Source organism: Paraburkholderia sp. FW306-2-2C-D06C (assembly GCF_058781505.1).
The window spans coordinates 1-41,717 of record NZ_JBYSWU010000068.1 but is presented as its reverse complement, the minus strand read 5'-3'; the positions used below and the strand labels follow the sequence as shown (position 1 = coordinate 41,717).

Genomic DNA, 41,717 nt, shown 5'->3' with positions numbered 1-41,717 from the left:
GCGGCCAGAAAGGGCAAAACGGGCACAGCGGGGAGGGTGGGAAGAGCGGCGCGCGCGGGCATACGCTGGTGCTGAATCTTGCCGATCCTGCGGCGGTCGAACGCAGTCTTGCCGAGCTGGACCACGCGCTGGAGGAGGCGGCGAGCGATGGCGGCCGTGCGCGCAAGCCGAGCCGCGTCGCCTTGTTCGCGGCCAATGCGCCGGTCGCGCTGTGCCTCGCGCTGCATCTGAAAGCGCGTTACGGCGCGGACTGGCAAGCCCGCGTCGCGCTGTTGTCGATCGACGACCCGGAGTGGGCTGAATTGACCGGCGTCACGACGATCCGCCAGCCGACCTACGAGATCGGCTACCGCGCGGTCGAGTTTCTGCATGAGCGCATCGAGGGTGTCCAGACCGCGGCGCGCGACTGCCTGCTGCCAGGCGAATTGATCGTCCGCGCGTCAACTTCGCGCTGATCTGCGATCATGCGGGCTGCGGCGCGCAGCGGGTGCGCGCCGGTCATCGCAAGGAAACTCATGGTTGTTGCACCGCTTACTCTCTCGAGCCTCGCCCTCGCGACGCTGTTGGTCGCCGCCTTGCCGTTCATTCTGTATCGCCGTCTACGCCGGCCGCTCGCGCTGAACCCGCGCGACGCGATTGTCGGCATCGCCGTGTTCGCGCTATTCGCGATGGTGATCGAGCGCGCGCTGAACGACTACGTGCTGCTTCGGAACGAGGCGACGGCCACCTTCCTGTCGAATCCGCTGGCATTCGTGGTGTACGGCGCGCTGGTCGCGGGTATCTGCGAAGAAGTGGGGCGTTTCATCGGCATGCGCCTGATGCTCAAACGCGCGGCGGCGAAGCCGGCATCCGGCGCGGCGTCCGCTGCCGAGGTTGCGGGCGACGGCACCGCGCTCACTTACGGCCTTGGCCACGGCGGCGCCGAAGCGTGGCTCGTCGGCGTGCTGATACAGGTGCAGTGGCTCCTGTTCGCGGTCTTCGAGAATCGCGGCGAGCTCGACGGTTACCTAAGCAATCTGCCGGCCGATTCGCTGATGCGCATTCACCTGATTCTTGCCAGCCTGAGTCCGCAGACGGCCGGCATTTTCGCGCTAGAACGGGTGGCCGCGCTGGTGTTCCAGATCGGTCTGTCGGTGTTGATGTGGCGCGGCGTGCGGGCGGGCTGGCGAGGTATCCTGCCGCTGGCAATCGTTCTGCACGCGCTGGTCGACGTGCCCGCCGCGCTGTTCCAGGCGAACCTCGTGCCGCTCGCGGCGGTGGACGGAGCGTACGCGCTGGGGGCGCTCGTTGTCGCCGGCTGGCTCGTCAAAGTGTTCCGGCGGCCGGCCTTGGCCGCTTGATTGCGCTGACGCGTAGATCGCTGCGCGTATCATCGACGAATTTCTAATCTTCGGCCCCTCATGGAAGCTTACCAATACGATTGCGCGAATCCCGAGTTCGAGGAACTGGCGCGCGTCATCAGCGATCTGTTCCCCGAGCAGACCCAGTTCGTGCAGCGCCTGGCCGACGAAGGCACCCCGGCGCTGGCGATTCACTGGGTCGCCATGCGTTTCGGGGCGGCCGCGCGCCGGATCGTGATGAACGTGGTGATCGCGCCGCCCGCGTGGGCGCGCTATCGCGCGTTGCCGGCGCGGCTGCGCGGCCGGAGTTTCGCGGTGCTGCGGGCGTATGTCGAAGCGAGCATCGGCTCGCTCGAAGAGCAGTACGCGAACGGCGAGACGGTGCCGCGCGATGTCACCGTAGAGTTGGGGGATGAGTTTGCTTGACGGGCTGGGAGCATTGATTGACGCTCGCGGGCGTCAGTCCGCGCGCCGATAGACTTTCGCGAAGCGCGCGGCCTGCACCACGCCGTAGTCGCCGGGGGCGTATTGCATGATCCAGTCGCCGGCTGCGCCGTGCAGTACGTCGCCGCCGTCTGCCGAGCGGGCGAGCGAGAACGCTTCATTCATCTGCTTCGCCAACACGACCGCCGGACGGTTCCGGTAAGCGCCCGGCTCGCCGTGCGCGAGCGCGCCATCCGCCGGTAGGTATTTGGCGTCGAAGCGTTCGCGCGACACCACCCAGCGGTCGCCTGTCGAGCCCGTGATCAGCGCATCGCCGCGAGCATAACGGTTCGGGCCTTCGAGGCTCATCAATTCGCCTTCGGCGGCGGCGAATTCCACGCCGACGATTTCATTTTTGACGACGCGTTGGGTGGCTGCGTCGGTACGCAGGTCGAGGTTTTTGAGTTCGGTCATGAAGCGAGTGGGTGATGGTGTTGGAAAGACAGCGCCAGGGCCATGCGCCCATGCGCTGATGGTCCCGAGCACTCGCATCATGCCAGATGGATTCGGAGATTGATGTTTTTCGACTCGCGCTGCGCGCGCCAACCCCAACCCTTAAGGCTTCGCACCGGCATCATCAGCCGGCGCCTGCTTGCCGGCACCCTTGCCATGATGCCGATGCCCACCACCCATCGCGCCGCCGGGCTGACGGAAGGTCACGTCAGCAAGCTTCTTCTGTTCCGGCGAAAAGCTGCTATACAGCGGATCAAACGCGTCGACCAGTTTCTTCATGCCATCCGCATGAGCCTGCGCGATAGTCGTGTACTGCTTCATATCGTCCGGCGCGGACAGGTTCGCGGCAGCCTTGCGCTGCTCGAACAGCTGGCCCATCGTCTGGCCGTTGTTGCGCATGACATCGGCGAACGCGTTCCATTGCGGTTCCTGCGCCGCAGTGATCTTCAACTGCGTGTGCAGATAGGCGATGCGGTCTTCGACATTGCGCTCGTGGCTAGCTTTGGCAGCGGGTGCCGAAGCGGCGGCGCTCACCGGTGCCGAAGCCGGCGCGGAAGTTTGTGCGAATGCACCGCTCATGGCGAGAGCGGAGGCCAGCGTAACCAGTGCTTTTTTCATCGAAACTCCTGATGTCTGTTCGTATCGGGACAACGCGCGCATGGCGAGCGGCACGCCGCGCGTCAGCCCTTGGGCGATGCAAGGCGGCCGGCTGACTGCTTCGCCGTCGCCGCTATTAGTATCACGATATCCCTACAATGCGGCTCTTGTGCGACAAACGCTTACAACCGAAACGAACAGGAAATAGCCGGTGGATAAATTCGTCAGCATGGAAATCTTCGTCGCGGTGGTCGAGGCCGGCAGCCTGACGGCAGCGGCCGAGCGCTTCGACATTTCGTCGGCGATGGTGGGCAAACACATCCGTTCGCTCGAAACCCGGCTCGCGACACGGCTGCTCACGCGCACCACGCGTCGTCAAAGTCTGACGGAGATCGGCCGCCAGTATTACGAGCAGTGCAAGCGGATTCTGGCGGACGTGAAGGAGGCGGAGTCGCTCGCCGAGGCGATGGCGGCCGCGCCGCGCGGCGTGCTCAAAGTGACGGTACCGCTGACCTACGGCGTCGAAGTGTTCGCCCCGGCGATGACAGACTATCTGACCGCGTGGCCGGACGTGACCCTCGAACTGGATCTGTCGAATCGCGTGATCGATCTGGCGGAGGAGGGTTTCGACGCGTCGGTGCGAATCGGCCATCTGCCGGATTCGAGTTTTGTCGCGCGGCCGTTGAAGCCGTACCGGATGCGCGCGTGCGCGTCGCCGGCGTATCTGCAGCGCGCCGGCACGCCGCGCACACCGGCCGACCTCGCACAGCACGAGTGCCTGGGCTTTCTGCACTGGGGCCGCGAGGGCGTGTGGCGGCTCGGCGGCGAAACCGCCGACGAACACCAGTTGCGCGCCGGCCGGTTTCGGGCGAACAACGGCCAGGCGCTGAAGGTCGCCGCGTTGCGCGGCTTCGGTCTGGTGTTGCAACCCGAAGCGCTGCTCGCCAAGGAGATTGCCAGCGGCGAGCTGGTGTCCGTGCTCGAGGACTATCTGCCTGACGGCGCGCCCGTCCATCTGATCTACCCGCGCGATCGCCGGGCGACGCCCAAGCTCACCACCTTCATCGATTTCGTGATCGAGCGGTTCGGCGTGTGAGCGCGCTGCTTGCTACTGCTTGCCGCCGCTTGCTGTTCTCCGCTCCTTTGCCCGCCGCTCGATGCGGAAGACGCGCGATAATCCGCTCCATTACCGACCCACTTCTTCTGCCCTCGATGAGACCTCCGCGCCTCGACCAACTCGACGACCTCGACCGCAACCTCGTTGCGCTGCTGCAAGCCAACGCCCGCGAGAGCGTCGCCAATCTCGCGCGCCAGCTGGACGTGGCGCGCACCACCGTGATCGCGCGCATCGCGCGGCTCGAACGCAGCAATGTGATCGCAGGCTATAGCGTGCGGCTCGGCCAGGATGTGCTCGACTCGAGCATCTATGCGTACGTCGGCATCATCATCGCGCCGAAGTTTGGGCCGGCGGTGCAGAAGCGCCTAGGCAAGATGCCCGAGGTGCAGCTGCTCTGCGCGGTGAGCGGCGAGTTCGACTATGTCGCGTGGCTGCGCGCCGATTCGCCCGACCGGCTCAACGATCTGCTCGACCAGATCGGCGGCCTTGAAGGGGTGGAGCGGACCACGACCTCGATCATTCTGGCGCGCAAGATCGATCGGGGGATGGTGTGACCAAAGTGGCCCGGTTTTTACATCGTTTTAATGCGTTTTCGACATATCGACTGACCGCTTCGTCATAACGTCGAAATTCATGGTCATACCGCAGCATTCTGCGGGTATGAACTGTTTTTGCTTCTCCCTAAACTATGTCTCAAGGGTTCAGCCCGCCGGGGGGGGGGGGGGGGGGGCGTCTCGGCGAACGCCTATCTCGGCGCCGCGCACTTCCCAAGCTCGAGACAGCACACAGAAAACAAGGAGAAGCGCATGAAAGTAGCCATCGTTGGCGCAGGTTTGATCGGTCACACCATTGCTCACATGTTGCGTGAGACCGGCGACTACGACGTCGTGGCGTTCGACCGCGATCAGCACGCGCTCGACAAGCTCGCCGCCCAGGGCATCCCGACCCGCCGCGTGGATTCCGCCGATGCCGCCGCGCTGCGCGCCGCCGTGCAAGGTTTCGATGCGCTCGTCAATGCGCTGCCGTATTACCTTGCGGTGAATGTCGCGTCGGCGGCCAAGGGCGCGGGCGTCCACTATTTCGATCTGACCGAAGACGTGCGCGCCACTCACGCGATCCGCGCGATTGCCGACGACGCCGATCACGCCTTCATGCCGCAGTGCGGTCTGGCGCCGGGCTTTATCGGCATCGCCGCGCATGAACTGGCGAACCGCTTCACGGAAATCCGCGACGTCAAGATGCGCGTCGGCGCGCTGCCGGAGTTCCCGACCAATGCGCTGAAGTACAACCTGACGTGGAGCGTCGACGGTCTGATCAACGAGTACTGCCAGCCTTGCGAGGCGATCCGCGACAGCCGCACGCAGTGGGTGCAGCCGCTCGAAGGCCTCGAACATTTCTCGCTCGACGGCACCGAATACGAAGCCTTCAACACGTCAGGCGGCCTCGGCACGCTGTGCGAAACGCTGTCCGGCCGGGTCGAATCGCTCGACTACAAGTCGGTGCGCTATCCGGGCCACCGCAACCTGATGCAGTTCCTGCTCGAAGATCTGCGCCTTTCCAGCGACCGCGATACGCTCAAGACCATCCTGCGCCGTTCGGTGCCTTCGACCGCCCAGGACGTCGTGCTGGTGTTCATCACGGTGAGCGGCATGCGCGACGGTCAACTGGTGCAGGAGGTGTTCACCCGCAAGATCTTCGCGAAGACCGTGTGCGGCATGGCGATGAGCGCGATCCAGATCACCACGGCCGGCGCGATGTGCGCGGTGCTCGATCTGTTCCGCGAGAAGAAGCTGCCGCAAAGCGGTTTTGTGCGCCAGGAGCAGGTGTCGCTGCGCGACTTCCTTGCGAACCGCTTCGGCCAGTTGTACGAAGGGCAGTCGCTGGACGCGATGGCGACGGTATAAGCTGTTGCGGTCGCCTTAAGACTCACCAAGGCTTATCAAGGCTCATAACCGAGGGCCGTGCAGCAGCGCGCTGGAGTCTGTCGCGAGCAACGAAGGAAGCCCCGCAGAGGGTCACCCGAACGCCCCGTGAATCGGGGCGTTTTCTGTCTGAGCCGGCGGTGCTACGCCGGCGCCGGCGGCAGCATCGTCCCCCATACCTCCGGTTCGCCTACGATCCGCGCGAGCAACGCTTCGTAGTCCGCGTGAGTTGGTGCGGTATTGTCGAACATCAACAGGTCTTCGCAGATTTCGCCGCTTGGCACGAAGCGGCGCTGCCGATACTCGTTCCAATGCGCGAGCTTGTACGCATCGTTCGGATTGCCGCGATCGACGATCCGCTGATGCGCCATCTCCTCCGACGTATAGACCCACACCACCCGCAGCTGCACATCCGCGCCGACATCCAGCCAGGCGCGATCGAACAGGCGCCGCTCGCGAACTTCGCGCGAGAGCGGCCCGACCACCAGCGCACTCACACCGAGTTCGAGATTGTCGCGAGCGGTATCGAGCAGGCCGCGATACTCCGGATCGCGCAGATGCTGCAAGAAAAGCGGGCTGTCGCGGTCGTTCGGATTGCCGGTCAGCATGCCCATGGCGGCTGCGCTGTAGCTGCCGTACAGCGTATCTTTATCGAGCAGGCAGAAGGGCGAGGCGCACGCGTCCATCAGCGGGCCGATCAGCTTCTTTGCCAACGTGGTCTTGCCGGTGCCCGCGTGACCGCAGATGAAAACCAGACGGGTCACGAAGGCGTGTCCTCGCGGGTATCCGGCGGACTGCCTTGCGCGTCGGCGCGTAATGGATCACGTGCGAATTTGCCGTTGGTTTCGAGCCACATCACATTGATGATGCCGAAGCCCAAGGCCACGCCGATGCCGAGAATCCAGCTGAAATACCACATTGCAGTCTCCTTGATCGTCTGTCCGGTGTGGCGCACGGCAAAGCGTGGCGCGGAGCCGGTATGGAGAAGCGAGCATGCCGGCAAACAAAGGTAGCGCGCGATGGAACCGAGGGTAAATCCGCAGCCGGCAGCGCCTACGCCGCAGCCCTTTGCAGCGATCATGAAGAAGAACGCCGCGCCGCGCAAGAGGCGGTGTGGACTTTGGCCGATTGGCCAGGATGGCGGAACGGACACGCGTTGCTATCATGCATGGCAGTGTGTGACGGGGACGTGAGCAGGATCGCAAATCTATGGGTGCGTGGCGTTGATGAAGCGCTGTTTGAGGCACTCGTTCGGGAAGCCGAAGCGAATGGGCGTGCATCGCATCGGCGTGTCCACGCAGTTCGATCCGGTCGTCGAGTTGCAGTTTACGGTGACCGCGGATACGCGCTACACGAACCGCGCGTTGGTCTCGTTTGGCGAAGATCATCGCATTGCCTTGCGCCGTGTTGCGCGGTAGCGCACCGCACTGAACGCCATCGCACCGCATCGCACGCCATCGCACCGCACGGCACCGCACCGCACGGCACCGCACCGCACCGCACCAGGCTTAACAATTGAATACATGACCTTGGCCCGGAGCACTTAACATGACGGCTATCGCGCATTCGCCCCCGCAGACCTGGCGCCGAGCTTACTCACGCCGCGGCGGCGGCCGGTTTGTTTCCGTTTTCAAGGTAATCCAACATGCTGATCAATTGCGCCGCCTATCAGGACGGCCGAAAGCTGGCTGACATCGAGATCGACAACATCAGCGACTACGTGGCGCGGCCCGAGTGTTTTGTCTGGGTCGCGTTGAAGGATCCGGGGCCGGGCGAACTGGCCGTGATGAAACACGAATTCGGCCTGCACGAGCTCGCGATCGAGGACGCTCAAAACGGCCATCAGCGGCCGAAAATCGAGGAATACGGCGAGTCGCTATTCGCCGTGCTGCATACCGTCGAGATGGACGACGACGACGAACTGCTGATCGGCGAAGTCGACGTGTTCGTCGGGCCTAACTATGTGCTGTCGGTGCGGCGCGGCGCCCGCGTCGGCTTTCAGAATGTGCGCGCCCGCTGCGAACGCGAGCCGAAATTGCTCAAGGAAGGCTCGGCGTTCGTGCTGTACGCGCTGGCCGATGATGTCGTCGATCGCTATTTCCCGATCATCGAGGCGATGAACGCCGAGATCGAGGAACTCGAAGACCGCATCTTCGAGCGCAACAATTCGGCGGCCTCGCGCGCGATCATTCAGGATCTGTACTCGCTCAAGCGGCGCCTCGTGATCCTTCAGCATCACATCACGCCGTTGCAGGAAGCGATCAGCAAGCTGACGGGCGGCCGCATTCCGCGCGTTTGCGACGGCATGCAGGCTTACTTTCGCGACGTCTACGACCATCTCGAGCGGATCGTCAGAACCATCGAGGGCAGGCGCGAAATGGTCGTCACCGCGGTGCAGGTCAATCTGGGGATGATCTCGCTCGCCGAGAGCGAGGTGACCAAGCGCCTCGGCTCGTTCGCCGCGCTGTTCGCGGTGCCGACCATGATCGCGGGCATCTACGGGATGAACTTCCAGAGCATCCCGGAGTTGCACTACCAGTACGGTTATCCGGTTTGTCTGGCAGTCATGCTGACGGTCGATCTGGTGCTGTTCCGGCGCTTCCGCAAAGCAGGCTGGCTATAAAGCCGGTCGCGGCTGAACCGCGCCGAGCCGCACGTAGCTATCCCGAGAGCCATCCCGAGCCACTCCAGATAACCCTGAGCCGAGCGCCGTCGTTTCGAGCGCCCAGCGTTGTTCCCGCTTGCATCGCGCGCAATAAAAGTCCAGCATAAGCGGCCCGCCGGCTGCAAGCCTTGCAGCCGGCGGCAATCATCCGCCACGCACGGACCAAGCGAGGGACCCTTGCCAGAACGCTGCCTGCCGGTGCGCTTACCCAGCGTGCCGGCTCGAATCGATCGAGTGCATGCACAGACGCACATTCTGCGCGCCGGTGCACTGCAACACCGCGAATCGTTGACATTTCGAACAGACTGCGCTGAGAATAGGCCTCGCAAACGTTTGCGCGTAATTAAAAATACGGCTCGCTCGCGAGCTCACAAACCTTGGAGATAGGCATGAACCATCGCATTCGCCGCCGCTTGCTGGCGGCCGCTGTCCTCGTCACCGCCACCGTCGCCTTGCCGTTTTCCACCGCGTACGCGCAAACCGCTCCCGCCCACAAGCCGAAGGTTGCGCTGGTGATGAAGTCGCTCGCGAACGAGTTTTTCCTGACCATGGAAAACGGCGCGAAGGACTACCAGAAACACAATCCCGCGCAGTTCGATCTGATCACCAACGGCATCAAGGACGAAACCGATACCGCGAACCAGATCCGTATCGTCGAACAGATGATTGTCTCGAAGGTCGATGCGATCGTGCTGGCCCCGGCTGATTCGAAGGCGCTGGTGCCGGTCGTCAGGAAGGCCGTGGATGCGGGCATCATCGTCGTGAACATCGACAACCGGCTCGACCCGGACGTGCTCAAGTCGAAAGGTCTGAACGTGCCGTTCGTCGGCCCGGATAACCGCAAGGGCGCGCAGAAGGTCGGCGACGACCTGGCCAGGAAGCTGAAGGCGGGCGACGAGGTCGGGATTCTCGAAGGCGTGTCGACCACCACCAACGCGCAGCAGCGCACTGCGGGCTTCAAGGACGCGATGCAGGCGGTCGGCGCGAAGGTCGTCTCGGTGCAATCGGGCGAGTGGGAAATCGACAAGGGCAATGCGGTGGCATCGGCCATGCTCAACGAGTATCCGAACCTCAAGGCGCTGCTCGCCGGCAACGACAACATGGCGATCGGCGCGGTCTCGGCCGTGCGCGCGGCGGGCAAGCAGGGCAAGGTGATGGTGGTCGGCTACGACAACATCGGCGCGATCAAGCCGATGCTGAAGGACGGCCGCGTGCTCGCCACCGCGGATCAGTACGCCGCCAAGCAGGCCGTGTTCGGCATCGACACCGCGCTGAAGGCGCTCAACGAGCACAAGAAGCAGTCGCAGTTGTCCGGCGTGGTGGAAACGCCGGTTGATCTGGTGACGAAGTAAGCGTCGGCCAGCAAGCCCAGCCACGCGGATTCGCGCTCACGCCGCTGTGCTGTACCGTCAAGGTGCGGTGAACCTGGGCGAATCCGCGTCAATTCAAGAAACGCTCAAGAAACCTGCAGCGCCGCCGTTAAATCCAGAGGTAAGCGTCATGACGGCGGCTGCGCGGCGGGAGGGTGCGTGGCCGAAAGCGCCTGCGCATTCCGCGCATTGGGCCGGCATGACACGGGGCTATCGGTGGGCTGCTTTAGTCGAGCGAATTGCATGAAGCCTCTTCGAGTACCCTGGAACCAGGATTGCGATGGATTCAACCGACCACGACGCCTTGCCCGCCGTACTGTCCGTCAACGGCATCGGTAAGACCTATGCCGAACCGGTGCTCGCCGATGTTTCGTTGTCGCTGCGCGGCGGCGAGGTATTGGCGCTGACCGGCGAGAACGGCGCCGGCAAGAGCACGCTGTCCAAGATTATCGGCGGCCTTGTCGATCCGACTACCGGCACGATGCGCCTTGGCGGCGCGCCGTATGCGCCGGCAAGCCGCACCGAAGCCGAAGCGCTCGGCGTGCGGATGGTCATGCAGGAGCTGAATCTGCTGCCGACGCTGTCGGTCGCGGAAAACCTGTTTCTGAACCGCTTGCCGCAGGCCGGCGCGTTCCGCTTCGGCTGGATCGATCGCCGCAAGCTGCGCGAAGACGCCCGTCATGCGATGGCGCAAGTCGGGCTCGACGCGATCGATCCGGATACGCTGGTGGGCGAACTCGGCATCGGGCATCAGCAGATGGTCGAGATCGCACGCAATCTGATCGACGATTGCCGTGTGCTGATCCTGGACGAGCCGACCGCGATGCTGACCGCGCGCGAGGTCGATCTGCTGTTCGAGCAGATCGAACGGCTGAAATCTCGCGGCGTCGCGCTGGTCTATATCTCGCATCGCCTCGAAGAACTGGCCCGCGTGGCCGAGCAGATCGCGGTGCTGCGCGACGGCAGGCTGGTGCATGTCGACGCGATGGCCAACCTGACCAGCGACCAGATCGTCACATGGATGGTAGGCCGCGAACTGGGCGAGCGGATCGATCTGGGCGTGCGCAAGATCGGCGCGCCCTTGCTGAAGGTGGACGGGCTGACGCGGGGCAAGGTGGTGCGCGACGTGTCGTTCGAGGTGCGCGCGGGCGAGATTTTCGGCGTCAGCGGACTGATCGGCGCGGGCCGTACCGAACTGATGCGGCTGATTTACGGCGCCGACCAGAAGGACGGCGGCACGGTGTCGCTGGCGCAACCACCGGGCGGGCCGCCCACGCCGGTGCACATTGCCTCGCCGGTCGACGCCGTGCGCGCCGGCATCGCGCTCATCACCGAAGACCGCAAGGGCGAGGGCCTGTTGCTGCCGCAACCGATCGCGGCCAACGTGTCGCTCGGCAATATCGGCGGGGTGGCGCGGCACGGCATCGTCGATGCGAAGCGCGAGAGCGCGCTGGCGCAAAAGCAGATCGACGCGATGCGGATTCGCAGCTCGGGGCCTGGGCAGATTGTCGGCGAGCTGTCGGGCGGCAACCAGCAGAAGGTCGTGATCGGCCGCTGGCTGGCGCGCGACTGCCGCGTGCTGTTATTCGACGAACCTACGCGCGGCATCGACGTCGGCGCGAAGTTCGATATCTATGGCTTGATGGGTGCGCTGGCCCGCGAAGGGCGCGCGCTCGTCGTGGTGTCGAGCGACCTGCGTGAACTGATGCTGATCTGCGACCGGATCGGCGTGATGTCCGCGGGAAGCATGACGGGTGTGTTCGAGCGCGACGACTGGTCGCAGGATGCGTTGCTGGCCGCGGCTTTCGCCGGCTACCGCAGCCGCGAAGCGTTGCTGCATGTCTCCGACACCAATGAAGCAGGGAGTCTGTCATGACCCATCAATCGATGCAGGACGCGTCGGGCGGCAAGCACGGCGCCGCCGATGTGGCGAACATCACGCCGCCGGCCGACCCGTCCGCGCCGCTCGCCAGCGGCAAACCGGCCGGCACGCGGCTCGGCTTTTCGAACTACCTGGGCCTCGCCGGCGCATTGCTGGCGATGATCGTGCTGTTCTCGCTGCTGAGCTCGCACTTTTTGACGTACGACACATTCAGCACGATCGCCAACCAGATCCCTGATCTGGTGGTGATGTCGGTCGGCATGACATTCGTGCTGATCATCGCCGGGATCGATCTGTCTGTGGGTTCGGTGCTGGCGCTGGGGGCGTCGGTGGTCAGCGTGGCGGCCCTGAAGTGGGGCTGGGGCCCGTTGCCGTCCGCGCTGCTCGGCGTCGCCGCGGCGGCGCTGACCGGCACCCTGACCGGTTCGGTGACAGTGGGCTGGCGGATTCCGTCGTTCATCGTGTCGCTCGGCGTGCTGGAAGCCGCGCGGGGGCTCGCGTATCAGATGACGAATTCGCGCACCGCCTATATCGGCGACGCGTTCGATTTTCTGTCGAACCCGATCGCGCTCGGCATCTCGCCGGCGTTCCTGATCGCGGTGGCGGTCATGGTCATTGCGCAACTGGTGCTTACGCGCACGGTATTCGGCCGCTATCTGGTCGGCATCGGCACCAACGAGGAAGCCGTGCGGCTCGCGGGCGTCAATCCGCGACCGTACAAGATCATTGTGTTCGCGCTGATGGGCGCGCTCGCGGGATTGGCCGCGCTATTCCAGATTTCGCGTCTGGAAGCGGCCGACCCGAACGCGGGCGTCGGCATGGAATTGCAGGTGATCGCGGCGGTGGTGATTGGCGGCACCAGTCTGATGGGCGGGCGCGGGTCGGTTATCAGCACCTTTTTCGGGGTGTTGATCATTTCAGTGCTGGCCGCCGGCCTCGCGCAGATCGGCGCGAACGAGCCGACCAAGCGGATGATCACCGGCGCGGTCATCGTCGTGGCGGTGGTGCTGGATACGTACCGCAGCCGGCGCAAGCGCGCCTGAGCGGCATACGGCAAAGTACAGCAAAGCGGCATGATCGGTAACGATTAGCATTGGCATCAAGAAAGTGTAAGGTTCAAGGGTTTTGGTCTGTCATCGATGAAAACGTCCGGTGGGTCGCCAGCTTGGCGCGGCCGGCGGGAACAGGCGGGAACAAACTGGCAGGAGAGCAACAGGTTATGGCGACGATCAAGGATGTAGCGGCTGTGGCGGGTGTGTCGTTCACGACGGTTTCGCACGTGGTGAACAACTCGCGGCCGGTGTCGGCCGACGTGCGGGCTAAGGTCGAACACGCGATCCGTCAGCTTCACTATGTACCGTCAGCGGTGGCCCGTTCGCTCAAGGCGAAGGCGACGGCGACGATCGGTCTGGTGGTGCCGAACAGTACGAATCCGTATTTCGCGGAACTGGCGCGCGGCATCGAGGACGGTTGCTCGCGCAACGGCTACTGCGTGTTCTTCTGCAATTCCGACGACGATCCGGCCAAGCAGCGTAACTATCTGCGCGTGCTGCAGGAAAAGCGTATCGACGGGCTGATCGTCGCATCCGCGGGCGACGACGCGGTGCTCGCGCAAACGCTCGCCGACGCGCACGAGCCGCTCGTCATCGTGGATCGCAATATCGAAGGCCTCAACGCGGACCTGGTGCAGATCGACCACGAGAAGGGCGCGTATCTGGCGACCCGCCATCTGCTCGAACTGGGGCACGTGCGGATCGGCTGCATCACCGGGCCGGTCGAGACGGCGGTGAGCGCGATGCGGGTGCACGGCTTCATCCGCGCGATGACCGAGCGCGGCATCGACATTCCGCCCGATGCGATCGTCGAAAGCGACTTTTCGGGCACGGGCGGCCATCGCGCCGCGGGGCAACTGTTCGATACCGTGAAGCCGTCGGCGATTTTTGCCGGCAACGACATGATGGGCATCGGCGCGCTGCGGGCCGCGGCGGAACGCAATATCAGCGTGCCGCGCGATTGCTCGATCATCGGCTTCGACGATATCGAACTGGGGCGCTTCACCTATCCGGCGCTTTCGACGGTCGGGCAGTCGGTGCGCGCGCTCGGCGACATGGCCGCGCAGACGCTGATCGAACGCATCGCCGGGACCTCGGCGGGCAGTCCGCGTGCGCCGGGCCGCCGGCGGGTCGTATCGCCGCGGCTGATCGTGCGCGAATCCACCGCGACGTGGGCCGGCGCGCCCAAGCGCAATCTGGCGGCATGAACGAACCTGGGAGAAAAGGCAGTGACAAGTAAAGAAACGCGTGGCCGTGTGGCGGTGGTCGGCAGTCTGAACATGGACCTCGTGGCGCGCGCGCCGCGTCTGCCGCACCCCGGCGAGACGCTGGCCGGCCGGACCTTTGCCCAGGTGGCGGGCGGCAAGGGCGGCAATCAGGCGGTCGCCGCCGCGCGCCTCGGCGCTCAGGTGTCGATGCTCGGCTGTGTCGGCGCCGACGCAAACGGCGCGCAATTGCGCGCCGGACTCGAAGTGGAAGGTATCGACTGTGCGGCTCTCGAAACCGGGGCAGAGGCGTCGGGCGTCGCGCTGATCATTGTCGACGACGCGAGCCAGAACGCGATCGTGATCGTCGCGGGCAGCAACGGCGAACTCACGCCCGAGACGATCGCCCGTCATGAAGCGGTGCTGGCCGCCGCGGACGTCGTGATCTGCCAGCTCGAAACGCCGCCCGATGCGGTGTACGCGGCGCTTGCCGCGGCCCGGCGGCTCTCCAAAACGGTGATCCTGAATCCCGCGCCTGCCGTCGGCCCGTTACCGGCCGACTGGCTGCCGCTGATCGACTATCTGATTCCGAACGAACTCGAAGCCGCGACGCTGACCGGTTTGCCGGTCGCCACACCCGCCGACGCGGCGCAGGCCGCCGCTGCGTTGCGCGAAGCCGGCGCGCGCAATGTGCTGGTGACGCTCGGTCCGCGCGGCGTGCACGCCGCGCTCGACGGCGCGGATGCCACGCTTTACGACGCGCCGCGCGTCAAAGCCGTCGACACCACCGCGGCGGGCGACACCTTCATTGGTGGATTCGCGGCGCAACTCGCGCGGGGCGCGAGCGTCGACGCGGCGATCCGTTTCGCGCAGCGCGCCGCGGCGCTTTCGGTGACGCGCGCCGGCGCGCAGCCTTCGATTCCTACCCGCGCCGAACTGGACGAGTCGGCCTGACGAAACGTGGCGCTGTCAGCGGGCGTGCAAAATGCCGCGCGTTCGATTGGACCTCGGCGGTCGGCGGCGCTGCGTTAAACAAATCCTCCGCTTCATAGCCGTCTTCATAGCCGTCTTCATAGCCGTAGCGTTGCAGCGTGAGCCTTCAGAGCGGCGCGATTGAGTTGCCGGCGCGAAGGCCGCTCGCACCGCTGCATCACCACCTGTCCATCTCACCCTCCCTGCCGCATCCCGCACGCCGGCGCACGCAACTATCACGCGCTCGCGCCGACCGCGCTTTGTAATTTCTTCCATCTGCTTACAACGGCTTTCCTCATACCATATAAAAGTTTCAAGTACCGCGCTTTAGTGCCGTAAACGAAATTAGAGCGCCTTGTCAAAAAGGCGCCGCGCACGAAGACGCAACACGCTACCCCGCGCTGCGCACGCAGCCTCTCGCATGGCCAGCGTCGGCGCGCTGCTGGTGGGCGTGATCGCCGCCGCGCTGTCCTATCTGACGCTCAGCCGCGCGATTGGCCGTCCGCTCGGCGAAGCGCTCGGTCATTTCGATGCGATCTCCGCAGGCGATTTGCGCCGTCCGGTCGTCGTCACGTCGCGCGACGAAATGGGGCAGTTGCTCGAAGGCATCGCCAGGATGCAGCACAGTCTCACCGAAACGGTGCGTACGGTGCGCGGCGGCAGCGAATCGATCGCGACCGCGACCCGTCAGATCGCTGCCGGCAATATCGACCTGTCTTCGCGCACCGAAGAGCAGGCGTCGGCGCTGCAGGAAACCGCGTCGAGCATGGAAGAGCTGACCGGCACCGTCAAGCAGAACGCCGACAACGCCCGCCAGGCGAGTTCGCTGGCAGCCAATGCGTCGGAGATCGCGAACAAGGGCAGCGCGGTGGTCGGCCAGGTGGTCGGCACGATGGGCGACATCAATCAGAGCTCGGCGAAGATCGCCGACATCATCTCGATCATCGAAGGGATTGCGTTCCAGACCAATATTCTGGCGCTGAACGCCAAAGGCCTTTGCCGCACCGGCCGCGGCACTGTCCAGCACGCCGTCCGCCGCCGCGCCGGCCAAGGCGTCTCCCAAGGCGCTGGCGAGTGCAGGCAGCGATCAGAATTGGGAAACCTTCTGATCGGCCTGAGGACATAGATCGCGCGGCACAGCAAAAAGGGGGACGTACGGCGTCTTCGCCGCGCTTTTGACGCGGCGATGCGGCTGTGGCGAGCAGTAGCGTCGGCAGTCGTGTTGCAACATTCGTTCCCGATTGCGCCGCGTATCGAACCGTGCCGGCGCAGATATCCGTATGGTGGCAAAAGGCCGCGATTGCGCAAGCAACCGCGGCCTTTTGCCGTGCACGGCGGGCCAACTAACGTCTACGATGGCAGTCCGTGCCCTGGCGAGCGCTGTGATCCGGTACATTGACGGGCGCGACTGCTGCTTGCATCGGCTGCATCGGCCGGTGCCGGCAGTCCGCGTGCGGACCCCGGACGACGCAAACGCAATTCGGGCGCCGCGACTCCGCAGCAACCCACCTTTCAACGCGCCAGCCATAAAGGACCGACATGACGCCACACGACCTCGCGCACCGCCTCGTCGAAGCACGCCGGCGGCATCGCCCGATCGATGCGCCCGCACCCGACAGCCTGCCGCCCGATGCCGCAACCGCGTACGCGATCCAGCAGGCCGTCATCGCGGGCCTCGGCGAATCGACCGGGGCGTGGAAGATCGGCGCCAAAGCACCGGGCGGCGCGGCCTCAGGCGCGCCGATTCCGGCCTCGCTGGTGCTGCCGTCGCCGGCGCGGGTCGCCCGTGCGGGATTCTTCCGGATGCTGCTGGAACTTGAGATCGCCTTCCGCTTCACCGAGGCGATCGAGCCGCGCGGCACAGCGTATGCGCGCGACGAGGTGCTCTCCAAGGTGGGCGTGGTGCTGCCGGCGATCGAGATCGTCGACAGCCGCTTTGCCGAGTGGCCGAATGTCGCGCCGCTCGCGCAGCTGGCCGACGCACAGAACAACGGCGCGCTGATCACCGGTCATCCGGTTGCCTACGCGGGACTCGCGCGCGGTTTCGATTTCGTGTCACCCGAACTGGAATTGAGCTTCGACGGCGACTCGCTGGTGCCGGACGCCACCGGCAATCCCGCCGGCGATCCGCGCGAACTGCTGGTCTGGTTCGTCAACCACTGCGCGGCCATGGGTATCACCATCGAACCCGAATGGACCCTCACCACCGGTTCGTACGTCGGCGCTCACAATGTGGACAAGCCTGGCGTTGTCCGTGGGCATATCGACGGTCTCGGCGAAGTCGAGATTGAACTGACCTGAACGTGTAACGGCGCGTTACGAGGTGCGCTGCAAACGGCTGCCTGAACTGCGTAAGCTGCAGGAAGGTAGCCGTTTTACATTTGCGGCGCCTACGGCGATCGGCTAGCCGGATCGTCTAGCCGTATACACCTATGGGAAGCCGAGGGCGCGCGGCCGTCATCCAGTTATTGACCGCGGCTAACCATGTCCCCAATGCGGGTTATGCAGGCGGCGAAGGGCAAGCGGTGACCGCCCGACGCGTCCCACTACGCTTTGAAGCCAGTGGGGAACGGCGCGGAACAAATCCGCTCACGCATTGACGAACAGCTTGAGGATGCGTCCCAGTGCCGGGCGCCGATGCGTCGGGCGCCGATGCGTCGCGCGCCGAAGCATCGTTGAACGAACATGTAACACGCGCTCGTAGCTGTAGACCAAAAGCTCATGCGGCGCGTTGATGAAAAAGTAGCCGGGCAAGCGCGAAACACATGACGTCTACGCGTAATGCAGCAAAGTGTGCGCGTGCATACAGCCTGTCCGGCGTAGCAGTGAGATCATCCGATGAACGAGACGGTCCGCGCGATACAGCAGTGCAAGCGGAGCGTGGAGCAGGCAGCGGCGAGGCAGCAGAGCAGGTCCGCAATCGCTGCAATGTCTGCGCAAGATTGTAGGTGAGCGAATCTGTGTTTCCAAGTCAGGAATGTCGGGAGGTGACTACGGTCGGCGCGATTTTCGCAACGTAGTTCGTGAAAAAAAATTTAAAAGGGTTTAGGATGAATTCGAGCGATGTCGTTTCCGAATAGCGCGCCGCGCACGACATCGGTCTAGACTTCGGCGAGGAGGTAGCATGGATATCTACAGCAGTTTCGCGACCCGCTTCGAGAAAACGCGAGAGGATGAACTCTCGCTCGAGGAGTATCTCGCGCTCTGCAAAGACAATCCCGCCGCGTACGCCACGGCCGGCGAACGCATGTTGATGGCAATTGGAGAACCAGAACAGATCGACACTCGCAACGATCCGCGCCTGTCGCGCATCTTCGCGAACAAGGTCATCAAGGTATACCCCGCATTCCGTGAGTTCTACGGAATGGAAGATGTGATCGAGCAGGTGGTCGCGTACTTCCGGCATTCGGCCCAGGGGCTCGAAGAGAAGAAACAGATCCTGTATCTGTTAGGCCCGGTCGGCGGCGGTAAATCGTCGATCGCGGAACGCTTGAAGCAACTGATGGAACGCGTGCCTTTCTACGCGATCAAGGGTTCGCCCGTGAACGAGTCGCCGCTCGGCTTGTTCGATTACGACGAGGACGGTCCGATCCTCGAAGAACAGTATGGCATTCCACGCCGCTACCTGAAAAACATTCTGAGTCCGTGGGCCGTGAAGCGCCTGCACGAATACAACGGCGACATCCGCAAGTTCCGCGTGGTCCGCCGCTATCCGTCGATCCTGCGGCAAATCGGCATCGCCAAGACCGAACCGGGCGACGAAAACAATCAGGACATCTCGTCACTCGTCGGCAAGGTCGATATCCGCAAGCTCGAACAGTACGCACAAGACGACGCCGACGCATACAGCTACTCCGGCGGTCTGTGTCTCGCGAATCAGGGCTTGCTCGAGTTCGTCGAAATGTTCAAGGCACCGATCAAGGTCTTGCACCCGTTGCTGACCGCCACTCAGGAAGGCAACTTCAAGGGCACGGAAGGCTTCGGTGCGATCCCGTTCGACGGCGTGATCCTGGCCCACTCGAATGAGTCCGAATGGAAGGCGTTCCGCAACAACCGCAACAACGAAGCACTGCTCGACCGGATCTTCGTCGTGAAGGTGCCGTACTGCCTGCGCTACAGCGAAGAGGTCAAGATCTACGAGAAGCTGCTGCGTAATTCGTCGCTGGCCAGTGCGGTCTGCGCGCCGGGCACGCTGAAGATGATGGCGCAGATGTCGGTGCTCACGCGCTTGCAGGAGCCTGAGAATTCCAGCCTCTTTTCGAAGATGCAGGTGTACGACGGCGAGAATCTCAAGGACACCGATCCGAAGGCCAAGTCGTATCAGGAGTACCGCGACTTCGCGGGCGTGGATGAAGGGATGACCGGCGTGTCGACCCGCTTCGCGTTCAAGATCCTGTCGCGCGTCTTCAACTTCGATTCGACCGAAGTCGCGGCGAATCCGGTGCACCTGATGTACGTGCTCGAACAGCAGATCGAGCGCGAACAGTTTCCGCCGGAAACCGAGCAGAAGTATCTGTCGTTCATCAAGGACGTGCTGGCCTCGCGCTACGCCGAGTTCATCGGCAAGGAGATTCAGACCGCGTATCTGGAGTCGTATTCCGAGTATGGGCAGAACATCTTCGATCGCTACGTGACGTATGCCGACTTCTGGATTCAGGATCAGGAGTTCCGTGACCACGACACCGGCGAGAGCTTCGACCGCGCGGCGCTGAACGCGGAACTGGAGAAGATCGAGAAACCTGCGGGCATCAGCAACCCGAAGGACTTCCGCAACGAGATCGTCAATTTCGTGCTGCGCGCGCGAGCTGCGAATGCAGGTAAGAACCCCGCGTGGATCAGCTACGAGAAGCTGCGCGTCGTGATCGAAAAGAAAATGTTCTCGAACACGGAGGAACTGCTGCCGGTGATCTCGTTCAACGCCAAAGGTTCGGCGGAAGAGCAACGCAAGCACGAAGACTTCGTCAACCGGATGGTCACGAAGGGGTATACGCCGAAGCAGGTGCGCTTGCTGTGTGACTGGTATCTGCGCGTGCGTAAGTCGTCATGATGCGCACTGCGTGCCGCCCGCGCGGTCCGACCGCTCGGGCACCTTGCGAGGCGCAAGCTGCATGGACATAGCGTTGTGTTTGTAGACATGCAAATGCAACGTGCGTCTCGCGCACTCGAAATTACAGCGGGAGACCGGGCGTGCTTCATCAAATCATCGACCGCAGGTTAGCAGGCAAGAACAAGAGCATTGCAAATCGCGAGCGCTTTCTGCGCCGCGTTAAGAACTATATTCGTCGTGCCGTTTCGGAGGCGGTGCGCGACCGGAGCATCAAGGACATTCAGAACACCCAGAGCATCACCATTCCGCGCAAGGACATTGCGGAGCCGTCGTTCCGGCATGGTCCCGGCGGCAGGCGGGAAATGGTGCATCCGGGCAATTCCGACTATATCCGCGGCGACAAGATCCAGCGTCCGCAAGGCGGTGGAGGCGGCGGGGGCAACCAGGCCAGCAACGAGGGCGAGGGTCAGGACGACTTTGTGTTCGAGTTGAGCCGCGAAGAATTCATGCAGTATTTCTTCGACGATCTCGAGCTGCCTCGCCTCGTCAAAACCCATCTGATGGCCGTGCCCACGTGGAAAAGCATCCGCGCCGGCTGGGCGGCCGAAGGTACGCCGAACAATATCGATGTGGTCCGTTCGCTGAGGAGCGCGCTCGGCCGCCGCATCGCGCTCGGGGCGCCGCTCGTCAATCAGTTGCACGAGATGGAGCGGCAGCTCGAAGTGATGAAGGCCGATCCGGCCGACCGTCGCGAGGAAATCAGGCTGCTCGAAGACGAAATCCACCATTTGCGCGGGCGCATCTGGCGTATTCCCTTCATCGATCCGTTCGATCTGCGCTACGTGAACCGGGTGAAGCAGCCCACGCCGTCCAGTCAGGCCGTGATGTTCTGTCTGATGGATGTGTCCGGCTCGATGGACGAGCAGCGCAAGGATCTCGCCAAGCGCTTTTTCATCCTGTTGTATCTGTTTCTGAAGCGGAATTACGAGCGCATCGAGGTGGTGTTCATCCGCCACCACACGCGTGCCGAGGAAGTCGACGAAGACACCTTCTTTCATTCGACCGAAAGCGGCGGCACGGTGGTGTCGAGCGCGCTGGAGCTGATGCAGAAGGTGATGGAGGAGCGCTATTCGCCGACTGAATGGAACATTTACGGCGCTCAGGCCTCGGACGGCGACAACTGGACCGACGACTCGCCCAAGTGCCGCAAGATACTCTCGAATGACATCCTGGAGAAGGTGCGCTATTTTGCGTATATTCAGGTAACACCCGAAGAGCAGAACTTGTGGCTCGAATACGCGCAACTGGCACTGAGCCAGCCGCACATGGCGATGAAGAAGGTCGAAACCGCGGCCGATATTTATCCGGTGTTTCGCGAGTTGTTTGAGAAGCAGGTGGCGTCTTCATGACGACAAAGCACTTGCACAACGAAGCGCGCGGCTATCAGCCGGAGCGCCGGAAAGGCGTGTCGCAGCGTCAGTCGGGGCATGCCGAGGCCGGGGCGGACTCTACCGGAGCCGCCGCAGCCGGAGCAGTCGATGCCGCTGCAGCACGGGGACACACCGGAACGCCCACTGAGGGGCAAAGGGAAGTCCGTATGAACGTAGCCGATAGACGGCCTCTGCCGTGCCCGTCCGACTGGACCTTCGAGTTGATCGAAGAGTACGACTCTCATATTGCTCTTGTTGCAGAGCAATATGAGCTCGACGTGTATCCTATCCAGCTCGAACTCATCAGCGCCGAACAGATGATGGACGCCTACGCATCCGTCGGCATGCCGGTGAATTACCGTCACTGGTCGTTCGGCAAACACTTTCTCTCCACCGAAAAAAGCTACCGTCGCGGGCAGATGGGGCTGGCGTATGAGATCGTCATCAATTCGAATCCCTGCATCGCGTACCTGATGGAAGAGAACACGATGACGATGCAGGCGCTCGTCATCGCGCACGCGGCCTATGGGCACAACTCGTTCTTCAAGGGTAACTATCTGTTCAAGCTGTGGACGGATGCGCACGCGATCATCGATTACCTCGTCTACGCGAAGAACTACATTGCGGAGTGCGAGGAGCGCTTTGGGCTTGACCGGGTGGAGGAGCTGCTCGACTCGTGCCACGCGCTGATGAATTACGGCGTGGACCGTTACAAGCGGCCGCAGAAATTGTCGCTGGAGAAGGAATTCGCCGCGCGCCGCGAGCGTGAGGCGTATCTGCAATCGCAGGTGAACGAACTGTGGCGCACCTTGCCGACCCGGCATACGCCGCTGCCGGAGGAAATCGAGGAACGCTATCCGCCGGAGCCGCAGGAAAACCTGCTGTACTTCGCGGAGAAGAACGCGCCGCTGCTGGAGCCGTGGGAGCGGGAAGTGATCCGCATCGTGCGCAAGGTGGGCCAGTATTTCTATCCGCAGCGGCAGACCCAGGTGATGAACGAAGGCTGGGCGACGTTCTGGCACTACACCTTGCTCAATACGATGTACAACCAGGGCAAGCTGGAAGACGGCTTCATGATGGAGTTTCTCCATTCGCACAGCAATGTGGTCTACCAGCCGCCGGTCACGAAGCCGTACTACAGCGGCATCAATCCGTACGCGCTGGGTTTTTCGATGATGAGCGACATCCGCCGGATCTGCGAAGCGCCGACGGACGAGGACCGCAAGTGGTTCCCGGAGCTGGCCGGCAGCCCCTGGTTGCAGGCGATGCACTACGCAATGCGCAATTTCAAGGACGAGAGTTTCGTCGCGCAGTATCTGTCGCCGCATCTGATCCGGGAGATGCGCCTCTTCTCCGTGCTCGACGACGATATGCGCGATGCGCTCGAGGTTTCCGCCATTCACGACGACAGCGGCTATCAGTACGTGCGACAGGCGTTGTCGCGGCAGTACGACATGCATCATCGCGAGCCGAACATTCAGGTGTGGGCGGTGAATACACGCGGCGATCGCAGTCTGACGCTGCGGCATTTCATGAGCGATAACCGGCATCTGTCGTCTGACAGCGACGAGGTGCTCAAGCACATGGCGCGCTTGTGGCAGTTCGACGTGTATCTCGAGAGCGTCGATGAGAATGGCACGGTGAGGAAGCGCTATGAGTGCCGGTATGTGCCGCCTGCGGTGAGGGTTTGAGATCTGAAGCGGTCCGTGACGTAGAAATCAGGCCCATTTGTCCGAAGCCCCTGTTTGTCTCCGACTGACAGGGGCTTTTCATCATTGAAGAGCTCGCAAACCGCGGCCTCCGGTTGTCAGTAAAAACGATGTGGGACGCCCGCGAGGCCGGACCGCCGAACTTGAGACAAGCCTTGCGGCCTTGGCCTGCTAACAAACACTCCTCTTTTTCTTGCGATTCTGTAAAATCCGCGCACGCGCGCGACGAGTGCCTCACCGCGTGTTGTGAAGGCGGCGCCACGACCGCTACCTCCGTTTAAAGACAAGGAAAGACAACAATATGACCGACCTGACCGATCACACCGTGGTCTCCGCCCACGACACCCGGCGCCGTATCTTTGCGATCGTCGGCGCTTCATCGGGCAACCTGGTCGAATGGTTCGACTTCTACGTGTACTCGTTCTGCGCGCTGTACTTCGCGCCGGCCTTCTTCCCTAGCGGCAACACCACCACGCAGTTGCTCAATACCGCGGGCGTGTTCGCCGCGGGCTTCCTGATGCGCCCGATCGGCGGCTGGTTTTTCGGCCGCCTCGCCGACAAGCATGGGCGGCGAACCGCGATGATGGTGTCGGTGTTCATGATGTGCGGCGGTTCGCTCGTGATCGCTTTATTGCCCACCTACGCGCAGATCGGCGCCCTCGCTCCGGCGCTGCTGCTGGCCGCGCGGCTCTTCCAGGGCCTGTCGGTGGGCGGCGAGTACGGCACCAGCGCCACCTATATGAGCGAAGTCGCGCTCAAGGGGCGCCGCGGCTTCTTCGCGTCGTTCCAGTACGTCACGCTGATCGGCGGCCAGTTGTGCGCGCTGCTGGTGCTGGTGATCCTGCAACAGACGCTGTCGACCGAGGAACTGAAGGCGTGGGGCTGGCGCGTGCCGTTCGTGATCGGCGCGATGGCGGCGCTGATCGCGCTGTATCTGCGTAAATCGCTCGACGAAACCACCACCGCCGAGACGTGTCAGCGCAAGGAAGCCGGCACGCTGCGCGGCCTCTGGCAGCACAAGGGCGCGTTCATGACGGTGCTCGGCTTCACGGCCGGCGGCTCGCTGATTTTCTACACCTTCACGACGTACATGCAGAAGTACCTGGTCAACACGGCCGGCATGCACGCGAAGACGGCCAGCAACGTGATGACCGCGGCGCTGTTCGTCTACATGGTGATACAGCCGGTCTTCGGCGCATTGTCGGATCGCATTGGCCGGCGCCGCTCGATGCTGTTCTTCGGCTTCTTCGCGACGATCGGCACGGTGCCGCTGCTGCATGCGCTGAAAGACGTGACGAGCCCGTATGCGGCGTTCGGCCTCGTGGTCGTGGCGCTGGCGATCGTCAGCTTCTATACGTCGATCAGCGGGCTGATCAAGGCCGAAATGTTCCCGCCGGAAGTGCGCGCGCTCGGCGTCGGGCTCTCGTATGCGGTGGCCAATGCGATCTTCGGCGGTTCGGCGGAGTATGTCGCGCTGTGGCTGAAGTCGGTGGGCAACGAGTCGATGTTCTACTGGTACGTGACCGCGCTGTGCGCGATCGCCGGCCTCGTGTCGCTGCGCATGCGCGATCCGTCGAAAGAAGGGTATCTGCGTAACGAGCCTTGAGCCTGAGCGACACACGTCAGCGCTGATTGAAAACGGCGGCCAGGGGCAACCCGGCCGCCGTTTTTCATGGGGTCGGCGGACGCGGAAAGCCGCGGCAAATCAGCGCCGCGAATCAACCGCGAACCAACCGCGAACCAGCCGCGAATCAGCGCCGCAAACGCACCGAAAATGCGCCGCGAACCAGCGATAGTACGCACGCTCACGCCACCACGATCTCCGTCCCCAACGCATGCAGCAGATCGCGCAACGCCTCCGCCTGCGCCATCTTCGCGCCGCTGCGCAAATGAATCTGCAACGCGCGCCCTGCGATCCCATCGACGGGATGCGCGAGCCACAGCTCCACCGCGAGCCCCAATCCTTCCGGCTGATTGACGACGACCGGCTCGATCACGCGCGGCTTGAAACAGGCACTGTCGGACATGGCGAACAACCTCCGGGGCTGATGACGGTTCGAGGTCCATCCTAATCAGCCGCGCGCCCCATACCAAGCGACAAATACGCGTTTGCTAATCAGTGGATGCTTAGCAGAAAACGCGCTTATTACAGGAGCATTTCCTGGTTCAGCGGTGGCGCCGCCGCTGCTAATGTGGCGGCCATGCGTCGATATCGTTGCACTGTGTGGGTTGCACGGCACGCGTTCGGCTTCGTGCTGGCAATCGCGCGCCACGCGCGGTATCGCTGGTTGCGTCGCGCGACGGCAGCGTACGTGATTGCGTTTCGCAACCCGCCGTTGCTGATGCTTATGCGCTGACGCGGCGAAAGCGCGCCGCTCGACCGCCTGGGCCTGCCGCGGCGCGGGCATGGTCCGGTGACTGACCCAGCACGAACGCCGCTGCACGCTCAAACGAGTTCGGAGTGATCGGTCACGAGGTCCGTCACGACCGCGGGATCAGCGACAGCATCGGCGACAGCAGCGGATACCGTCGCAGCCACCGCCACCGCCACCTGTGGCCGCCTGGCCACTGCCGCACGCGATAGCATCAGCAGGTGGTAGTAGAGCCGCATGCTGAAACCGTAGTTGTACGCGAACAGATGGGTGAGCGCGATCTTGAAGCCGAATAGCGGCTCCCGATTCTTCGCGTAGACCGAAACGACGATCGGCACGAGCCGGCGCAATGCCAGTTTGCGCGAAGGCTCCAGTTGCGGCGGCAGTTTCAGCGCCTTGACGAACGCATACGCACTGACGGTAGCCGCTACTGTCGTGCCGCGTGTGCTGTGCGAGATCGAGGTCGCCGTCTTGCGATAGACCGACACGTACTCGTGCAGATAAAACACCTCGCGCGCCGCGAGACAGAGTTCAGTGCCGAACACGAAATCGCAGCACATGCCGTACTGTTCCTTATAACTGATCCGCTTCACGAGTTCGGCGTTGGCCATCCAGCCGTTGTTCGGAAACATCTGGATCAGTCCGGTTCTGCCGGGCAGCGGTTGCAGGCCTTCCGCGTCTTTGGTGCGTCGAAACGCAGTGTTCAGACGCGTGCTGGCGTCGTAGTCGACGGCGCCGGTGTGATCGGCTTCGTATTGATCGGCGAACGCCACTTCGAGCTGCGGATGGCGCGTCCATAGCAACACCAGTTTTTCGATGCCGTCGGTCGTGAGGAAATCGTCGTCGTGAATCAGCAGGATCTTGTCGCCGCTCGCCCGCTTGAACAGGCTCGCGACATTGCGTGCCTGGCCGAGAGACGGCCGGTTCATCGCATAGCGAATGCGCGGCTCGTTCGGATAGCGCTGCGCGATCAACTGCTGGGTGCGGTCGTCCCTGGAATCGTCTCCGATCACGATCTCCAGATTGCTATACGTTTGCGCGAGGCACGAATCGATGCACTCCGCAATCAGCTCGGGCCGATTGCAGGTCGGCAGGCAAATGGAGACTTTGGGAGAGGGACGCGAGCTGGAAGAGGTTGAGAAGGTGAACATGACCGTCTCCGTTCTTATCTGTTGAGGGGCGGCAGCAGGTTCGCTTTGCGCACACATTGCTGCATGCAGCAAAATAGTCGATTGCGCGAAAAAAATAATCGGTAATAATTCGGAAAAAATGTCGTCCTTCTGAAAGGGCGTCGAAGGGTGAAATGCTGCGGCTTTGCCGCCTGACTCACAGCAAAGCCGCTTGCATATTGATCACGGTATTTTTTTCAACCGGCTGACGGCCCAGCCTTGCCAGATATTTTTTTCAACTCACTGACGGCTCATCCTCACCGGTTTTTTTGCCCCGACGCTCGGCGAGCGACTGATTGCGCCCCTTATCGTCGCGTTCGGGCAGTTTGCTCTTCTCGTTGTCGCTGTGGACGGCAGGCTGCGGGTGTTCGAGATTGGCGGGCCTCGCGGCCTCGCGTTCCTTCGAAGTCGCCAGGCTCGCGCCGGGCTATGCGGCGGACCAGGCGATCTACCGCCTCGACGATCCGCGTTACTTCCGTCTGCACGATCCGGCGATCGGGCGAGAACAGGATGTGCATGGGCCGCGACGGCGATTCATAGCCCGGCAGCACCCGGACGAGCCGGCCGCTGGCGAGATCTTCGTCGAGCATCTCGCGCGGCTGCTGAATGATGCCGAGGCCGGCGGCGCGTGGTGCGGTCGATGAGCCGCATTCCGTAGCGCGCCTCGAGAAAGCGCGTGCCAAACAGGACGCGTTGTCAGCGGTTGGCGCGGATCATGTGATTGCGACTGCGGAAGAGGATCTGGTTGCGCGAGTGCGTGAGACAGAACAACAGCAACACCGCAGGCCGGGAAGCAGCCGCTCAGGCTGCTTCCTTCACGAGAGAGACAATAAAGTCAAAAAACGCCCGAACCTTGGCCGGCGGGTGATGCCTGGAAGGATAAAGCGCATACAACGGATAAACCTCGTCGCCCCAGTCGGGGAACAACTCCACCAACTTTCCATTGGCCAGCAACGACTCGGCCCCCAACGCAAGAATCTGCGCCACCCCCTGCCCGGCAGCGCACGCGCTGTGTAACGTGCCGACATCATTCACAGTCAGCCGCCCCTGCGGAGTAATCACAATCTTCTTGCGTCCGCGATGAAACGCCCAGCTAAACGGATAACCGGTCAGCGGATCACGAAACTTGATGCACACATGCTGGTTGTTTTCGAGTTCGGCTGGGCTCGCCGGCTGCCCATGTTTCTTCAAATACGACGGCGCGGCCACCGTCAGAATGCGCGTGTCCAGCAGCTTGCGTGCAATCAGCGAAGACACCGGCGGTTCGCCGAAACGAACAGCGAGGTCGAACCCGTCCGCGACCATATCGCCTAATTGATCGCGCGTGATCAGTTCGAGTTGCAGGTCGGTATGTTTGTCGATGAAGCCGCCCAATCGCGGACCCAGCACAAGACGTGAAAAGAACGGGTCCATGTTCACGCGCAAACGTCCACGAACCGCAGTCGCGCCTTGCGCCGCCGATGCAGCCGCTTCTTCCAGGCCGCCGAGCAGCGGCACGATCTGTTCGTAAAAGCGCCGGCCTTCGTCGGTCAGCGTGACCGAGCGCGTAGTGCGGTCGAATAGCCTGATGCCCAGGCGCGCCTCGAGCCGCGCGACCGAACGGCTGACGCCGGATTGCGACATATCGAGCGCTTCGCCCGCCGCCGCGAAACTGCCGCTGTCGACGATCGCCGTCAACACGCCCATTCCGTTCAGCATGCGCTCGTCAAATGGCATGGTGGTGTGACCTTATGATGGATTCCAAGCGTCACATGCTAACGCGAAAGCGCGTTTGAACGTAGAGACATAGTGTCGTCAAATGCCATCCGGAACGCTCGATAAATGACATATTGTCATGAGTTGAATGACAGCCACGCAATCGCGTCAGGCACGCAGTTGGCGCTAATCTGAGCGAATTCGCCGGATGCACGAGTCAATGCGGTTCTCGTCATGCGTCGTGCATAGCGCGGGCCTCATCCGGCGGTGTATGACGTCGCCGTGCAAGACCGTTTGATCGAAGCCTGCGAGCGATTATCAGGCGTCCGCTTGCCTGACTGAGACAGCCGCCGCGCCGGTCGCGGCGATTCAGCGGCCCGTGCTCGGCGCCGCATGCGGGCGCGCTGTGCGGGCGCCCGGCACGTCTTCGTCGAGATGACGGAACACCCACTCCGACACCAGCGTAATTACGCCGACGCAAACAAAGCTCAAGCGGAACCCGAGCGCTGCCGAACCCGATTGCGCGGAAAACAGGTTCACGAGGCCGCCGCCGATCGACACGCCCAGTCCGATCGCCAGCATCTGGACCATCGAAAACAGGCTGTTGCCGCTGCCGGCGTCTTCATGCGAGAGGCCTTTGAGCGTGACGCTGTTCATCGCCGCGAACTGCATCGAGGCGGCCGCGCCGAACACCATCAGAATCGCGATCTCGACGGCGACCGGCGTGCCGCGTGAGATCAGCGCGAACGCGACGATCGATGCGCCCACAATCAACGTGTTGACGAGCAGGAACGTGTCGTAGCCATAGCGGCGCACGAGCGGTGCAATCCAGCGTTTCGCCACGGCGCCGGCCAGCGCGGCGGGCAGCATCATCAAGCCGGAGTGCAGCGGCGTATAGCCCAGTTGCAACTGCATCAGCAGCGGCAACAGGAACGGCACGGCGCTCGCGCCGATGCGGCACAACAGATTGCCGATCAGCCCTACGCTGAAATTCGGTTCGCTGAAGAGCGCCAGTTTGAAGAGCGGATTGCGGCGGCGCCGTGCGTAGGGAATGTAGGCCAGCGCGCTGACCAAGGCGAGCACGAAGAGGCCTGCCGACCACGCTGCCCGATGCGTTTCCACCGGCGTATCCACCGCCAGCGAAAACGCGATCATGCACAGCGACAGCAGCCCGCAGCCGGCGAAGTCGAACGGCGGCGCCTGCGTGGCCCCATGCGGCGGCAAAAACCGCTGCACCGCATACAGGCCCACCGCGCCGATCGGCACGTTGATCAGGAAGATCCAATGCCAGCTGATGGCTTGAACGAGCCAGCCGCCGGGCGTCGGTCCGACAATCGGCCCGAGCTGGCCGGAAACCGAAATGAAAGCCAGCGCCGACACGTATTGCTCGCTGGAGACGCTGCGCAGCACCGCGAGCCGTCCGATCGGCAGCAGCATCGAGCCGCCCAGGCCTTGCAGCACGCGCGCCAGCACCAGTTGACCCAGCGTATGCGCGCTCGCGCTGCAGATCGAGCCGAGCACGAACACGAGGATCGCCGTGAAATAGACCCGCCGTGTGCCGAAGCGGTCGGCGAGCCAGCCGGAGGCGGGCGTGAGCATCGCCATGGTCAGCGTGTAGGCGACCACGATCGGCTGCATCGCGAGCGGCGAGACGTGCAGGCTGGCCGCAATCGACGGCAACGCAGTGTTGACGATCGTCGTGTCGAGCGCCTGCATGAAGAAGCCGGCGGCGACGATCCAGAGCAGCGCGGTGTGGGATGAATGCCTGGTCATTGGGAGGGCGACGGCACGGCATGTGGCCGTGTCCCGGCGCAATCGTTCTGGGATTCCGTCATCTTATTGACATCGTCGTCAATCGGGAACCCTACTGGGGGCGTTGTGCACCAGCAGCAGTCATGCGGGCTGCATCGCGGCCGCCCGCGGCGGGCTGGGCACCACGGTTCGTCCGCAGTATCTGGCGGCGCGCGGGCTCGCGCCGCCGCTGAACACCGCCAGTCTGCCGACGCTGCCGTCGGTGGAATTCATCTCGCTGGCGGCCAAACGGCTCAGCCGTCCGGCGGGTACGTTGCTGCGACTGTTGCACGACAGCGATTTGCGCGGCTCCAGCGACCATACGCTTCGTAATGGCATCGTTGCCGGGCCTGGTGCGATTCTGTATGGTGGATTATCGACCTACCCAAGAGATATCGAATGACGTCCGACGCAGACCAACTCCCGCAACCGATTCGCACCGATGTCCTGATCGTCGGCGCCGGGCCCGTGGGCCTCTTCGCCGCGTTCGAGGCGGGCGTGATCGGCCTGTCGTGCCAGATCGTCGATGCGCTCGGCAAGATCGGCGGCCAGTGCACGGAGCTGTATCCCGACAAGCCGATCTACGACATTCCCGCGATCCCGGCATGTACCGCGCGTGAGCTGGTCGACCGTTTGATGGTGCAGTGCAAGCCGTTCGACGTACCGATCCATCTGGAACAGCGGGTTCAGTCGGTCGAACAGCGCGACGGCGGGCGCTGGATCGTGCGCACCGATCGGGGCCTCGTATTCGACGTCGCGGCGATTCTGCTCGCCGCCGGCAACGGTGCGTTCGTCCCGCAAAAGCTGGCGCTCGCCGAGGCCGTGCCGCTGGAAGGCCGTCATGTGCACTACAGCGTGCAGCGTGCTGCCGATTTCGCCGACAAGACCGTGGTGGTGGCGGGCGGCGGCGATTCCGCGCTCGACTGGGCGCTCGCCTTGCGCAAGGTCGCGCGCCGCGTGACGCTGGTGCATCGGCGCAACGGCTTCAGCGCGGCGGATTCGAGCGTCGCGGTGATGCGGCGCGCGGTCGAGGCGGGTGAGATGGAGTTCATCGTCGGCGCGATTTCCGGGCTGACGGTGCAGGACAACGCGTTGAAGTCGATCGGACTGCGTCATATCGAAGGGGAGACCCAGCTCGAGGCCGAGCAGCTCGTCGTGCTGTACGGGCTGGTTGCGGACCTCGGCCCGATCGCGCAGTGGGACCTGTCGATCCACGGTGGCCGCGTCGACGTGGATACCTCCAACTATGAAAGCTCGCGGCCCGGCATCTTCGCGGTCGGCGATATCGCGAACTACCCGAATAAGCAGAAGCTGATTCTGTCCGGCTTTCACGAGGCGTCGCTGGCCTTGCGCAAGGCTTATGCGTACGCGTTTCCCGACAGGAAGCGGGTGCACGTCCATTCGAGCTACGACGCCAGGCTGGCGGAAAAGGTCGCGGCGGCGGGCTGACGGCCCGCAGGCGCTCGATGTCGCGTGGCGCTTTACGCCGCATCTCGCGCTGATCGACATCGCGATGCCGAAGATGGACGGCTACGCGACGCTCGCCGCGTTGCGCGAGATACCGCCGGTGGCGGACACGCTGTTCGGCGCCCGCGCGGTTTTTACCCCCGGCCGCCTCGCGTGATCTCTTCGCCGGCGCCGTGCGGCATGCGCAAAGTAACCGGAATCGACGCGAACGAGCAAAGCCCCACCACCAGAAACGCCGGCCAGAAATCCGACCACGCGATCGCCGGGTGCCCATGCAGCACGCGTGAAATCTGCAGCACGATCCCGCCGATCGTCACGCCGAGCCCGAGCGACATCTGTTGCACTACGCTGCCGAGGCTCGTGGCGCGCCCCACGTCGCGGCTGGCGATTTCCGCGTAAGTCAGCGAATTCAGGCTGGTGAATTGCAGCGCGGGGAAAAAGCCGCCGAGCAGCACGACCACCCAGATGATCCAGACCGGCGTGCCGGGAAAAAACAGGCCGCACGCCGCGATCGACAGCCCGGACAGCGCCGCATTGACCACCAGCACAGAGCGAAAGCCGAAGCGATGCAGCGCGCTCGAAGCGATCACGCGCATGAACATGCCGCCGAACGCGGACGCGCAGGTGATGAGGCCGGATTCGAACGCGCTCATCCCGTGCCCTTCCTGCAGCATCAGCGGCAGCAGAAACGGCAGCGCGCCGAGGCCGATGCGAAACAGCGAGCCGCCGAGCACGCTCGCCTGGAAGGTCGGTACTTTGAAAAAGCGCAAATCGAGCAACGGCAGTTTGATGCGCTGAGCGTACGCGACATAGGCCGCGAGCAGGGCGGCGCCGCACGCGCACATGCCGAACGCGTCGCGATTGGAAATCAGCTCGCCGCCGACCAGCGACAAACCGAGCAGAAGCAGCACCGCGCCGGCCGCCGACAGAAAGAAGCCGATCCAGTCGAGCGGACCCGGATCGGGCTCGCGTGTGTTGGCGATATGCCGGTTGGTCAGATAGATGCCGAGAATGCCGATCGGCACGTTGATGAAAAAGATCAGGCGCCAGTGCAGATACGTGGTGATGAAGCCGCCGAGCAACGGTCCCGCGGCGGGGCCGAGCATCGCGGGAACGCTCAGATAATTCATCGCGCGGATGAAATCGGATTTGTGCACCACCCGGAAGATGATGATCCGGCCGACCGGCACCATCATCGCGCCGCCCACGCCCTGGACGAAGCGCGCGAGCGTGAAGGTGGCCAGCGAGTTCGACGCCGCGCACAGCAGCGAGCCGGTCACGAAGATGCCGATGGCGGTGCGGAAGATCGTGCGCGCGCCGAAACGGTCGGCAAGCCAGCCGCACACGGGAATGAAGACGCCGAGGCCGAGCACATAACTCGTCACCGCGATTTTCAGCGTGACCGGATCGCGGCCGAAGTCACGCGCCATGGCCGGCAACGCGGTAACGATCACGTTGGCATCGACACTTTCCATGAACATCGCGCACGCGACGATGAGAGGCGCAATCAGGGCTTTCTGGGCGAGCGTCATGGAGGCGGGCTGCGGCGGGCAGGCGCGGGCAAAGGTGTGATTATTGCACCCGTACGGTGCGGATGGTGAATGAGCCGGCAAGCTGATGCCGCCCCTTTTCACGATGGTGCAAACAGGCCGATGTGACCGCCGCACAACGGCCGGGCGATATTTTTGATATTTGTTGCGGTGCGGCATCGGAGGGTTATAATCGGGTTATTGCCTAGGTATAAACCCTATACAGGAGTCCACGATGAACACCGCTACCAACACCACGACCGCTCGCTCTCTCCTCGCCGCCAACACCGCGTGGCTCGGCAAGCTCCGCGCGCTCGCGTTGCATGCGCTGAACCTGCATCTGCAGAACTGCGCCGTGATCGCTGAAGCGCATCGCCGCCCGCAGTAATAAAAAGTAAGTACGAAGTAAGCGCGCAGCACAAGTAACAATCGCCGCACTCGCGGTCATGGCCGCGCCAGCCGGCGGCTGAAACAGGCGCCCGGGATCAGAGCCCGCGTGCGCCTTGAGCGGTGGGGAATCAACGGCTGGGAATCTCGAACACGAGGCAGGTCGTCGTGGCATGCGCGTACAGCGTGCCGTCGGGCCCGACGAGGCGCGCTTCCGCCGTCGCCAGTTGCCGCCCGCAATGGATCACCTTGCCTTCGGCGCGCACGCGCTGCACGCGCGGCGTCACCGCTTTCACGTAGTTCACGCTCAGCTCGGCCGTGGTGTAGCTACGGCCTGGCGGCATCAGCGTATGCACCGAGCAGCCTAGCGCGGAATCGAGCAGCGTCGCGACCCAGCCGCCATGCACGGTTCCCAGCGGATTCAGATGCTGCACGAGCGGCGTGCCCTGAAATACCGCGTGTCCCGCGCTGACTTCGATAATCGTGAAGTCGAGCGTGCGCGCGATCGCGGCATACGGCAGCTCGGCGTTCATCATGGCCTGCATGATTTCGAGGCCGGTCTTGCCCGCGACCTGTTCAGGGGTGGCGACGCCGGGGCCGGGGCCCGCATTCAACTTCGCCAATACTTCCTGCTCCTGCGCGAGCCACCGTTCGAGTTTCTGTTCGTTCGTCAATTCGTGTCTCCTGTCCGGTTGGAAAGCATGCGTCGCGATTCGATGCACTGTCGGCGATTAGAGCATCAAAAACGCGTCGCGCCGCTGGAGGGCCGCCTCTGGACAGCAGCGCAGCGCGGCCTGAAGCCGTTGCCGATCGTGCGTCATCCACATGCTGTCGAATCTTCATCTCGCCGATCGCGATTAGCGTTTAAACTCCTGCCCCCTGCGTGACTTGACCGGTCGTAGCCGGTAACGCATTCGGCAATATCGACCGATTATCGGCGCGTATTGCTGCGCCAAGCCTCCAGCCCTTATTCCACCTCGCTTTCCCGGCCGGGATTAAATACCGGCGAGCTGCCTGACGTTGTCAACCTTTTACGGATTGTGCCGTTATCCATTTGTAATCGCCGGAGCAGGGCGACGCCACGGCAGACGACCCGTCGCCGCGACAGCATTAAGAGACAGCACTCAGCAAGGCCGCACTGACCTATGTTCCACCGATATAACAATAAATTCGACCGGCTAGGCGCGATGTTCGACCGTGCATCGAAAACGCTTGGCAGCCGGGGCATCCTGTCGCCCGTGCTCGCGCTCGTCATTTGCGGGCTGTTGCTGGTCGTCTTGCAGCATCTGTCGCAGGCCGTCGACTACCGTTCGGTGATGCGCCAGTTGCGTCACCTGAGCGCCGCCGAATGGGCCGCGTCGCTCGGCGCGACCGCGCTCAGTTATGTCGCGCTGGTCGGCCGCGACGCGATCGGTTTGCGTTATCTCGGCGCCGTGGTGCCGCGCGCGGCGCTGTGGATCGGCGCGACCGCGGGTTCCGCGCTCGGCAACGCGACCGGCTTCGGCGCGTTGACCGGCGGGGCGGTGCGCGCGCGCGTCTATGGCGTTGCGAGCGTCACGCCTGCGCAGATCGGCCGCATGACGGTGTTCACGAGCGTCTCGCTGGCGCTCGCGCTGGTGCTGATGACGGCGCTCGGCATGGTGTGCGCAGCCGAACCGCTTGCGTCGATGCTGCATCTCGCGCCGCTCGCGCTTGGCTGGGGCGGCGCGGCGCTATTGACCGTGCTCGGCCTCGCCGCCGCCGCTTGCCGCAGCGAAACCCGCCCGATCCGCACGCGCTGGCAGTGTCTCTCGTTCGATATTCCGGCGCGCCGCGATCTGCTCGCGCAAGTGGGCCTCGCGGTACTCGACGTGGTGGCCGCGGGCCTCGCGCTGTGGGCGCTGCTGCCGCATGCGGACGTGAGCTTCGTGACTTTCATCACGGTCTACGCGGCGGCGATGCTGCTCGGCATGATCGGCCACACACCCGGCGGCGTCGGCGTATTCGAAGCCGCCATGGTGTTCACGCTGAACGGCAGCGTAGCCACGCATCAGATGGTCGCGGCGCTGCTCGCGTATCGCGCGATCTACTTCGGCGTGCCGCTGATCGTGTCGGCGGGACTGCTCGCCGGCTTCGAAGGCCGCGCGCTGAAAAGCCGTTTGCCGTTGCGGCACGCGGCGGACGCCTCGAAACTCGCGCCGCTGTTCCTGAGCCTCGTGACCTTCGTGGTCGGCGGCATGCTGGTGATTTCCAGCGCGACGCCCGCGTTCTGGCAACGTCTTCAGATGCTGCGCGACGTGCTGCCGCTGTGGGTGCTCGAAAGCTCGCAGATGCTGTGCAGCGTGCTCGGCGTGCTGCTGCTGTTCGTCGCGCGTGGATTGCTGCGGCGTCTGGATGCCGCGTGGTGGGTGACGCTGCTGCTGACGGTGCTGAGTCTCGGGTTGTCGCTCATGAAGGGCCTCGCGTTCGTCGAAGCGGGCGTGCTCGGTACACTGATCGTCCTGCTGCTCGCCACGCGCCGCCGTTTCAACCGTCATTCGTCGCTGTTCGCCGAGCGCTTCACGGCGGGCTGGCTGGTGTCCGTGGCGATGGTGCTGATGCTGGCCGTGTGGGTGATGCTGTTTGCGTTCCGCGACGTGCCGTACACGCGCGATCTGTGGTGGCAATTCGCCTTCGACGAACGCGCGCCGCGGGCATTGCGCGCGACGCTGGCCGCGAGCGTCTTCGCGGCCACCTTCGCGTTCTGGCAGTTGCTGCGCCCGGCGCCGGGCCGCTTCGTCAAGCCCGCGCAAGAGGATCTGCAGGACGCGGCGCGCATCGTGCGCGCGCAGGAACGCAGCGACGCCGGTCTCGCGCTGATGGGCGACAAGAGTTTCCTGTTCTCCGAGTCGCGCGAGGCCTTCCTGATGTACGCGAAATATGGCCGGACGTGGGCGGCGCTGCACGATCCGGTGGGTCCGCGCGAAGCGTGGGCCGGCCTCATCAGCAAGTTCGTCGCGCTCGCGCATGCGCATGGCGGCCGTGCGGCGTTCTATCAGGTGCGGGCCAATGCGTTGCCGTTGTATCTCGACGCCGGCCTCACGCTGATGAAGCTTGGCGAAGAAGCCCACGTGGTGCTCGACGATTTCGACCTGAAGGGCTCGCATCGCGCGCATCTTCGCTATGCGCTCAAACGTGGCGAACGTGACGGCTTTACCGTCGAAGTGATCGATCAGGCGGACGTGCCCGCGTCGCTCGAGACGTTGCGGCAAATCTCGGACGGCTGGCTCGACAGCCGCGACGCGCGCGAAAAAAGCTTTTCGGTGGCCGCGTTTACCGACGAGTATCTCGCCGCGCAGTCGGTCATGCTGGTGCGGCAGAACGGCGAGCCGGCCGCTTTCGTGACCTTCATGACGACCGATCTGAACACCGAGGCGACGGTCGGCGTGATGCGCCACGTCGAGGCCGCGTCGGCGTATGCGATGGAATATCTGTTCACGCAGCTGGCGCTGTATCTGAAGCAGGCAGGTTTCCGCTCGCTCAGTCTCGGCATCGCGCCGCTCTCCGGCATGCAGCCCACGCCGCTCGCCTCGCGCTGGCATCGGCTGGCGGGAATCGTGTGGCGCTTCGGCGGCCGCTTCTACAACTTCCGCGGACTGCGCGCTTTCAAGAGCAAGTTCCAGCCGCATTGGGAGCCGCGCTATCTCGCGGCGTCGGGTTCGGTGGGCGTGTTCTTCACGCTGGCGGACCTGTCATTGCTGGCGGGAGGCCGGCGCTCATGACATTGCATCCGGTTTTCAAGCTCGCCGTTGCGGCGAGCCTCGTTGTTTGCTGCGCGGGCGTTCAGGCGGCCACCACCGTGTCCGGCGGCCGCTACGGCGACGTTTCAGTCACGCAACCGGTCGGTCCCTTGCGCGGCTTCGTGGTGCTGTACTCGCAAGCGGGCGGCTGGACGGCCGCGGACCAGCAGAGCGCCGATGCACTTGCCAAGGCCGGCGCGATGACAGTCGGCGTGGATACGGCGCGCTATGCGGCGAATCTGAGCGAAAAAAAGGAAGCCTGCCATCAACTGGTGGGCGATGCCGAAGCCTTGAGCCACCAGCTCGAACGGCAATCGCAATCGAGCCGCTATTTCGCGCCGATCGTCGCCGGCACCGGCCAGGGCGCGACGCTCGCGATGCATGTGCTCGAGCAGGCGCCGTCGAACACGATCGCCGGCGCGGTCGCGGTGGACGCGCAGCGCGATCTGGACCCGCGCTTTCAACCGTGCCCGCCGGACCCCACCGTGATTCGCGACAAGGTGCCGGGCTTCGTCGAGACGGCAACGACGGGCGCGTCTGGCACGTCTGGCACGTCTGGCACGGCCGACCGCGCGCGTCTCGTCGCGTTGATCGCGCCGCACCTGCGCGCGGCGCCGGCGAACGAGGACGATGTCTCCGATCTGCCGCTGATCGAGTTGCCCGCGGCGCATCCGAACGGACTGATGGCGGTCGTGATCTCCGGCGACGGCGGCTGGCGCGATCTCGACAAGACCATCGCTCAGGCCTTGCAGAAAGACGGCGTTTCGGTGATCGGCCTGGACAGCCTGCGTTATTTCTGGAGCGAGAAGACGCCCGCGCAGACGAGCCGCGACCTCGCGCGCGTGATGCAAACCTATGCGGCGCGCTGGCATGCGGACCACATCGCGCTGGTCGGCTATTCGTTCGGCGCCGACGTGATGCCGTTCGCCTATAACCGCTTGCCTGACGCGTTGCGCGCGAAAGTGTCGCTGATCTCGCTGCTCGGCTTCGCGCCCGACGCCGATTTTCAGATTCGCGTCGGCGGCTGGCTCGGCATGCCGGCGAGCGACAAGGCGCTGAAGGTGCAGCCTGAATTGACGCGCGTGCCGCCTGCGATCGTGCAATGCTTTTACGGCGAGAACGAGAAAGACACCTTGTGTCCGGCGCTGGCCAACACCGGCGTCGAGATCATTCGCACATCGGGCGATCATCACTTCGGCCGCGATTACAACGCGCTGGAGCGGCGCATTCTCAGCGCCTTCAGGAAGCAAAGCGGCATGCACGAATAAATACGCCGCATGAATTAGCTGCCGATTTTTAGCGAGCGGCGCGCTTGATTCATGCTCGACGCGGTATTTAATGCGGTTTTAATGCGACGTTTAAACCGGCATTGGCCGCGATAAATGCCGGGGGCCACATCACATCGCGCGCGGCGGGGAGCCCGCGTTCTCTCAATCAGATGTTGAGAGCGGTATCGCACATATACCGGCCTTGCCGGATTCTATGATCCTACGAAGCCTTCGACGGCAGTCCGCTCACGCGATATCACGCGAGCGGACTGTGCTGTGCTGGGCTGTCGTCAGCGAATCTTCCTTGTGAATTCTCCTGCGAAAACCGCAGCGCGCTACCGGGCAGTTCACCCGTCCGGTGGCGCGCTGTTGGCACGAGTGACGCTTGCACCGGCGCCCGCTTTCACGGCCTGATGCAACGCTCACGTGCAATGCCCTTATCGATCGAGGCCGTGAGATGCTGGGTTCCTTCTTCTTCGATACCGCCGCGAGCCAGCCGGATAGCCCCGCGCTGTGGGTCGACGATCGCCTCTATTGCTACGGCGAAATCGCACTGCGCTCGCGCCGGGTCGCGGCCGGGCTGAAGGCCGTGATGCCGGCCGGCGGTCCCGGCCGCTGTCTGCTGTTTGCGCATCGAAGCGTCACCGCGTATACCGGTTTGCTGGGGATTCTCGAGGCCGGTTTCGCCTACGTTCCGCTCAATCCGCTGGTGCCGGCCGCGCGGACCGCGAGCGTGATCGAGCAGTCGGGCGCGCAGGTGCTGCTGGTGGATCGGCGCTGCGCGGCGTCGCTCGGTGAAGTGCTGTCCTTGCTCGACGACTGCCCGCGGATTTTCCTGCTCGAAGAGACTGGGGAAGAGACCGGCGGACTGGCAATGCTGCCTGCCGGACTGGTGGCGCCGGTCGTTGCGCCGGCAGTTGTGTCGGCAGTTGCGTCGGTAGTGCCGTCGTCGGCAATGCGGCCGGTAGTGCCGTCGATCGTGCCGTCAATCGTGCCGCCGATAGTGCCGTCGGTGGCGGTTTCGCATGCCGAAGCGCAGCCGCGGGATCTCGCCTACCTCCTGTTCACGTCGGGTTCGACGGGGGCGCCCAAGGGCGTTACCCATCTCGCACGAGAACGCCGATGCCTATGTGAAGGCCCAGTTGCAAATCTTCGACAGGATGCCCGGTGCGCGCTACGTGCAGTTCTGCGAACTCACCTTCGATCCGTCGGTGCACGACATGTTCGTCTGCTGGGCGAACGGAGGCTGTCTGTACGTGCCCAAGACGGTCGAGCCGATCTACAACGCGGCCTTCATCAAGGAACACGCGATCACGCACTGGAACAGCGTGCCCTCAGTGGCCGGTTTCATGCAGCAGTTTCGCAAACTGCCGCCGAACGAGTTGCCGAGCCTGCGCATGACGTCGTTCGGCGGCGAGCCGCTCTCTCGCACGATCGTGCTGGCGTGGCTGCGTGCCGCGCCGAACAGCCGCGTCTTCAATATGTATGGCCCGACCGAGACGACGGTGGGTTGCGCGGCGTTCGAAGTCACCGCCGAATTCATTGAAGATTCGCGTCATGCCGTGATGCCGCTCGGCAGCGCGCTGCCGGGTATGGAGTTACTGATTGTCGATGCGGCGCTCGAACCGGTCGCGCCCGGCCAGAGCGGCGAACTGCTGATCGGCGGGCCGCAGCTGGCAGGTGGCTATCTGTCGCCGGACGAACCCGGCAATCGCCGCTTCATTTCGAAGACCTATCCGGGGCACCGGTCGCAGCGCTGGTTTCGCAGTTCGGACGCCGCGCGCGAAGCGGCCGGGCAGGGCATCGTGTTTCAGGGGCGGCTGGATACGCAGATCAAGATTCGCGGCAACCGGATCGAGCTCGAAGAAGTCGAGCATGTCATTCAGGCGTGCAGCCACGCCACGCTCTGCGCAGTGGTCGCCTGGCCTGTCGACGAAGCCGGCAGTGCCGCCGGCCTCATTGCTTTTTTCACCAACCCGCGCGGCAGCGTCGCGCGGATTCTGCAGGCATGTCGTCAGCGGCTGCCAGCTTACGCCGTGCCGCAACGGCTCGTCGTGCTCGACACGCTGCCGCTCAATGTGAACGGCAAGATAGACAGAAGGGCGCTCGCCGAACGCTGCGTCAGTGGCCATGCGGTCGCCTGAGCCGCGTTTCGAGAGTTAATTCGGATGACGTAGTAGTCAAAAATTCAAGTAATGGGGGGAGTCAATGAAAAACGATGTGCGCCGCATTCTTCAGGAAACAGCATGTCTGGACGTGTCGATCGATATGCTGGGCGATCGGGACAATCTCTATGCCGCGGGCTTGTCATCGCTCGGCACGGTCCGCTTGATGATGGCCATCGAAGCGACCTTCGCCATCGAAATTCCGGCCTCGCTGATTACGCACGATCTGTTTCAGAGCGTCGAGTCGCTCGCGGGCGGCCTTGCGCAACTCGTGCCGGAGGAGCCGATTGTGCCGCGAACCTGACGTGCCGCCGCGGCGAGCGCTCATAACGAGTATCGCTACTCTGAGACCGGTGACGTTCGACGGCTGTTTCGGGTGGCTGCACCGGCCGGCGAGCGCTCGACGGGAAACGGCTGTGGTGCTGTGCAGTCCGTTCGGCTACGATGCGCTGTGCGTTCACCGCGGCTGGCGTGCCCAAAAACCGGGTTGATAAAGCGGGGATTGACAAAGCCGGCCAAGTCAACGAAGATCGCCTGCATGAACTGCCTCGACATCCGTATTGCGCTGATTATTAGCACCATTCATCGAATGGTGGGTTAGCGCGCGTCTGATAGCAGTGACATCAACCCGCCCCACGAGGCGGGTTTTTTTATATCCGTCTCCTGGTGACTTTCTAGTGATTTGCCCTTGCCGCACAGGAGCTTGCCTTGCCGTTACACGAACTCAAACAGGTTGCCGAAGCCGCTGACAGCGTGGCCCTCCGGCACGACTACCTGAAGAAAACCCTGACCGCGCGCGTCTACGACGTGGCGCGCGAGACCGAACTCGAACGTGCGCCGAACCTGTCGGCACGCCTGCGCAATCCCGTCTA

At 63.6% G+C, this 41,717-nt stretch carries 35 protein-coding genes and 4 pseudogenes; 28 read left to right on the top strand and 11 right to left on the bottom strand.

Annotated features, from left to right (window positions below; all coding sequences use genetic code 11):
* From AC3WLT_RS33555 to AC3WLT_RS33545, 3 genes are all read left to right on the top strand, one after another.
* A partial coding sequence (locus AC3WLT_RS33555) for a substrate-binding domain-containing protein (RefSeq protein WP_492595910.1) occupies window positions 1–455 on the top strand: 455 nt, incomplete at its 5' end.
* A 60-nt stretch (window positions 456–515) separates the two neighbouring features.
* The gene (locus AC3WLT_RS33550) at window positions 516–1,340 is read left to right on the top strand and encodes a YhfC family intramembrane metalloprotease (RefSeq protein ID WP_492595909.1); all 825 of its coding nucleotides are present in this window, start codon (window positions 516–518) and stop codon (window positions 1,338–1,340) included.
* A 60-nt stretch (window positions 1,341–1,400) separates the two neighbouring features.
* Window positions 1,401–1,766 carry a DUF3022 domain-containing protein gene (locus AC3WLT_RS33545; RefSeq protein ID WP_492595908.1) on the top strand — a complete coding sequence of 122 codons (366 nt, stop codon included), beginning with the start codon at window positions 1,401–1,403 and terminating at the stop codon, window positions 1,764–1,766.
* 33 nt (window positions 1,767–1,799) lie between these two features.
* Here AC3WLT_RS33545 and AC3WLT_RS33540 read toward each other — a convergent pair whose 3' ends face one another.
* On the bottom strand, window positions 1,800–2,237 hold the full coding sequence (locus AC3WLT_RS33540) for a PGDYG domain-containing protein (protein WP_492595907.1): 438 nt from the start codon (window positions 2,235–2,237) through the stop codon (window positions 1,800–1,802).
* Between the two features lie 141 nt (window positions 2,238–2,378).
* Window positions 2,379–2,894, bottom strand: coding sequence for a Spy/CpxP family protein refolding chaperone (locus AC3WLT_RS33535; RefSeq protein ID WP_492595906.1), 516 nt, complete (start codon window positions 2,892–2,894; stop codon window positions 2,379–2,381).
* A 190-nt stretch (window positions 2,895–3,084) separates the two neighbouring features.
* Between AC3WLT_RS33535 and AC3WLT_RS33530 the strand changes: the two genes are divergently transcribed.
* The 3 genes from AC3WLT_RS33530 to AC3WLT_RS33520 all read left to right on the top strand — a co-directional run bounded on the left by AC3WLT_RS33530 (window position 3,085) and on the right by AC3WLT_RS33520 (window position 5,894).
* Window positions 3,085–3,969: a LysR family transcriptional regulator gene (locus AC3WLT_RS33530; RefSeq protein WP_492595905.1), complete on the top strand. Its 885-nt coding sequence runs from the start codon at window positions 3,085–3,087 to the stop codon at window positions 3,967–3,969.
* Window positions 3,970–4,085: 116 nt separating this feature from the next.
* Window positions 4,086–4,544, top strand: coding sequence for an Lrp/AsnC family transcriptional regulator (locus AC3WLT_RS33525; protein ID WP_115100991.1), 459 nt, complete (start codon window positions 4,086–4,088; stop codon window positions 4,542–4,544).
* 252 nt (window positions 4,545–4,796) lie between these two features.
* Window positions 4,797–5,894, top strand: a complete 1,098-nt coding sequence (locus AC3WLT_RS33520) for a saccharopine dehydrogenase family protein (RefSeq protein WP_492595904.1) — start codon at window positions 4,797–4,799, stop codon at window positions 5,892–5,894.
* Between the two features lie 161 nt (window positions 5,895–6,055).
* Here the strand turns inward: AC3WLT_RS33520 and AC3WLT_RS33515 are convergent, their stop codons facing one another.
* Window positions 6,056–6,676 carry a P-loop nucleotide/nucleoside kinase family protein gene (locus AC3WLT_RS33515; RefSeq protein WP_492595903.1) on the bottom strand — a complete coding sequence of 207 codons (621 nt, stop codon included), beginning with the start codon at window positions 6,674–6,676 and terminating at the stop codon, window positions 6,056–6,058.
* Window positions 6,673–6,831: a cytochrome bd-I oxidase subunit CydX gene (cydX, locus tag AC3WLT_RS33510; RefSeq protein ID WP_492595902.1), complete on the bottom strand. Its 159-nt coding sequence runs from the start codon at window positions 6,829–6,831 to the stop codon at window positions 6,673–6,675. The genes AC3WLT_RS33515 and cydX overlap by 4 nt, the downstream gene beginning before the upstream one ends.
* A 349-nt stretch (window positions 6,832–7,180) precedes the next feature.
* On the opposite strand from cydX, the gene AC3WLT_RS33505 reads away from it, so the two are divergent.
* The 13 genes and pseudogenes from AC3WLT_RS33505 to AC3WLT_RS33445 all read left to right on the top strand — a co-directional run bounded on the left by AC3WLT_RS33505 (window position 7,181) and on the right by AC3WLT_RS33445 (window position 24,850).
* Window positions 7,181–7,330: a hypothetical protein gene (locus tag AC3WLT_RS33505; protein WP_492595901.1), complete on the top strand. Its 150-nt coding sequence runs from the start codon at window positions 7,181–7,183 to the stop codon at window positions 7,328–7,330.
* A gap of 227 nt (window positions 7,331–7,557) precedes the next feature.
* Window positions 7,558–8,535 carry a magnesium/cobalt transporter CorA gene (gene corA / locus AC3WLT_RS33500; RefSeq protein ID WP_492595900.1) on the top strand — a complete coding sequence of 326 codons (978 nt, stop codon included), beginning with the start codon at window positions 7,558–7,560 and terminating at the stop codon, window positions 8,533–8,535.
* 431 nt (window positions 8,536–8,966) lie between these two features.
* Window positions 8,967–9,929 carry a sugar ABC transporter substrate-binding protein gene (locus AC3WLT_RS33495; RefSeq protein WP_492595899.1) on the top strand — a complete coding sequence of 321 codons (963 nt, stop codon included), beginning with the start codon at window positions 8,967–8,969 and terminating at the stop codon, window positions 9,927–9,929.
* 298 nt (window positions 9,930–10,227) lie between these two features.
* A complete protein-coding gene (locus tag AC3WLT_RS33490; protein ID WP_492595898.1) occupies window positions 10,228–11,823 on the top strand; it encodes a sugar ABC transporter ATP-binding protein in 1,596 nt (531 codons plus the stop codon).
* Window positions 11,820–12,872: an ABC transporter permease gene (locus tag AC3WLT_RS33485; protein WP_492595897.1), complete on the top strand. Its 1,053-nt coding sequence runs from the start codon at window positions 11,820–11,822 to the stop codon at window positions 12,870–12,872. The genes AC3WLT_RS33490 and AC3WLT_RS33485 overlap by 4 nt, the downstream gene beginning before the upstream one ends.
* A gap of 176 nt (window positions 12,873–13,048) precedes the next feature.
* Window positions 13,049–14,089 (top strand): LacI family DNA-binding transcriptional regulator, encoded by a 1,041-nt coding sequence (locus AC3WLT_RS33480; protein ID WP_492595896.1) that lies wholly within the window; start codon window positions 13,049–13,051, stop codon window positions 14,087–14,089.
* 21 nt (window positions 14,090–14,110) lie between these two features.
* Window positions 14,111–15,040 carry a ribokinase gene (gene rbsK, locus AC3WLT_RS33475; RefSeq protein ID WP_492595895.1) on the top strand — a complete coding sequence of 310 codons (930 nt, stop codon included), beginning with the start codon at window positions 14,111–14,113 and terminating at the stop codon, window positions 15,038–15,040.
* 436 nt (window positions 15,041–15,476) lie between these two features.
* A pseudogene (locus AC3WLT_RS33470) lies at window positions 15,477–16,046 on the top strand (methyl-accepting chemotaxis protein); the annotation flags it as partial.
* Window positions 16,047–16,597: 551 nt separating this feature from the next.
* Window positions 16,598–17,359, top strand: a complete 762-nt coding sequence (locus AC3WLT_RS33465; protein ID WP_492595894.1) for a 2-keto-4-pentenoate hydratase — start codon at window positions 16,598–16,600, stop codon at window positions 17,357–17,359.
* A gap of 823 nt (window positions 17,360–18,182) precedes the next feature.
* Window positions 18,183–20,105 (top strand): PrkA family serine protein kinase, encoded by a 1,923-nt coding sequence (locus AC3WLT_RS33460; protein ID WP_492595893.1) that lies wholly within the window; start codon window positions 18,183–18,185, stop codon window positions 20,103–20,105.
* A 140-nt stretch (window positions 20,106–20,245) separates the two neighbouring features.
* The gene (locus AC3WLT_RS33455) at window positions 20,246–21,514 is read left to right on the top strand and encodes a YeaH/YhbH family protein (RefSeq protein ID WP_492595892.1); all 1,269 of its coding nucleotides are present in this window, start codon (window positions 20,246–20,248) and stop codon (window positions 21,512–21,514) included.
* Window positions 21,511–23,226, top strand: a complete 1,716-nt coding sequence (locus AC3WLT_RS33450) for a SpoVR family protein (protein ID WP_492595891.1) — start codon at window positions 21,511–21,513, stop codon at window positions 23,224–23,226. The genes AC3WLT_RS33455 and AC3WLT_RS33450 overlap by 4 nt, the downstream gene beginning before the upstream one ends.
* A gap of 319 nt (window positions 23,227–23,545) precedes the next feature.
* Window positions 23,546–24,850 carry an MFS family transporter gene (locus AC3WLT_RS33445; protein ID WP_492595890.1) on the top strand — a complete coding sequence of 435 codons (1,305 nt, stop codon included), beginning with the start codon at window positions 23,546–23,548 and terminating at the stop codon, window positions 24,848–24,850.
* Between the two features lie 199 nt (window positions 24,851–25,049).
* Here AC3WLT_RS33445 and AC3WLT_RS33440 read toward each other — a convergent pair whose 3' ends face one another.
* The 3 genes from AC3WLT_RS33440 to AC3WLT_RS33430 all read right to left on the bottom strand — a co-directional run bounded on the left by AC3WLT_RS33440 (window position 25,050) and on the right by AC3WLT_RS33430 (window position 27,200).
* Window positions 25,050–25,271, bottom strand: a complete 222-nt coding sequence (locus tag AC3WLT_RS33440) for a hypothetical protein (RefSeq protein ID WP_492595889.1) — start codon at window positions 25,269–25,271, stop codon at window positions 25,050–25,052.
* A 419-nt stretch (window positions 25,272–25,690) separates the two neighbouring features.
* Window positions 25,691–26,767, bottom strand: a complete 1,077-nt coding sequence (locus AC3WLT_RS33435; RefSeq protein ID WP_492595888.1) for a glycosyltransferase family 2 protein — start codon at window positions 26,765–26,767, stop codon at window positions 25,691–25,693.
* A gap of 253 nt (window positions 26,768–27,020) precedes the next feature.
* Window positions 27,021–27,200, bottom strand: a complete 180-nt coding sequence (locus tag AC3WLT_RS33430) for a hypothetical protein (RefSeq protein ID WP_492595912.1) — start codon at window positions 27,198–27,200, stop codon at window positions 27,021–27,023.
* Between AC3WLT_RS33430 and AC3WLT_RS33425 the strand changes: the two genes are divergently transcribed.
* Window positions 27,160–27,429 carry a hypothetical protein gene (locus AC3WLT_RS33425; RefSeq protein WP_492595913.1) on the top strand — a complete coding sequence of 90 codons (270 nt, stop codon included), beginning with the start codon at window positions 27,160–27,162 and terminating at the stop codon, window positions 27,427–27,429. The genes AC3WLT_RS33430 and AC3WLT_RS33425 overlap by 41 nt on opposite strands.
* A 157-nt stretch (window positions 27,430–27,586) precedes the next feature.
* Here AC3WLT_RS33425 and AC3WLT_RS33420 read toward each other — a convergent pair whose 3' ends face one another.
* Window positions 27,587–28,501 carry a LysR family transcriptional regulator gene (locus AC3WLT_RS33420; protein ID WP_492595887.1) on the bottom strand — a complete coding sequence of 305 codons (915 nt, stop codon included), beginning with the start codon at window positions 28,499–28,501 and terminating at the stop codon, window positions 27,587–27,589.
* A gap of 348 nt (window positions 28,502–28,849) precedes the next feature.
* Window positions 28,850–30,253, bottom strand: coding sequence for a DHA2 family efflux MFS transporter permease subunit (locus AC3WLT_RS33415; protein WP_492595886.1), 1,404 nt, complete (start codon window positions 30,251–30,253; stop codon window positions 28,850–28,852).
* A gap of 103 nt (window positions 30,254–30,356) precedes the next feature.
* Here AC3WLT_RS33415 and AC3WLT_RS33410 point away from each other — a divergent pair.
* Both AC3WLT_RS33410 and AC3WLT_RS33405 read left to right on the top strand, forming a co-directional pair.
* Window positions 30,357–30,584, top strand: a pseudogene (locus AC3WLT_RS33410) (LysR family transcriptional regulator); the annotation flags it as partial.
* Window positions 30,585–30,670: 86 nt separating this feature from the next.
* On the top strand, window positions 30,671–31,720 hold the full coding sequence (locus AC3WLT_RS33405) for an NAD(P)/FAD-dependent oxidoreductase (protein ID WP_492595885.1): 1,050 nt from the start codon (window positions 30,671–30,673) through the stop codon (window positions 31,718–31,720).
* Window positions 31,721–31,872: 152 nt separating this feature from the next.
* Here AC3WLT_RS33405 and AC3WLT_RS33400 read toward each other — a convergent pair whose 3' ends face one another.
* Complete coding sequence (locus AC3WLT_RS33400) at window positions 31,873–33,270, bottom strand: MFS transporter (RefSeq protein ID WP_492595884.1); 1,398 nt, start codon at window positions 33,268–33,270, stop codon at window positions 31,873–31,875.
* A 232-nt stretch (window positions 33,271–33,502) separates the two neighbouring features.
* Here AC3WLT_RS33400 and AC3WLT_RS33395 point away from each other — a divergent pair, with 232 nt between their 5' ends.
* Entirely contained in the window at window positions 33,503–33,655 is a 153-nt protein-coding gene (locus AC3WLT_RS33395) for a hypothetical protein (RefSeq protein WP_492595883.1), read from the top strand.
* A gap of 130 nt (window positions 33,656–33,785) precedes the next feature.
* Here the strand turns inward: AC3WLT_RS33395 and AC3WLT_RS33390 are convergent, their stop codons facing one another.
* Window positions 33,786–34,328, bottom strand: coding sequence for a PaaI family thioesterase (locus AC3WLT_RS33390; protein WP_492595882.1), 543 nt, complete (start codon window positions 34,326–34,328; stop codon window positions 33,786–33,788).
* Between the two features lie 513 nt (window positions 34,329–34,841).
* On the opposite strand from AC3WLT_RS33390, the gene mprF reads away from it, so the two are divergent.
* From mprF to AC3WLT_RS33365, 5 genes and pseudogenes are all read left to right on the top strand, one after another.
* The gene (gene mprF / locus AC3WLT_RS33385) at window positions 34,842–37,394 is read left to right on the top strand and encodes a bifunctional lysylphosphatidylglycerol flippase/synthetase MprF (RefSeq protein ID WP_492595911.1); all 2,553 of its coding nucleotides are present in this window, start codon (window positions 34,842–34,844) and stop codon (window positions 37,392–37,394) included.
* Window positions 37,391–38,680, top strand: coding sequence for a virulence factor family protein (locus tag AC3WLT_RS33380; protein ID WP_492595881.1), 1,290 nt, complete (start codon window positions 37,391–37,393; stop codon window positions 38,678–38,680). The genes mprF and AC3WLT_RS33380 overlap by 4 nt, the downstream gene beginning before the upstream one ends.
* A gap of 457 nt (window positions 38,681–39,137) precedes the next feature.
* Window positions 39,138–40,824 (top strand): annotated as a pseudogene (locus tag AC3WLT_RS33375) (AMP-binding protein).
* Between the two features lie 64 nt (window positions 40,825–40,888).
* Window positions 40,889–41,149 (top strand): acyl carrier protein, encoded by a 261-nt coding sequence (locus AC3WLT_RS33370; RefSeq protein WP_492595880.1) that lies wholly within the window; start codon window positions 40,889–40,891, stop codon window positions 41,147–41,149.
* 404 nt (window positions 41,150–41,553) lie between these two features.
* Window positions 41,554–41,717: pseudogene (locus AC3WLT_RS33365) on the top strand (threonine ammonia-lyase, biosynthetic); the annotation flags it as partial.

Excerpts from the sequence above, each read along its gene's own strand:
- AC3WLT_RS33380 (WP_492595881.1), top strand. The coding sequence starts at position 37,391 with ATGACATTGCATCCGGTTTTCAAGCTCGCCGTTGCGGCGAGCCTCGTT.
- AC3WLT_RS33550 (WP_492595909.1), top strand. The coding sequence starts at position 516 with ATGGTTGTTGCACCGCTTACTCTCTCGAGCCTCGCCCTCGCGACGCTG.
- AC3WLT_RS33415 (WP_492595886.1), bottom strand. The coding sequence starts at position 30,253 with ATGACCAGGCATTCATCCCACACCGCGCTGCTCTGGATCGTCGCCGCC.
- AC3WLT_RS33465 (WP_492595894.1), top strand. The coding sequence starts at position 16,598 with ATGACGCCACACGACCTCGCGCACCGCCTCGTCGAAGCACGCCGGCGG.
- AC3WLT_RS33370 (WP_492595880.1), top strand. The coding sequence starts at position 40,889 with ATGAAAAACGATGTGCGCCGCATTCTTCAGGAAACAGCATGTCTGGAC.
- AC3WLT_RS33535 (WP_492595906.1), bottom strand. The coding sequence starts at position 2,894 with ATGAAAAAAGCACTGGTTACGCTGGCCTCCGCTCTCGCCATGAGCGGT.
- corA (WP_492595900.1), top strand. The coding sequence starts at position 7,558 with ATGCTGATCAATTGCGCCGCCTATCAGGACGGCCGAAAGCTGGCTGAC.
- AC3WLT_RS33405 (WP_492595885.1), top strand. The coding sequence starts at position 30,671 with ATGACGTCCGACGCAGACCAACTCCCGCAACCGATTCGCACCGATGTC.
- AC3WLT_RS33545 (WP_492595908.1), top strand. The coding sequence starts at position 1,401 with ATGGAAGCTTACCAATACGATTGCGCGAATCCCGAGTTCGAGGAACTG.
- AC3WLT_RS33400 (WP_492595884.1), bottom strand. The coding sequence starts at position 33,270 with ATGACGCTCGCCCAGAAAGCCCTGATTGCGCCTCTCATCGTCGCGTGC.
- mprF (WP_492595911.1), top strand. The coding sequence starts at position 34,842 with ATGTTCGACCGTGCATCGAAAACGCTTGGCAGCCGGGGCATCCTGTCG.
- AC3WLT_RS33490 (WP_492595898.1), top strand. The coding sequence starts at position 10,228 with ATGGATTCAACCGACCACGACGCCTTGCCCGCCGTACTGTCCGTCAAC.
- AC3WLT_RS33485 (WP_492595897.1), top strand. The coding sequence starts at position 11,820 with ATGACCCATCAATCGATGCAGGACGCGTCGGGCGGCAAGCACGGCGCC.
- AC3WLT_RS33420 (WP_492595887.1), bottom strand. The coding sequence starts at position 28,501 with ATGCCATTTGACGAGCGCATGCTGAACGGAATGGGCGTGTTGACGGCG.
- AC3WLT_RS33460 (WP_492595893.1), top strand. The coding sequence starts at position 18,183 with ATGGATATCTACAGCAGTTTCGCGACCCGCTTCGAGAAAACGCGAGAG.
- AC3WLT_RS33540 (WP_492595907.1), bottom strand. The coding sequence starts at position 2,237 with ATGACCGAACTCAAAAACCTCGACCTGCGTACCGACGCAGCCACCCAA.
- AC3WLT_RS33450 (WP_492595891.1), top strand. The coding sequence starts at position 21,511 with ATGACGACAAAGCACTTGCACAACGAAGCGCGCGGCTATCAGCCGGAG.
- AC3WLT_RS33525 (WP_115100991.1), top strand. The coding sequence starts at position 4,086 with ATGAGACCTCCGCGCCTCGACCAACTCGACGACCTCGACCGCAACCTC.
- AC3WLT_RS33445 (WP_492595890.1), top strand. The coding sequence starts at position 23,546 with ATGACCGACCTGACCGATCACACCGTGGTCTCCGCCCACGACACCCGG.
- AC3WLT_RS33395 (WP_492595883.1), top strand. The coding sequence starts at position 33,503 with ATGAACACCGCTACCAACACCACGACCGCTCGCTCTCTCCTCGCCGCC.
- AC3WLT_RS33435 (WP_492595888.1), bottom strand. The coding sequence starts at position 26,767 with ATGTTCACCTTCTCAACCTCTTCCAGCTCGCGTCCCTCTCCCAAAGTC.
- AC3WLT_RS33440 (WP_492595889.1), bottom strand. The coding sequence starts at position 25,271 with ATGTCCGACAGTGCCTGTTTCAAGCCGCGCGTGATCGAGCCGGTCGTC.
- AC3WLT_RS33495 (WP_492595899.1), top strand. The coding sequence starts at position 8,967 with ATGAACCATCGCATTCGCCGCCGCTTGCTGGCGGCCGCTGTCCTCGTC.
- AC3WLT_RS33520 (WP_492595904.1), top strand. The coding sequence starts at position 4,797 with ATGAAAGTAGCCATCGTTGGCGCAGGTTTGATCGGTCACACCATTGCT.
- cydX (WP_492595902.1), bottom strand. The coding sequence starts at position 6,831 with ATGTGGTATTTCAGCTGGATTCTCGGCATCGGCGTGGCCTTGGGCTTC.
- AC3WLT_RS33480 (WP_492595896.1), top strand. The coding sequence starts at position 13,049 with ATGGCGACGATCAAGGATGTAGCGGCTGTGGCGGGTGTGTCGTTCACG.
- AC3WLT_RS33505 (WP_492595901.1), top strand. The coding sequence starts at position 7,181 with ATGGGCGTGCATCGCATCGGCGTGTCCACGCAGTTCGATCCGGTCGTC.